We start from the raw sequence: 57,671 nt of genomic DNA on the forward strand, positions 1-57,671 counted from the left end.
TTCAATATCGAGTCCTGCGCCGCCCTCTCAAATTTGATTTCCTTTGCTGCCATTTCGAAGATACCTCCTCAGAATTTTTTTATTCGATTACCGCGAGTATTTCATTTTCGGAAAGAATGACGTAATCGTCACCCTTGAAGCTTATCTCCGTACCGCTGTACTTCCCGAAAAGAACCTTGTCCCCCTTCTTGACATCGAGCTTCTTCGTCAACCCCGCCCCGAGCACCCAGCCGCTTCCGACCGCAACCACCTCGCCCTCCTGCGGCTTCTCGGCCGCCGAATCGGGGATAATGATCCCGCCCTTGGTGGTTTCCTGCGCTTCGACCCTCTTGATCAACACCTTTTCACGAATCGGTTTCACACCCATCTTCGAAAAACCTCCTGGATTTATATGTGTTAGGTAAATTTAAACCTTCCGGATAAAAAGCTAGGTATAAAATATGCACGAATCGATGCCTGTCAAGGGGGCAGGATCAAATACAACCGGGTCCGGGTAGAGTAAATTAATCAATAGATAGAGGGGAATTAGAGAAGCATAAGAGAAGCGGACTTCAGAATTTTTCCTCGAATGCGTTCTTTATGATCCTCGCCTCTCCCGTCCCGAGATCGACGGCGACCACGTCGAAGCGCATGGCCCCCTCGGCGTGTTTTACGGATTCCATATAGCTGTATGCGATTGAAATCAGGCGTTTCTGCTTCCATCCGGTTACGGATTCCTCGGGGAGGCCGAAGCCCTTCCCGCTCCTTGCCTTGACCTCGATAAAGCAAAGCACCCTGCCCCTGTCCTCGGCTATGACGTCTATCTCACCCAGCCGGCATCTCCAGTTCCTGGCTATTATTTTGTACTTTTCCCTCTGAAGGGCCCTGCAGGCAATGTCTTCCCCCCTTCGTCCCAGTGATTTTTTGTCGGCGGTCATTGCAGTCATTATCGATAAGTTGCGGGCGTCAGTCCCCGCCTTCGAGCTTCCCCTTTAGCTCCGCCAGCTTCGCCAGGGCGTCGAGCGGCGTCATCGAATTCGTATCGAGCGCCTTTATCTCCTCGATGACGGGATTCTCTTCTTTCGGGGCGGGCGCGGCCTCCGCCGCCGTGAAGAGATTCATCTGCCCCCCGAGTATGGACGTCCTTATGCCCGATTGCGATTTTTCGAGGTTCGACAATACCTTCTGCGCGCTTTTTATGACCACGTCGGGGACCCCTGCGAGCCTCGCGACCTGTATGCCGTAGCTGTGGCTCGCCGCCCCGGGTATCAGCTTCCGGAGAAACACTATTTTATCCCCGTTCTCCTTTACGTAAATGTTGTAATTCTTGGTCCTCCTGCGCGATATGGAGAGCCCCGTAAGCTCGTGGTAATGGGTCGCGAAAAGCGTCCTCGGCCCCCTGTCGTGAAGGTACTCGGCCACTGCCCACGCTATGCTCATCCCGTCGAAGGTGCTCGTCCCGCGCCCTATCTCGTCGAGTATGACGAGGCTCCTGTCCGTCGCGTGGCGGAGTATGTAGGCCGTCTCCACCATCTCGACCATGAACGTCGAGTGCCCCCTGGCGATGTTGTCCGACGCCCCCACCCTGGTGAACACCCTGTCCGATATGCCGACCCGGGCGTGCGTCGCGGGAACGAAGCTCCCCATCTGCGCCATAATCGCCGTAAGGGCCACCTGCCTTATCAGCGTCGATTTTCCGGCCATGTTCGGCCCCGTGATGAGCAGGAACTGGTTCTCGTGCGGGTCGAGCCTGACGTCGTTAGGGACGAACCTCTCACCGAGATCCATCCTTTCGACGACGGGATGCCGGCTGTTCTTTATGTCCATCACGGGCTCGTCCGTCATCTGCGGGCGGACGTAATTGTATCTTTCGGCCGCCTCCGCGAGGGCCGAATAACAGTCGAGCTCGCCGAGGAGCGCCGAGGTGCTCCTCACCCTGTCGGCCTCCGCGGCCACCTTCTTCCTGAGCCCCTCGAATATCTCGCCTTCGAGGGCAATCATCCTGTCCTCCGCGCCGAGTATCTTGTCCTCGTATTCCTTTAGCTCCTCCGTTATGTACCTCTCGGCGTTTGCGAGGGTCTGCCGCCGCGCGTACGTGTCGGGGACGGATGCGGCATTCGCCTTCGACACCTCTATGTAATAACCGAAGACGCGGTTATAGCTCACCTTGAGCGAGTTTATGCCCGTCGCCTTTCGCTCCTTCGCTTCGAGGTCGGCTATCCACTGCTTCCCGTCCCGCCTTATGGACCTTAGCTCGTCGAGCTCGGCGTTCACCCCCTCCTTTATTATCCCCCCCTCGCGCGACGTGAGCGGCGGGTCTTCGACGAGCGAAGACGCCAGAAGCCGGTGGAGGTCGGACAGGTCGTCGAGCCCCTCGCCTATGCCACGAACGGCTTCGAGCCCGGCTTCCGTAAGGAGCTTCTTTATGCCGGATATGTGAACGGACGAATCGCGGAGCGCCCCCAGGTCCCGGGGCCGCGCGGTCGATGTAGCTATCCTGCCTATGAGCCGCTCGATGTCGCTTATCTCGCGCATCTCGGCCGTAAGCGCGGTTCTTAGTGAAGTGTGCGACTTAAGCTCCTCGACTACGTCCAGCCTCCTTTCTATCGCCTTTATGTCCACGAGCGGATAATTTATCCATCGCCGGAGGAGCCGTCCCCCCATGCCCGTCATCGTCTCGTCGAGCACCCACAGGAGGGTGCCCCCCGTATCGCCGTTATTAGAGCGCGTGAGCTCTAGGTTCCGCTTCGTCGATTCGTCTATAAGGAGATATCCCGATTTCCCGTAAAACTCGGGGTCGTTAAGGGGCGGCATCTCTTCGAGCCGCGTGTCTCTAAGGTACTGAAGGAGCGCACCCGCGGCTGTAACCGCTTCGGGAACGCCTTCGAGGCCGTAGGGCTCGAGCGTCCTGGCCGAAAGGTGGTCGAGCAGAAGCTCCCGGCCCCGGTCGGGGTCCCAAACCCAGCTGTCGAGCCCGGTGATGAGAGGGTTCCCCGACCTTTTCAGTGCAGTCCCCGAAACCGGCGATTCTCCCTCGCCCACGTTCTCGAGGATTATCTCCCTCGGCTCCAGCCTGAATATCTCGTCCGTAAGGTCTTCCACCGAATCGAACGCGGACACCCTGAAAAGCCCCGTCGATATGTCGGTGTACGCGAGGCCGTAAACGCCGTCCCCGGCGTATACGCTTGCGAGGAAGTTATTGCACTTCGAGTCGAGGTTCTCGGAATCGAGTATGACGCCCGGGGTGAGAACCCTGACCACCTTTCTCTTGACGACGCCCTTCGCCGACTTCGGGTCCTCTATCTGCTCGCAGACAGCTACCTTGTGTCCGCTCTTTAAGAGCTTTGCGAGGTACGGCTCCGAGCTGTGGTGAGGGACGCCGCATAAAGGCACCGGGTTCTTGTCGTTCTTGTTCCGCGATGTGAGCGCTATTCCGAGGACCTTGGACGCCACCTTCGCGTCGTCGTAGAACATCTCGTAAAAATCCCCGAGCCGGAAGAATAGTATCGCGTCCGGGTACTCCCTCTTTAACGACATGTACTGTTTTAACATCGGGGTTTCGACGGGCATCGTGATGATTATATCAATTCGCCGGGAAACTCTCAATTTAAACGGGACGCCGAGGGAGGTATGGAGGAGAAGGCCTCCTTGCCCGCGGTCACGACAGGTGATAGATTAATCCCTTTCATGCGAAACACTCCCGGGCGGAAAGGCCGTCCGGTGGGAAAGCACAGAAACCAGCACCGAGGGGCCGAAATTGATAAAGCCGAATCCGTTTGTAGAAGATCTGATACCGTACGTACCGGGTAAACCCGTAGAAGAGCTCGAAAGGGAGCTCGGCATAACGGGCGCGATAAAGATAGCGTCCAACGAAAACCCGATAGGCCCCTCGCCGCTCGCAATGAAGGCTGCAATGGAGGCACTCTCCGGCGTAAACCGCTACCCGGACGGCGACGCGTTTTATCTCAAACACAAGCTCGCGGAATCGCTCGGCGTAAAGCCCGGGACGATAATATTCGGTAACGGCTCGAACGACGTCATCGACGTCGCGGCAAGGACGTTCCTCGGCCCCGGGGACGAGGCCGTCATGGGGGAGTACGCCTTCATCGTCTACCCTATAGTGACCAGGCTCGCGGGGGCGTCGGCGGTGATCTCGCCCATGCCGGGCTACACACACGACCTCAAGGACATCTACTCCCGCATCACGCCGAAAACGAAGGCCGTCTTCATAGCCAACCCTAATAACCCCACCGGGACGATGGTCGCAAAGGACGAGATGGAGTGGTTCCTCGATAAAATAGACGGGGACATACTCGTCGTAATCGACGAGGCCTACTTCGAATACGTGGACGACCCGTCCTACCCCGATTCGCTCGATTACGCGGGGCTCGGGAAATCGATCCTCACCGTGAGGACGTTCTCGAAAATCTACGGGCTTGCGGGAATGAGGCTCGGCTACGGCATCGGGCCCGAGGGCATGGTCTCGAACATGCACAAGGCGCGGCACCCCTTCAACACGAGCTCTTTGGCGCAGGCCGCCGCTATAGCGGCGCTTGACGACGCCGGGCACGTCCGGAAATCGAAGGAGATAAACAGTAAGGGGCTCGACTATTTGGGGGCGGAGCTCGGGAAGCTCGGCGTCGAGTACGCGCCCAGCCATGCGAATTTCGTATTGGTGAACCTGGGAGGCGACCCGATGCCCGTCTACAACGCCCTCTTGAGAGAAGGCGTCATAGTAAGGCCGGTCGGCATATACGGCCTCAAAACCTATTTGAGAGTATCCGTCGGGCTCCAGGAAGAAAACGAAAGATTCATCCGCGCATTTAAGAAAGTGTTGGGGAAATAATTAAAATGCAATTCGGCAAGGTGACAATCGTAGGACTCGGGCTCATAGGCGGCTCGCTGGCATGGGCGCTCAGGGAATCGGGCGGGGTGCGTACAGTGTGCGGGGTGGATTCGGACCCCGGCTCCGTTGACTACGCCGTAGAGACGGGCATCGTCGATGAGGGCTCGACCCACCCCGGAGAGGCCGTACCGGGGGCGGAAGTCATCGTCGCCGCGACATACGTCGGCGGCATCGCCGATACCGTGAAGTCGCTCATCCCGCATGCCGACGACGGCGCGCTGATAACCGACGTCGGGAGCGTAAAGGCGGGTATAGTGAGGGAGATAGAGGGCTTCATCCCCGCGCGCCTCGGGTTCGTCGGCGGGCACCCCATAGCGGGCACCGAGAATTCGGGCGTCAGGAACGCCGTCCTGGGCCTCTTTAGCGGAAAGAGATTCATCCTCACGCCCACCGCGAAAACACCGGAGGCCGCAAAGAAAAAGGTAAGGGCGCTGTGGAGGCTCGCAGGGAGCGACATATACGAAATGGACCCCGACTCCCACGACAGGATTTTCGGGTTCGTTAGCCACCTTCCCCACGCGGCGGCTTACGGGCTCGTGGACGCGATTCTTTCCTCCGGCGACCCGGACACGCTTCTCGATTTCGCCGGCGGCGGGCTCAGGGACTACACCCGCGTCGCGTCGAGCTCGCCCGAGATGTGGGCCGACATTATGACGGCCAACAGAGACAACGTGCTCGGGGCGCTACGGCAGTTGACGGCGTCCCTCTCGAAGATAGAAGCGGCGCTCGAAAAGGGCGACAGGGAAGAGCTCCTCAAAATATTCAACGCCGCCGCCGAAACCAAAAAAGACAGGATAAAATAGCGCCCGGGTTCTACGCGCCCGAGGGCTTCAGTCCCAGCCCTTTTATAATCTCCCCGGCTATGGATTCGGGGCTCCGCGAGGCGTCGACGACGAGCGCGTCCTCGGGCTCTTCGAGGTCCGCGAGCTGGCTTTCGAGGATCCCCGGCCCGGCGAAGTGGCCCTTTCTTCCCTCGAGCCTCTTTTCCACGAGCGAGGCGTCTCCCTTGAGGTATACGAAAGCGACGTCCGGGCGGCCGTCCCCGAGATAATCCCTGTACGACTGCTTGAGAGCGGAGCAGGCAAGGACCATATCGGCGTCCTGTGACCTTATGAGCCCCCGGAGCGCGGCCAGCCACGGGAGCCTGCCGGCGTCCGTGAGGGGAACCCCGGCCTTCATCTTTTCTATGTTGCCCTTCGGATGGAAGTCGTCGGCGTCGTAGAATCCCCAGCCGAGCATTTCGGCCAGGACTGCGCCGGCGGTAGTCTTTCCCACGCCCGAAACTCCCATGATAACGACGATCATAAGCCCGGTGTTACGGCATCGATCCCGGCCGGATCTTGATTTTGCCGGCGGCTAAAATATATTGCACTTGCAGGCCGTAACGAAAAAGGAAACCAGCATAAGTGCGGTTATTGTCAGATATAAACGCATTTTACCCGTCCTTAAATGAAGTACCGGCGGCCGGCGAGAGCTATATACCGAAGACAAGCCCGGCAGACATTCACCCGTCCCGGGAGGGCAATCGGGGAAATGCCTCGGGAGAACTCCCATGTTTACCTGGTTACGCCAGGCATGGAACGGGATTTATCCGATCCCGCAGCTGCATGCCGTTACGATAAATGCTGTAGCCAGAACTGCCAGTACGGTTATATATAAACGCATGAGGAACCTTCCGATAAAGTGTCTTATTTAAAAAATTATACTCGCTGGAGTGAATTATCAAAACAAAAATAAAGTGCGAAATGGCGGGAAAGGTGCTCAGCACCAGCCCGAGCCGGCGTCGAGCGCGGCCGTAAGCCCTTCGCGGAGGGGCTCGATACGCGCCTTGTAAGTCCTTACGTCCCTGACGTATCCGAGTGGATTTTTCTGCCAGAATAAAAACCTGTCGTATATGATCCTGAGGTTGTCTATCACCTCTTCGGAATCGAACAGCCAGCCGAAGTCGGTCTTCTCGGGATAAAATAGCATGAAGAACATGAGCTTCATCGTCACGTGCTCTTCGAGGTGCCTCGCGCTTCCGAAATCGCGGCGCATGAGATCGAACCATCCCGTGCGCGCCCAGCTATAGCCGCTCCCGAAGGCGTCCGCCATCCTGGGCTCGAGGCCGAGCCTGGAGCCGGCCTCTTTCCCGAGCTCCGAGAATACGCAGGCGGCCTCGCGCGTGAAGTAATCCTGCGAGTGTAGCCTTCTTTCCATGCCGAGGAGGTTACGGATGAGCCCCGGCTCGGTCTTAATGTAGCCGGCGAGATCGAAAGAACCCGTATCGCCGCAGGATACGAGCGAGACCGATATATTCTCCCACTCCCTCCTGGCTATCTGAAACGCTGAACGGATTTCCATATGTATAATCGTCGCCTACCGTGATTAAGAACCGGTTAAGGGCCTGTTAACCAAGGATTAATCCGTGCGGCCAAACGCATAACACACCGCTATTATTAATTAATTCCGAGCCACAGGACTTGCTCGGCAAAGGGATAGGCCATCCGGCAAATGAGCTTTCCCCTCACGAAAAGATATTGTAAAATTGGGAGGCGGAAGGGTGTTGCAATTAACTACGGTTTCATTATCTCTTCACACGATCTTAACAATACCCGTGTTTACTCCTACGCAGACTAACAATCCAAAGGAGGTATTCTTTAATGAATAAGCGAGGATTCTTAAAACACAGTATTGTGGCCGGCCTTACGGCAATTGCGGTTCTTATTACGGCCGACGCGGGGATTGCCGCCGAGACGGTAACCGTAGACCCGGCGATCCCTTCCTACTCGAAGACGAGCGGCGTATCGGGGAACATCAACAGCATAGGCTCCGACTCGATGAACAACCTCATGACGCTCTGGTGCGAGGGGTTCACGAAGAATTATCCCAACGTAAGGTGCCAGATCGAAGGCAAGGGTTCGAGCACCGCGCCCCCGGCCCTCATAGAAGGCACGGCGCAGTTCGGACCGATGTCCCGCCCGATGAAGGACACGGAGATCGACGGGTTCGAGAAGGCCTTCGGTTACAAGCCGACCGAAATCGCGACGTCCATAGACACGCTCGCGGTGTTCGTAAACAAGGACAACCCCATAGAATGCATTACGATCGAGCAGCTCGACCAGATATTCTCCAAGAACATGTCCTGCGGCGGCGCTGAAGACATCACCACGTGGGGGCAGCTCGGCGTTACGGGGCCGCTCGCCGGCTCGCCGATAAGCATGTACGGCAGAAACTCCGCATCCGGAACCTACGGATTCTTTAAGGAGCACGCACTCTGTAAAGGAGATTTCAAGGATTCCGTAAAAGAGCAGCCGGGCTCGGCTTCCGTCGTCCAGGGCGTTACCGAGGACAAGGCCGGGATCGGATACAGCGGAATCGGGTACATAACCTCCGGTGTAAAGCCGGTCAAGCTCGGCGAGACCGAAGCCGAATGCGCCGCGCCAAGCCTTGAAAACGTGACGAACGGGTCTTATCCTCTTGGCAGATATCTCTATCTTTACGTAAACAAGAAGCCGAACGAAGCGCTCGACCCGCTCCGCCTCGAGTTCTTGAAATTCGTCCTCAGCAAAGAGGGTCAGGAAGTTGTTATAAAAGACGGTTACCTCCCGATACCGGCCGGCGTAGAGGCCGAGCAGATAAAGATCATCGGCAACTGATTCCGGCTATGGAAGCAGGGATTACAATCAAGCTCGTCCGGACGGCCCAGACATGACAGCTCAAACCAGGTTGAAAAAGAAAGAAGGGTTACAAGCTTCCTCCGGTGTAAAACGGAGGAAGCTTGCCGACCGGATCGCGACGATAGTAGTAACGACGGGCGGCGTTGCCGTGATCCTCTGCATTATCGCCATTCTCGTCTTCATAGGCGTTGAAACCGTGCCGCTCTGGCAAGGTGTTAAATCGGAGCTCGCGAGCTCGTTCTTCCTTAAGGAATCCCCGGAACTTGCCTCATATTCCCTCGACAGTCCCGACGCGGCGGAGTTTCCGTTCCTGGTTTCGGGCATGGACGAATACAGAGAGATAGGATTCGTCGCGACGAAAGACGGCGGCCTTTATTTCCTGTCGCTGGAAAACGGGAAGGTAATAAAGAAAGAAGCGCTGCCGGGCCTCGGTGAGGCGGAGATAATCTCCAGCTACGTCTCCCAGAATAATAGCCTCTATGCCTTCGGGACGGACGACGGAAGGATCATACCGCTCCGGACGGGATACAAAGTCAGCTTCGAGGGTAACAACAGGATAATCACCCCCCGAGTCACGGAGGATACGATTCTCGAGGTCGCCGAATCGCCCCTCGCAAGAATCGCCTTCGAGGAAAACGACGACGAGACGGCTTCGGCCGGGGCCGCTTATACGGCCGGCGGCGAGCTCATATTAAAGACCGTCGCCAAGTCGAGGGGGCTGATCGGCGGCGGCAAGACAGAAGAAGCGTCGCATAATATCACACCGACCCTTAACGGCGGGAAGGTCACGGCGCTCGAAATAGACAAGTCCCTCCGGAATCTCTACGTCGGCACCGATAACGGAATGGTGTACAGGTACGGCATCGGGAACAGGCAAAACCCCGAGCTTCTCGAAACGCTCGACGCCACGGGCAACCGGCGCATCCCCGTAACCGCCCTCGGGTTTCTCCTCGGCGACCGCTCGCTGGTGGTCGGGGACGAGGCCGGGGACGTTTCGGTGTGGTTCGAGGTCGCGGACCCGGATTCACCGGGGGGGAAGGTCTTAAAGAAGGTACACGAGCTTCCGCCTTTCACGCTTCCGGTAAAGGACATAGTGCCCTCGTCGCGCGACCGGAGCTTTATCGCATCCGACAGCGGCGGGAACATCAATCTTTACCACGCGACTTCCGAGAAGAAGCTCGCGGAGTTAAAAACGGACGGGCCCCGGGTCAAGAGCCTCTCGTTCGCGCCCAAGGGGAACGGCATCCTGGCCGTGGACGGCGCGGGGAAGCTCTACGACTGGAACGTCAACAATCCCCACCCCGAAACGAGCATGAAGACACTTTTCGGGAAGATCTGGTACGAGGGGTACAGCAAACCCGAATATGTCTGGCAGTCCACCGGCGGGACGGACGACTTCGAGCCCAAGCTAAGCCTTACGCCCCTTGCGTTCGGTACGGTGAAGGGTGCGTTATACGCACTCCTGTTCGCGATCCCGCTCTCCATATTCGGCGCGATATGCGTTTCGCAGTTCATGCATCCCGCGCTCAGAAATACTATCAAGCCGGTGGTCGAGATCATGGCCGCCCTCCCGAGCGTCGTGCTCGGTTTCTTCGCGGGTCTCTGGCTCGCGCCTGTAATAGAAAAGATAATACCGGCGGTAATCATACTCCCGGTCGTGCTGACCCTGTTTACGCTCGCGAGCGTTTTCGGATGGCAGTACGTTCCAAGGGGAATCAAGGGCAGGTTCAAGGAGGGCTCGGAGCTCTTCTTCCTTATACCCGTCATTCTCCTGGGCGTTCTCGTGAGCCTCGGGCTCAACGTAGCGGCCGAAGGCGCGCTTTTCGGAGGGGATTATAAAACGTGGTTCTACGACGTCCTCGGAATGCAGTACGACCAGAGGAACTCGCTCATCGTGGGATTCGCCATGGGGTTCGCGGTTATTCCGATTATCTTCACCATATCGGAAGACGCCCTTTCCAGCGTTCCGAAACACCTCACGGCGGGTTCTCTCGCCCTCGGCGCGAACAGGTGGCAGACGGCGATAAGGGTCGTTCTTCCCACTGCGAGCCCGGGCATATTCTCGGCGGTGATGATAGGGCTCGGGAGGGCCATAGGCGAGACGATGATCGTCCTCATGGCCACTGGCAATACGCCCATTATGGACTGGAGCATATTCAACGGCTTCAGGGCGCTATCGGCGAACATAGCGGTCGAGATACCCGAAGCCCCGCACGGGGGGACGCTCTACAGGGTCCTCTTCCTGGCGGCGCTCTTATTGTTCTTCTTCACGTTCATAATCAACACGGCCGCCGAAATCGTCAGGCAGAGATTAAGAAAGAAATACGGTCAACTCTAATACACTCGTAAATTTTAACGCGCGGCAATGTCCGCCGGGGTTTAACAATGAACAAGTACTGGAAAAGCGGCGACCCTTTCGTATGGCTGACCGGAGTCGCGCTCATGTTCAGCCTTCTGATGATAGCGGGGCTCATGTATCTCATCGCGGCAAAGGGCCTCGGGTTCTTCTGGCCGTCCGATCTCGCGGAAGTGAAGCTCAAGGACGGCTCCGTCTTCCTCGGCGAGATCACCGGGCACGAAAAGGCAAAAGTTCACGGCCCCGAGGGTGAGGACGTCTTCGTCGAGCGCACCCAGCTCAAGATCGGCAACAGGGACATCTACGGCCTCGACTTCAAATGGATCGACGACAATAACATCGAAGACACTTCCTACCCGAAATACGCGGTCGCCCTCGAAAGAAGGGAATGGGGGAATATGTACGGCTTTATAAAGCAGATTTCCGAGGGCGGAAACGTCATATGCACGGGGAACGAGGGCTGCTGGCCGGTGCTCGAATCGCAGCTGCCCGTATACAGCCAAATATACGAAGAGATAAAGGGCATAGAAAAGGGCGCAATCGGGGGAATTAACAGGGAAATAGAGCACCTTCGCCTGGAAATCCGCGGCGAGGAGATGGGGAGCAAAAACGAGGAAAAGATAAGCCGGCTCGAAGCGCAGATTAAAGAGGAAGAGGCCAGGTACCGGGAGCAGGAAGAGAAACTTGCAAAGCTTTACTCCGAATTCGGCAAAGAGGTCGTAACCATAACGTCCGTCGACGGCAGGGACAAGGAAATGCCCCTCGGGAACATCGTCCGGGCGTACAGGCCGAATTCCCTGGGGTGGTTCGGGAAGGCCTCGCTTTATCTATCCAAGGTATGGGAGTTCGTCTCCGACGAGCCCAGGGAAGCCAACACCGAGGGGGGCGTATTCCCCGCCATATTCGGCACTATTTTAATGGTATTGATAATGAGCGTCGTCGTACTCCCCTTCGGCGTCCTCGCCGCGCTCTACTTAAGAGAGTACGCAAAGCAGGGGACGCTCGTCAGGATCGTGAGGATATGCGTCAACAACCTCGCGGGCGTTCCGTCCATAGTCTTCGGAGTGTTCGCGGTCGGGTTCTTCATATACGGCATGGGGAGCACCCTCGACAGCATATTCTTCAAGGAAGCGCTCCCGAACCCGACGTTCGGCACGGGCGGCATCCTGTGGGCCTCGCTTACGCTTGCGCTCCTTACAGTGCCGGTGGTAATCGTGGCGACCGAAGAAGGGCTCGCCGCGGTGTCTAAAGAGATACGCGACGGCTCTCTCGCACTCGGGGCGACAAAGTTCGAAACGACGTGGAAGATAGTCATTCCCAGCGCGATGCCCGCAATTCTCACGGGGCTTATTCTGGCCATCGCGAGGGCGACGGGAGAGGTTGCGCCGCTCATGATAACGGGCGTCGTCAAGCTCGCGCCGCAGCTCCCCGTGGACGGCTACTTCCCGTACCTGCATCTCGAAAGGAAGTTCATGCACCTCGGCTTTCACATATACGACGTCGGATTTCAGTCGCCGAACGTCGAGGCGGCGAAGCCCATGGTCTTCACCACGGCGCTTCTTCTCATAATAATAGTCGTTGTGCTTAACCTCGCTGCTATAATCATAAGGAACCGTCTGAGAAAGAAATACACTACCTCGGCAGTTTGATAAGTGTTATATTATTGAGTGCTCTGGGGGTAGATATTACGGAGGTCTGAGTCTTAATCATGGAGAATATACAGGAAACGATGGAGACTGGAGCAGAAGAACAGGTTATGTTTCACGGAGACCCAAAATCGAAGAAGTTTCAGGTCCCCGATCCGATAGTCGAAGTCAACGACGCCAATCTTTACTACGGCGAAAAGCATGCACTCAAAAGCATCTATATGGACATACCGAAAAACAAGGCCACGGCCTTCATCGGCCCTTCCGGATGCGGAAAGTCCACGCTCCTTCGCTGCTTTAACAGGCTTAACGACCTCGTCGACTCGGCGAGGGTCGAGGGCGAGATACTTATCGACGGGGAAAACATATACGACCCGAGCGTCGACATCACGGAGCTCAGGAAGAACGTTGGAATGGTCTTTCAAAAATCGAACCCGTTCCCGAAATCGATTTACGAGAACGTCGCCTACGGGGCGAGGATTGCCGGAGAGAACCGAAAATCGGTCCTCGACGAGGTAGTCGAGAAGAGCCTCAAGGGCGCCGCGCTCTGGGACGAGGTTCACGACAGGCTTCACGAAAGCGCGCTCGGGATGTCGGGCGGGCAGATGCAGAGGCTCTGCATAGCGAGGGCGATAGCCGTCGAGCCCGAGATACTCCTCATGGACGAGCCGTGCTCCGCGCTCGACCCGATAGCGACGGGCAAGATAGAAGACCTCATAACGGAGCTAAAGAAGAATTACACGATAGTAATAGTGACTCACAATATGCAGCAGGCGTCCCGCGTATCCGACTATACAGCCTTTATGTACCTAGGAGAGCTCATAGAGTACGACACCACCGAAACGATATTCCTTAACCCCAAATACAAGCAGACAGAAGATTACGTATCTGGAAAATTCGGATAATCGGACCCGGCTCTATTCATAATTTCCCTTCCGTGGAAGGGGACGCTGCTATATCTCACGGAGTGGAAACTATGTCCGGCGATGACAGGAAAAAGGTAATCTTTATTTGCACGCACAACTCGGCGCGCTCGCAAATGGCCGAAGGTATACTTAAAAGTTTGTACGGTGACAGGTTCGAGGTATATAGCGCCGGTACCGAGCCTTCGAGGGTAAACCCATATGCCATAAGGGCCATGGAGGAAATCGGGATAGACATATCGGGCCACAGCTCGAAGGCGATCGAAAAATTCCTGGGAAAGGAATTCGATTACGTAATCACGCTCTGCGGCAGCGCCGACGAGACGTGCCCCGCTTTTCCGGGCGGGGGCGGGAATCGACTCCACAGGGGGTTTCCCGATCCCTCTCGATTCAGGGGCAAGGACGAGGAGATACTCGCGGGCTTCAGAACAGTCAGGGACGAGATAAGAACCTGGCTTGAATCCGAGTTCGAGAAGAATTAACCTCTGGAGGACGGCACGGAAGGGGGTAGGGACAAGACATGATTAGACTCGAAGAAGAGATAAGCAAGCTCAAAAAGATGCTTTTCGAAATGGCCGCATCGGTCGAGGAGATGATCGCGAAGAGCATAAAGGCCCTCAAGGACCGGAACATGATAATGGCCGAAGAGGTCATAAAGGGCGACCAGAAGATAAACGAGATGGAAGTCGAAATAGACAACCAGTGCATAAGGATACTTGCGCTCTATCATCCCGAGGCCGCCGACCTCAGGACCGTCTCGATGATAATGAAGATAAACAACGACCTCGAAAGGATAGGCGACCACGCCGTCAACATCGCCGAGAAGACGATATACCTCGCCGACAAGCCGCCCGTAAAGCCGCTCATCGACATTCCGAAAATGGCCGACAAGGCGATACAGATGCTCCAGGAGTCTCTCGACGCGTTCGTGAACAAGGACGCCGAGCTCGCCGTGGAGGTGTGCAAGAAGGACGACGACGTCGATGCGCTCGAGCCCCAGATAGTCCGCGAGCTCGTTACCTACATGATCTCCGACCCGCAGACGATAGACCGCTCGCTCGCGCTCATACTCATCGCGCGCGAAATAGAGCGCGTGGCCGACCTCGCGACGAATATCGCCGAGGACACCTATTATATCGCGAGCGGGAAGATGCTGAAGCACCATTCGTTCGAAAAGAGCTAGCCCGCCGCCGGGTCCGGAAACCCTCCCAGCCGCGCCCTCGCCCCGCCGAGGACGGTCCCTTCTTGAAAAGCTCCGGCATGTGTATAAACTCTTAGCGTCTTTAATCCCCGGGAACGGCTGCATGCAGTTAAAAAATCTCTATCGATACGGAAAGGAGCACATGGCGCGGCACTACATCGAAAACCCGTCGCGCGAAACCTATCTCCTCCTCAGGAATTCCGGGGTTCTAAGGGACCTTACGGAGGTTTTCACGTCGCCCGAGATGGAACCCGAGCCCCGTAAGATAGAGAAATTCCACGAGCTCCTCGAAAGACGCATAAAGCACGAGCCCCTGGCCTATATCTCGGGAGAAAAGGAGTTTCACTCGAGGCCGTTCACGGTAAACGGGAGCGTCCTCATCCCGAGGCCGGAAACGGAGCTCCTCGTTGCGGAGGCCCTGGATATCGCCCGGGGGATGCACGAGCCCGCCATCCTGGACGTAGGCACCGGAAGCGGCTGCGTCGCCGTCACGCTCGCCTGCGAGCTCCCCGGCGCGAAGATATTCGCGTCCGACATATCGCCCGGGGCGCTTCATACAGCCCGGGGTAACGCGGAGAGACACACGGCCGCCGGGGCGGTGAGGTTCATTCTCGGGGACCTTACGGGGGCATTCGGCAATGGCTCGTTCGATATTGTAGTGTCGAATCCCCCCTACGTGAGCCCGGCGGAGTATGAAAGCCTCGACCCTTCGGTAAAAGACTACGAGCCCGGGCTCGCGCTCGTCTCGGAAGAGGACGGCCTCTCGCATATAAAGCGCATAATCCGCGACGCCGCCCGCATATTGAAGGAAGGCGGCTGGTGCATGGTAGAGGCGGGATACACGCAGTCGGCCCGCGTCCGGGCACTTTACGAAGGGGCGGGATTCGGGGATATTTCATCCGTCGAGGATATTTCCGGCATCGAGAGGGTAATAAAAGCAAGATGGAAAAGATAATAGTCGAAGGCGGGAAAAGGCTTCATGGGGAGATAAACGTAAGCGGCGCGAAAAACGCCGTCCTTCCCCTCATGGCAGCGTGCATACTCGCCCATGGGGAAAGCACGCTCAATAACGTCCCCGACCTCGCCGACGTCAGGACGATGGCCAGGCTCCTCCAGATAATGGGGGCCAGGGTCGAGTTCGAAAACGGCAGGATGTCCATAGACTCTTCCGGCATGAACAGCTGGGAAGCGCCGTACGATCTCGTAAAAACGATGAGGGCGTCCGTGCTCGTGCTCGGCCCGCTTACGGCAAGGTTCGGCAAGGCGCGCGTCTCTCTCCCGGGCGGATGCGCCATAGGGGAAAGGCCGATAGACCAGCACTTAAAGGGCCTCGCCATTTTGGGGGCCGACATAGAGATAGAAGAAGGATACGTCGAAGCCATAGCCCCTGTTTTAAAGGGCGGCATAATACCGTTCGACATTTCTACAGTCACGGGCACCGAGAACCTCATACTCTCGGCGGCTCTCGCCGAAGGAGAGACTATTCTCTTAAACGCCGCGTGCGAGCCCGAGGTGTCCGACCTCGCCAGCGCCCTTAACCAAATGGGGGCGGACATAACGGGAATCGGCAGCGACATAATAACCATAAGGGGAGTAAAAGAGCTTTCGCCGCTCAGGGACTACGACGTCATGCCCGACAGGATCGAGGCCGGGACTTACATGATCGCCGCCGTCGTCACGCGCGGCGACCTCCTCGTCAGGAACTGCAGGTTCGAGAACATGGGCGCTCTCATCGGGAAGCTCATAGAAGTAGGGGCGCGCGTAACGAGGGAGAGCGACGGAATCCGCGTAAGCTCCGGCGGTCAGGTCAGGAGCATAGACATAACGACGCTCCCCTACCCCGGGTTTCCGACCGACATGCAGGCTCAGATGATGACCCTCATGAGCACGGCCGACGGGCTCAGCGTCCTTACGGAAACGATATTCCCCCAGCGCTTCCTGCACGCGGGCGAGCTCAGGAGGATGGGGGCCGACATAAAGCTCGTCGGCAACAGCGCGGTCGTAAGGGGCGTGGGCGCCCTTAGCGGCGCGCCTACAATGGCCAGCGATCTCAGGGCCAGCGCGTCTTTGGTGCTCGCGGGTCTCGCCGCCGGTGGAAAGACGGAAATATCCAGGGTTTATCATCTGGACAGGGGTTACGACAAGCTCGACAGCAAGCTCGAAACACTCGGAGCCAGCATCTGGAGGGAAAAGGAATGATTACACTTGCGCTTGCCAGGGGGAGGCTCCTCGACGAAGAGGTTGCGCTCCTTACAAAAGCGGGATACCCCGTAGGGAATATGATAAAGGATTCGCGAAAGCTCATATTCGAGTACCCGAACCTCAACATGCGGATATTCATCATCCGCCCGACCGACATACCGTCCTACGTCGAATACGGCGCTGCCGACTGCGGCATCGTGGGCATGGATACGCTCATGGAAGAAGTCCACTCGCTCTACGAGCCGCTCGACCTCGGCATCGGGAAATGCAAGCTCGTGGTCGCGGCCCCGAACGGCTTTCAATACTCCACGACGAAATCGCTCCGGGTGGCCACGAAATACCCGCGGCTGACGAGGGAATATTTTTCGGGCAAGGGGATCGGCGCCGAGATAGTAAAGCTCTACGGCTCCGTCGAGCTCGCGCCCATAGTGGGCCTTTCCGACGTCATAGTCGACCTCACGGCAACGGGCGAGACGCTCAGGAAGAATAACCTCACGGAGCTCGAAACGATAGCCGAAATAACGGCGAGGCTGGTCGTGAACAGGGTCAGCATGAAGGTCAAGTCCGAAGAGATAAAAGAGCTCATCGTTAAGCTTAAGAAAGTGAGATAAGGCGCTCCGGGCCCGGTTTTCAAGGGCCCCGGGACGCCCGGCCGGGCCTCGAAGCCGTAGATACAACATCCCATCCCATCCAATCTTAAGGCCGGATTAAGACCCGCTCCCCCGGGTTAAAAAGAACTTCCATACTCCGGCGCTTTTCGTTAGACTTTACTTTTATGCCTTTTGCCCGAATCCGCCGCCCGCCCCGGCGCGGCGCGGCAACCAAAAGGAGAACCGCTATGGAAGCAAAAACCAAAATCCGCAGGCAGGAAAGCCCCGAAGAGAAAAGAAGATACGACAAAGCAGGCATTCCGGAGAGGGATTACCTTAGGGAAAGCTACAGGGCAGTGAGGGATTTCTCGCTCTTCCTGTCGGCCCCGCTCGAAACCGAGGACTTCGTCATACAGTCGATGCCCGACGCGAGCCCGACGAAATGGCACCTCGCGCACACGAGCTGGTTCTTCGAGACCTTCGTACTGTCGAAGGCGGTCAAGGGGTATAAATCGCCGAGCCCGCAGTACGCATACCTTTTCAATTCATACTACATACAGGCGGGGGAAAGGCATCTCCGCCCCAAGCGCGGGCTGATATCGCGGCCCACCGTCCGGGAAACGCTCGACTACAGGCGTCACGTGGACGAGCACATGATGCGCTTTTTCTCCGGGGCGAACGAGAAGGCATGGAAGGAGCTCGCGCCCTCCATCGAGATAGGAATACACCACGAGCAGCAGCACCAGGAGCTCATAGTCACCGACATCAAGCACGTGTTCTCCGAAAACCCGCTCCGCCCGGTTTACTCCGGCGGCGCCGAGAGAAAGGGCCCCCGAACGGACGTCCCGAACAAATGGGTCCCGTTCGACGGCGGTATCCACACCATAGGCCGCGAGGACGGCGGCTTCGGCTACGACAACGAATACCCGTCCCACAAGGTATATCTCGAGCCTTTCAAAATAAACTCGAGGCTCGTCACCAACCGCGAATACATGGAATTCATGGAGGACGGCGGCTACGGGAACGGCGCGCTATGGCTCTCCGAGGGCTGGGCGAAGATCCAGTCCACCGGGTGGAATGCGCCGTTCTACTGGGAAAGTGATGGGGATAAATGGCGTTATTTCACTCTCTCCGGCATGCGCGACGTCGACCCCGACGAGCCCGTCTGCCACGTTTCATACTTCGAGGCCGACGCCTTCGCCAGGTGGGCCGGCGCGAGGCTCCCGACGGAAGCCGAATGGGAAGTCGCCGCGGACGGCGTCCCCATCGAGGGGAATTTCGTCGAGGAAAAGGCGTTTCATCCCGTCCCTGCAAGCGCCCCGGGCAAGGGCCCGCTCATCCAGATGTACGGCGACGTCTGGGAGTGGACGCAGAGCGCATATGCGTCCTATCCCGGGTTCAAAACGCTCCCCGGCGCACTCGGAGAATATAACGGAAAGTTCATGTGTAACCAGCTCGTCCTCCGGGGCGGCTCGTGCGCGACGTCCGGGACGCATATAAGAAAGACGTACAGGAATTTCTTCCCGCCCGACGCGAGATGGCAGTTCATGGGTATAAGACTGGCCTCGGACGACGTATAATTATAGAGGCGGAGAATCCCGAACGGGTTTTTCTCCATCTTACGTATACAGGGCTATGAACAAGAACCTACTCAGAGTCGAAAAATACGAGCCGGAAGTCGAGGCCCTCATTGACGAGGTGGTGGAGGGTTTCGAATCCAGGCAGAAGCAGCTCCCCTGCAAGCTCTTCTACGACAAGGAGGGCTCTTCTCTCTTCGACGAGATTTGCACGCTCGACGAGTATTACCTCACCCGTACCGAGCGTGCGATAATGCGGGACAATATAGGCGCGATCGCGAATACGATCGGCAAAAACAGCCTTCTTATTGAGCTCGGGAGCGGGAGCAGCAGGAAAATCAGGCTCCTTCTGGATAACCTTAAGAACCCCTCCGGATACGTGCCGATAGATATATCCGAAGAGCACCTGGTAGATTCGGTAAAGTCGCTCGCCAACGATTATCCCGACCTCAGGATAAAACCCGTCTACGCCGACTACACCCGGCTCATCAAGTTCCCCGACTTCGATTTCCCCTATTCGCGTAAGGTCGTATATTATCCGGGCTCTACTATCGGCAACTTCTCCCCGCCGGCGGCGAGGCGCTTCATGAAGAACATCGCCAGGTGGAGCGGAAAGGGAAGCGGGCTTCTTATTGGCGTCGATCTCGTCAAGGACAAAGGGATCCTCGAAAGGGCGTATAACGACGGCAAGGGCGTCACCGCGAAATTCAATCTCAACATACTCAAGAGACTCAACCGCGAGATCGGAACGGATTTTAACCTCGGCAAATGGGAGCACCACGCCCATTACGATGCGTCCAAGAACCGGATTGAGATGCACTTAAAAAGCCTCGCCGACCAGATGGTGCACGTGAACGGCTCCGTTTTCGGCGTGAAAAAGGGCGAGACCATACTCACGGAATATTCCTACAAGTACACGCTCAAGGGGTTTAAGGAGCTCGTCTCCGATTCCTTCGCCGTAGAAGAGGTCTGGACGGACGTCGACATGAAGTTCAGCGTCCAGTACCTTACAGTTCTCTAAATCTTCCGAACAGAACTCGGAGCTGTTGAAAAGCCTATGAACGAGGAAAGGAAAGAAGGCGGACGCGAGTCCGTCCTGGATTATCCGGAGACGCCGCGCGTCGAAGAGACGCCCGTACACGTGGAGATATTCTTCAACGACGTACTCATCGCCGATTCCTCCGAGGTAAAGAGGGTCCTGGAAAAGGGACTCCCGCCCGTGTACTACATTCCCGCCGAAGACGTAGAGATGAAATACCTCTCGAAGAGCGGGAAGACCTCTCACTGCAAGTGGAAGGGCGAGGCCTCCTACTATAACGTCCGGGTTCACGACGCGGAAGCCGTGCACTCGGCCTGGTCTTACGAGGATCCGAAACCGGGCTATGGGGATATAAGTGGCTACATTGCTTTTTATTCCGAGCCCATGCAGGCGTGCTACGTCGACGGCGAGCTCGTCGAACGCCATCCCCCCGAAACAGGCGGCTGGCTAATCCCCGGAATACTGGACGCGCGCGGCGGTAATTGAAACCCCGCCTGCGCCGTGCAATCGTCGAATCCGCTTCCTTTGTTTCAGCATCCTCGCCCCCCGGGCGGACGCCGCTCCCGCAGCCTGTTAATATCGATTTCAATATGTTATATATTAAACAGATGCGGCAACAACCAGTTGAATTTCGTACCGGCCGGACAATTCACGGATCGATACCGGCAGTCTTTCTTACACTCATCCTGCTTGCGGCGGCATTTCCCACATCGGCGGCAAACGAGCAGGAATATATCGACTACGCCAACAGCGTCGCGCCCACGGCTAACAGCTTAAGCCATCTTCTCATGTCTCTATCCGAGATATCCCAGGAAATCGCGCAGCTTGACAGCACAAACTGTAAAGCAATCATTAATTTTCATGAGGATTTTTTCAAAAGCACATTAACCTATTATCAAGGCCTGAGACCGCCCGCCGGGTTAAATAAAGTTCACGATAAGCTTGTTACCGCGATGAATAAATTCATCACTTCCCTAGGCTACTTCAACCGTTTCTGCACTTCGCGCGATACAATAGACATTAATACTGCAACAAAATACATGTCTCAGGGAAGTAGTTTAATGTTTGAAGCCGCAGAGGAAACAAAAAAATTCTCGGATAATCCACAATTCGATTGAGCGAGTTACTAATGGACTTCGAAGCGATACCGGGTGTGCGGCGCCTCTTCAATACGAGCTGAAGTCGAGCGCCATGCTGAGCCCCCTTATCGTCACCTTGGCCTTTTTGAGTGCGTCGTTTGTGTTTTCGAAAACAAATTCCGTCTTGAATTCGAAGCCGCTCGCGCCAGCTTCGGGCCCCGCGTTGTCCAGGTAATAAAGGTAAGTGTACTTAAACGTCTCCCCCGACTCTTCGATCTTGTACGGCTTCCCGAGTGTCTCGGTTATGTATTCGAGCTTCGGGATCTCGTCGGGGCCGGCTCCCCTGAACTCCGTGCTCGCGCTTTTGCTGAACTTGTTCACCTCGGCGTTTCCCATCGAGGCGAACATCCTCTTTAAAACCGGGACGGATAGGTATTTCAGAAAACGCTCCGGAAACACGACCTCCGTCAGCATTCCCTCCTCCATCGTCATAAGGAGCGGGATGTCGAACTCGCCGTTTTCGTCGTCGGCCGAGATATGCTGCTTTTTCAGTATGTAGGTCCAGAGCTCGGATTCCTCCCCTTCCCTCTTCGTCGTGGGGCCGTTCTTCATGAGCCATATTATGTCGTCCGATTCGAGAACGGGATTAAGGAATGTGAGCGTGAGTCCGCCTTCGTCGCCCAGCTCGAAATTGCGGTCGAAATCCCGGAACTGATTCTGCACCTTGTAAAGCCTCGTGAAAACGCACCCGGACACGAACAGTAAAAGCACCAGCGCCGTCAGCCTGAAGAAGATTCGGTTCGGATTCATTTTGTGTATACCCCACGGGAATGACACGAACGGTATGCCATCATTAAAATATACCGGAACATGCGGGTCAGGGGTTATACGGGACTGCACTTCAAAACGGGCTGAAAACAGAAAAACGGGAGTATTTCTCAGTTAAGAAATACTCCCGTTCTCTTAAAGGAGGATGGAGGATGATTTTTAAGTATGCCGTTTAACTTTAGTTATAAAAGTAAAGTATTGCACTTTAAATGTCAAGGGATTATTTCGCATAATTTATCCGATTTGTAAAGGGACTATCCAATTTTCCGATAACACGCTACAATCATTGCGATATTTCCCACGACAAATGTCATCTTTTTTATAATAAATATGTCGTTTTTGAACGATAATTCATTAAGATTTTCATAAAAAGGAATTTCGGCATGCAGTCGAAACAGGCGATATTACGGCTTGGCGGACCCGGCGATTGATAATTCCTCAGCATCGATTACATTGTTTTCAGGGGTAAAATGCCAATGAATTCACTCACCCTGCTCTCTCCTGCAAAAATAAACCTGACACTCGAAGTCCTCCGGCGCCGCGAGGACGGCTACCACGAAATAAGGTCCATAGTACAGCCGATAGACCTTTTCGACGAGGTTAGGCTCGAGCCCGCCCGCGGAGAAGACATAGAGCTCTCCGCGAGCGGCATGGAGGTCCCCTCCGGCGAGGACAACCTGGCCTGGAAGGCGGCGGCGCTCTACTTCAAGGAAAGCGGCGTCGACGCCGGGGTAAAGATAGAGCTCAGGAAAAAAATCCCGGCCGGCTCGGGGCTCGGGGGCGGTAGCGGCAACGCGGCCGCCGTGCTCACCGGGCTCAACAAAATGTACGGCGCGTTTACGGACGACGAGCTTATCCAGATGTCCCCCGTCCTCGGGGCGGACGTGCCCCTCTTCATACGTCCGATGACGGCGCTCGTCGAAGGCATCGGCGAGAAGCTGACGCCACTCCGGGGCTTTCCGCTCTTTTACTACGTCATACTCTGCCCGAACGTCAACGTCTCGACGGCCATGGTGTACAGAAAATGGGACGAGCTGCACGAAGGCAAGGGCGGCGAGGCGCGCGAGGACGCCGACATCGGGAAAACCATCGAAACGTTCAAGAATCTCGAAGAAGGCTTTTCCCTCAGAAACGACCTCGAAGCCCCCGCGGACGAGCTCTATCCCGAGATAAAGGCGTTCAGGGAGATACTCTCGTCGCTCGACGCGAAAGACGTCAGGATGACGGGGAGCGGCGGGGCGGTATTCGCCGTCTTCAAGGACGAGGCCAAGGCCCAGGTGCTCTACGAGTACCTCAAAACCAGCCCGACGTTCAGGGTCTTCATGGTGAAGGGGATAAAGGGAAGGCACAGGCTTATCTGACCCCGCCCACGCCCGGAATTCCGGGGATTGTGTAGAATAGAGCTATTGCAACCGCATCAAGGAGGACCGCCCGTGATTTACTCCCTCGGAGACAGAAAGGTCGAAATAAAAGGCGATGATTTCTACATAGCCGACAGCGCCGTCGTCATAGGCTCTGTCGTGCTTCACAATAACGTAAGCATATGGTTTAACGCCGTAGTGAGAGGCGACAACGACCCGATAACCATTTACGAGGACACCAACATCCAGGACGGCGTCGTTATCCACACCGACGACGGCGTCCCGACGACCGTCGGTAAAGGCGTCACCGTCGGCCACAAGGTCATGCTCCACGGATGCACGATCGGCGACAACAGCCTAATCGGGATAAACGCCGTCGTGCTCAACAACGCTCGTATCGGGAAGAACTGCATAATCGGCGCGAACTGCCTCATAACACAGGGAAAGGATATACCCGACAATTCGATGGTCATGGGCTCCCCCGGAAAGGTCGTGAGAGAAGTCACCCCCGAGGAGATAGAAGGCCTCAGGTTCTCGGCGGAGCACTACGTCGCCAACTTCAAGCGCTTTAAAAAAGAGCTCAAGAGAGAAGATTAATCCCGCTCATATACGTGGCCGCTGGGAGACGCTCCGCTTTGCGCAGCCGATCGTCGATACGCCGCCTACCTGCGTTCGGTGGCCATGACGAGCGTCCAGTAGAGCGTCGAGCGGCCCTGATAATTACCCCTCGCCATGCCTACACCCAGCTCGCGGAGGTCGGGGTGCATGATGACGTCGCAGTGGCCCGGTGAATCTATCCAGTTCTGAATTACGACCGAGCTGTTTTCGAGGCCGACGAGTATATTCTCGCCCCACGCGGCGGGCTGGTAGCCTTCCGCGATGAGCCTGTCCCCGGCGTTCGAGCCGTCCGTGCCGATGTGATCGAAGTACTGATTCTCCACCATGTCTATGGAATGCGAAAGCGCTGACGCCTCTATCCTGTCGTCCCACGTTACGGGCGGCGCTGCGGGAAAGAAATCGTCGCCGCAGAACCTGTCCTCCGAGCGCGCCTCGTTAACCAGGAAAAGCATGGTCGCTTCGATTTCGTCCGGGGGAGGATCGTTCCCGGGGTCCGAGCCCCCGCCGCCGCCTCCGCCGGTGCTGTCACACGAGGCAAGCATGATAATAAAAAGAACCAGGATAGCGTTTATCGTGAATGATTTTCTGATGGAAATCCTCCTCTCCCGCAATATACATCCGCCGGGAACGGCTTTCGAGCGGTAACCGGCCCGGAGTTATCTAATTATACCTCCCGCCGGGGATTTTTCTCCCTTCACCCGCCGGATTTATAGCCGGATTTTTGATTTCGTGTAATCTTATGATAGATTAGTTGTCCTCTTGAATGTGGCCCCTTCGTCTAGCCTGGTCCAGGACGTAGCCCTCTCAAGGCTAAAACACGGGTTCAAATCCCGTAGGGGCTACCAATAGTCAGAGGGAGTTACAGCGGTTTCTCCGGCGACTCCTTTTCGTGATCACTCGGATGGTCCCTAATCGAGTCAAAATTCCCTAAATCTCTGTTGCCCTGACGACGCTCTCTTGAGGGCGAGAGTACCTCTCCCCGATGCCTTCGTCCCGGTCTCGGCTGCCTGGGCGCATACGCTGTCCGCTCCCCGCTAAACCTGGTCCTCTTCATGGCGAAATACCTCCTGTTTGAATAAGTTATTTTGCCGGATTCCTCTACTTCTAACCGGCCCGGTCCTCGGGGAGAGGGTTACCGGCTGAAGCGTGCGGATGGATTGAATCCTGAGACTTTACAAGCAAAGTCCAATATGTAAGATATTGAGTGAGCACCCGCTCAGTATTAACACATGTCAGGCTGAGACAAATAACTACAAACACTGACAAGAATTTCTCGATATTCGAATCTGCCTTCAGGTCGTTTTTTATCTTGGCTATGGTGTCATCTTTGTTCTATATGACATTGTGGACGGCTATATATACATTCAATCTCAAACTGAATTTTGAAAAAGTGGCGCCCACTATATGGCACGCGCATGAGATGCTGTTTGGTTATGCAGTTGCGGTAATAGCAGGTTTCATTTTAACGATAGAGAAATACAGATTTGGTGCGATCATAAGCAAGGAATCTGCTCTTATTTTATTAATAATTATCTGGATACTCGCAAGAATTTTCATCTCGCTGACATTAATTACCGATATTTCATGGAAGATAGGGGCTTTCCTCGACTGCCTGTTCATTCTGATTCTAACCATAAGAATATCGTATCCGATAATGAAAGGGAAAGATCGGAAAAAAGCAGGGCTTGGTTTTCACTTGGCCCTCTTAACCGTGAGCAACGTCGTATTCTACCTCGGCGTGTTTGGTGTGTTGTCATACGGTCAGTACTGGGGTACATACTCGGCTTTATTTCTGGTCATATCCTTAATTCTATTCATGGGGCGAATGATGATTCCTCTATTCATAAGGAGTGGACTCGATTTCAGGTTCGAGCCCAGGAATTGGAGGATCATCGATACTCTGAGCCTTTTCTTCTTCGTTGTATTTTTCATCTTGAAGGTCTTTTTTACGAATGTAAGACTTTTACCGATCGTTTCAGGATTACTCGCTTTGATTTATACAGTCAGATTGTATGGATGGTACTCGAACAGGATATGGGAGAAACCGACGCTCTGGGTCTTGTTCGTTGCTTACACCTGGATTGTCATCGGGTTCGGTCTTCAATTCCTTTCTTCGTATTTCAATATATCCGACTTAATAGTGGTTCACAGCTTCACGTATGGCGCGATCGGCATGATGACAATCGGATTTATGTGTCACTTTATACTGGGGCATACGGGGAGGAACCTGCTTGTGCCGCCGAAGATTGCATTCTGGATTTTTATAGTCATGCTCGGGGGAGCTGTCGTAAGAGTCTTCTTTCCTATACTCGACAGCGGCAACTACTCGCTCTGGATCGCTATTTCACAAACTCTGTGGATTCTATCATTCCTTGCCTTTGCGATAACCTTCCTGCCAATGCTACTGGAACCCAGAATCGAGACGAAGATGTGAATTTCGAATGCTGCGGAAAACTACGTCGCCGCTATGCCGCTATATTGGACAGCCGATGAATCCGCATGCCGAGCTCCCCGTAAATAGACGCCTGTTTGGCAATTCGCAAAAAAAGAGATGCATAAGCGGCTTAATATTTCAAAATTGTTTTAACCTCATGGGAATTAGCAGATCGGTTTGAATATACCCCGGGAGAACTAAATCCCTAAAGTTTTTTATCGGCATTGCTAGATACTGTCTGTATAGAAGCTTTTCGTTCCTCCCGCATTCACCGCTTCTTCAAGCCGGTTTAGTGCATGAATATAAGCAGCGGTTCTAATAGAAACCGATTCTCGTTGTGAAACTTCCAACACGTTCTTTGTTTCCTGCACCATCTTTTGTTTCAAACGCTTGTTTACTTTCCCCAGTGTCCAGTAGTGCCCGGTTCGGTTTTGTATCCATTCAAAATAACTCACCGTTACGCCCCCGGCGTTGGCTAATATATCGGGAATGATAATTACCCCGTTTTCCTCTAGTATCTCATCAGCGCCGGAAGCGATTGGCCCGTTCGCCACTTCAAAAACGTATTTTGCTTTTACTGCATTGGCGTTGGCTTCGGTAATCTGATTTTCTAAAGCCGCCGGAATAAGCATATCAACATCCAGCGCCAGCAATTCTTCGTTGTTTAGCGTTTGATGCTCAAGGATATTGCAAACGGAATCTTCACAGTAAACGGACTTAAGATCACGAGTTGCATTTTTATATTTTCTAACACTAGGAATATCCAGGCCGCTCTCCGAGTATATGGCTCCTTTTGAATCACTGACCGCGACAATTTTGTAACCTGCTTTAAACAATAATTCAGCCAAAATCGAGCCGGCATTCCCAAATCCCTGGATTGCAACCGTTAACGAATCCTTTTTGCAGTTTTGTTCTTTCATCAGGGTTTGAATAACAAAAAACGACCCCATCGCCGTAGCGGTATCCCGTCCAACGCTACCCCCCATGCTCAAAGGTTTTCCGGTGATAACGGCCGGAGTAATTTTCCTGTGGATTATGCTATATTGATCCATCATCCAGCCCATAATCATCTGGTTTGTGTAAACATCCGGCGCCGGTACATCTACATCCGGACCGATAAAATCAGCCACTGCGTTTATATAGCCGCGGCTTAATCTCTCCAGTTCGAATTTTGAAATGCTCTTCGGGTCTACCGTTACGCCCCCCTTCCCTCCACCAAAAGGCAAGTTTAAAACAGCACATTTTAAAGTCATCAAATAGGCAAGCAGCTCGACTTCCTCGATCGAAACATCAGGGTGGAATCTGATCCCCCCTTTCGCCGGCCCTCTGGAATTATTGTAAATTACTCGATACCCTTGAAAATTCTTCAAATCCCCATTATCCATACGCACGGGTATAGAAACCTTTAAACTCGATTTGGGATATTTCAGGCGTTCCACGGTATCATCCGAAATCCTAGTGTGGCTTAAAGCTTCCATTAGCCTTTTAAACTTTGTGTCCATTAATTCCCCCGCTACTTTTTAATGTCTCAAACCTGAAACCGAGTAAATTTTGAGCTTGCTCATTAAACGTTTCACAACTATTCCCTCACGACGCCTAAGTTAGTGAAATCGAACATGTAATGTAACCATTACTACGTGTTGTAAAGGAATACTCACGAAATGCCCTATTGGCTGTTCCGGAATGTAGTACCTTTCGGCTGTTTCGTAGACATTTAGTGCATAGGTATCTTTCGCCAGGAATCCGGCCTATAAATAGTATTATAGGGGACAGGTTGGTTTGGACAAGGTTTTGTTCTTTTGAATGAAGGACACGCCGCCATTCCAAGTAAAATCAAGAACCGGCGAGAGCTTACATAGGACCTATGAATTCCTGATTTTCTCATGCGAAAACGAAGCGCGCCGGGTGCATACCGGGAATCCCGGCCGCTCCATTATTACCTTCCATCGTCCAATCGGTCCGGTTGAGAACACACATTAAATCGCCCTCTCAAGGCTACTAAAATACTGGTTCAAATCCCGTAGGGGCTACCCAGATACCGTCTGTAGCTATAAAAATCCCCCACCGTATTTTCATTCCAAATGTTTGCGTCCTTATAACATTCTTTTCATCGGTTCCAGAGGCAGAGCATCGCTTCAGTAGACAAGCAGCATGTGTCCGAAAAGTCTTCCATTAAAATATCACGATTCCGGAATTCGGACGTATATTTAATGGACAGAATGCCGGAGGCAGCATGAAGAGGATGAAAGCAGCGAAAATAATATTAATTTATCTCCTTACCCCGTTGATCCTGTTGTCGATGTACGGAGGATGCGGAGGGTCCGGAGGCGGCCCTCAGCCTACGCCCGCGCCTACACCGACTCCCCAGCCGACCCCCCGGCCCGGCGCCTGTAATTCACCCGCGCTGGACACCCCCTACGTCGACGGAACGACGGAAGAGTTCTATTCCTTCACGCAGACCGGGAGCACACTCGACACCAGGCTCTTTTCAGACGGCTCTACGGTGTTCGTCATCGTAAACGACGGTTCATCCATATTCGGCTTCAGGGGGATTCCGACAGGGGCAGGAACTTCGTGCGAGCTCTTCTCGGCGTCGGTGGATTACGACATGGACGGGGCGTTCGACGAAACCGCCGAGAGCTTCGCCAGCGCTTGCCTCAGGCTCCGGAACGGCTCCGAATTCACGTTTATAGACGGGCCGGGCCGTGTGAACGCCCCACAGCAGTTCGAAAACGGCATGCTGCTCCTCTACAACCAGGTCGCCTTCTTCAACATCTCCGAGCCGCTCGACTGCGGCAGCATCGACCCTGTCGAGGGGAGCGGCATTTACGAATCCCTCCTCTCCGAGCTCGAAGCGCAGGGCAACACCCTCTGACCGCCAGGAATGCGAGGTGTTTCTGCGATTTCTCCGTTTAATTCGTGCACTTCCGGCGGCGCTCCGCAGCCAACGTATCGCTACATCCTCACGTGCGGGCACAATAGTGGCGCAAGATTACGGGGACACAACCAATAGAGTCCGCTCCTTCCGCGCGTGTTCCATCCCGGAAGAAAAGAAATAAAAAAAGCCCGGGGAGTATCCACCCGGGCCTCATTGTTTTCGTAGTTAATAACGTCTGATGTCTGTCAGAATCCGAGATCGGCGCAGGTCGTTTCGGGATGGAACACGGCCGTCCAGCCCGCCCCCGCGGGAAGAGGTACGTTGGTGGGCGTGGCCCTCAATGCAATCGTATCCCCCTCCACGAAATCCACACAGTTTACCGTATCGCTGCAGGTGTTCTGCCCCGTCCCGATCTGGCATGTGACCAGTCTATCGGATCCGGACTTCCATACGAAGAAATCGTAGTGCCCTATGACCATGCTCACGTTAGACCTGGTGCGCACATTCAAATTCGTTACCGCGCCGGAGGCCGGCATGGTAACTTCAACATCGGACGCGGCGCCTATCATGCCGTAGAACATCGGGATAAAAACCTGCTCTAACGGAAGCAGAGTCAGCACGCCCGTCGAGCCGCCGATTATCTGCACGGCCGGACCGGCAGGTCCCTCGGGTCCTTCTTCGCCCTGTTCGCCCTGCTCTCCCGGAGGCCCGGGAACCCCCTGCTGGCCCTGCGGACCAGGAGGTCCCGCCGGTCCCTGTGCGCCCTGGGGCCTGGGAGGCCCTTGCTGGCCCTGAGGTCCCTGTGGTCCGGGGGGTCCTGCCGGTCCCCGCGGCCCCGCCGGGCCCTGCTCTCCCAAAATAACATCGAGCGGCGTTTCGAACTCAAGGCAGTCCTCGTTGTCGCCCCTGTAAGTCACTATCTGCATAAAATCGTTAACCACGCAGAACGTGATTTTCTCCGCCGCGGCGGCGCTGCCCGCGGTCAGTATTAATACGAGGGATATAACAAATTTGTTCATGGCTCCTCCCTGTCCTCACTTTACATATAACTTTGGTACCGCGATGCCTACATTCGCCGGATTAACGTTGCCCTTATTATTGCGCCGTTTTTACGGAAAATGTTATGCCGGCGAAGTTGTTAATGATTTCGTGAGACCGCAGGGCCCGCGCAGCTCATAGCTCATCGGAATCGCACTGTCCGATAATTAACAATTAAGAACCAATAAGAACCAAAAGGGTGTATATTGCCAATAAATCCTGCTCCAGGGGAGGGAGAAAATGCAAGATTCAAAATTTATCTCGAGAAGGAGCTTCGTTAAATTTACCGGTACAGCAGCGCTGGGAGCATCCATTATTAAATATGGTGACGGCTTGCTGACGGCGGGCGAGGCGCGCGCCGACGAAACCCCGAGGCCGAAGACGCCGGACGAAGCCCTCAAGAAGCTTATGGCAGGAAACGAGCGTTTGGTCAATTCCTTAAAAAAGAGCCCCAGGAGAACCGTCGAGGTGCGCGAGCAGGTCGCCGGCGGACAGGCGCCTTTCGCGGTGATACTCGCGTGCGCCGATTCCAGGGTCGCCCCCGAGATAATATTCGATCAGGGCCTCGGGGATTTATTCGTCGTCCGCGTGGCCGGGAACATAGTCAACACCGCCAATTACGGGATAGTCGGCAGTCTCGAGTACGGCGCCCTGGCGCTCGGGGCGCACATCATCATGGTCCTCGGACACTCCCGCTGCGGGGCTGTATCCAGTGCGATAGAGGCCGTCGAGAAGGGCACGGAATTCCCCGGCGCGATCGATGATATCGTCTACTCCATAGGGCCCGCCGTCGCGGCGGCGAAAGACGAGCCCGGCGACCTCCTCGAAAACGCGACGGTAGCCAACGTGAACATCGGGGTCGATACGCTGAACGGCTCGGTCCGGGTATTGGCCGACAGGGTCAGAGAAGGGAAGCTGAAGATCGTGGGCGCCAACTACGACCTCTTCACGGGGGAGGTGAAGATCGTCGCATAGGCATTCCTGCATAAGCTTACGCTATTTTGAAACCGTGCGCAGTATACGCAGGGGTATCCGGCCGTTCAGCGGAAGACCGGATAATCCGCCGGCCTGTATTCGATGAGCTATCTCAGATCGTCCTTTTTGACGTAGTGATATACCTCCACGGCGTATCCGCCGTCTTCCACCCTTACGACTTCCTTCGTATCGTATACATACGACAGCAGGGCCTGCTGCTCTTTGTTTGCCTCTTCCATGTAGGGGTAGGCGATGAAGTAAATCTCTTCGGGAAAGCGGCGCCCTTTTATAAGAACGTCGGAGAATGCCAATCTGATGCCTGTAAGCCCCTCGCCATAGATCATGCGCTTTCCGGTCTTTTCGTTAACACTGCTCAGGGCATTGGACCACGTTGCATCCGGGGCAACGACGAATATCTTATCCGTTCCGATTGTCTCGTATATCTTTTCGGTGAGGTAATGAATCTCCGTGAACTCGAAGTTGTAAACGAGCTGGTCCCTCCCGTAATAAGCAGTGCCGCCCTCGAAGCCCGCCATATTCAGCATTTTATGTGAGCCGAACCTGAACGTGCCCATGATCACTTTAGACACCGGGTCTACCGTCCGGAAGGAAGAGATCGTCATCAGTGTCAGGACGGCGGCGAGGACGACGGTAACCGCGGCCTGCCTTCTGAATACTATCGCAAGCGAGTCGGCAAACAGTATCACGAGAACCGGGAATACGGGGAGCATGTAGCGCGGGTTGTTCCACATCGGGATACGCGTCAGGAAGTAGACGAACAGGATAAAGAGTAGATAAAAGTAAATGCGATCGTAAAATCCGAGTCCGGCCTCGGGTTTTACCCCGCCCTTTATACGGTTAACCGCTAGCATGGCCAGGCCCGCGGCGATAATCCCCGTGAGTATCCAGTTGAAGTTGAGGGCCAGGAGAGATGCGAGCTGGGCCGCCATAACCGGATCGACGAGATAAAACTTCAGCATCTTCAATACCCCTTCGAGCCACGAGTCCCCGATCTGGGTTTTCGGCGTGACGAACATGTATACGACGAAGGAGACTATAGGCACCGACAGTACACCTATCACCGAAATGAATCGCTTCTTGTTTCTCCACGCAAGAGAACCCTTTATAAGCATGAGCGGGACGTAAAGAAAAACACTCACGCCGTAGAGCATGAATCCCGACTCCTTCGTGAACACCATCAGAACGCCCGCGACGGCCGCCGGGAAAAAGCGCCCCGAGTAGAGGAAGTAAAGCGCCATCGTAAGGTATATGGGCAGTGTGTAATCGAGCGACGGCTGTATGGTCTGGACGAGGAACACGGGCGCGAGCCCGAAAACGAACGATATAAGGGTTATGTTCACGGGCGAGAGCGAGGCTTTGTAGAGCCTGCCGAGGAGCCCCCTCATGCATAGAAGCCCCAAAACCCCGATGACTATGTTCGCCGCGTAAATGTAGTGAAAATTGCCCGGGGCCGCTTCTTGCGTAAGCCCGAAAAGGTACGTGTGAACGAATGCGCTGTGGTCGAAGCACCAAAGAGAGCCGGTAATTGCCGCCGTCAGGTAACACCGTGAGAATTGCCAGCCGTCCCATATGGGGACGTAAGAGAAATAAAGCGACGGTATGCCGACAAACACGGCCAGCAGAAGCACGAACAACCACGCCGAAGTCAGGCGGAGCCCCGCCATAAATCTCTTACGCGGGGAATTATTTACGGTCCTTGTTTCCATCTGTCGTGAAATACTGCACGTAACCCGCCCTCTCCTTTAATCCGAGGAGCCCTAGAAGGAATATATACTTGTCCGCGAGCTTTCGACCCTTTTCTGTAAGGACGAGCTCGCCGCCCGCCCCTGTCAACAAGGATTCCTCCCTGCACTCGCCGATCCTTTTTTCTATAAAGCCGTCGGGATTGAATCCGCGGAAAAGCCCGTCCCTGGTACCTTTGCCGCCGGGGCTCTCCCTGAGCGCGACCAGCATCTGGCACGCAAGCGACCTGTCGGCGGTAGCCGGGCCGAGGAAGGTGTAAAGCCCGCACGCGAAAAGCGAGGCGAGTGCGCTTCCGGCAAGGGATACGGCCCAGGCGCCCGGGCTCGAAAACATCTCCGACAGGAAGAAATACCCGGCCAGGGTCACTGCGCCCGTCGCGGCGAGCGCGGACGCCGCCGCGCAGTAAAGGAGGTTTCGATTCCTGAATGTCCTCAGTGCGAATATGTGGAAGACGAAAAATAATCCCGGCTGCAAAATGAAAAGCAGTCCAAAAAGCGCCGTGTCTCGATACAAATCCGGTTTCCCCCTACGTAGTTATTCCCTTACCCTTAAATAAATCCCTTTATAGAGCGGTGACTCCACATAGTGATCGGCTATGCGGCTGTCGTTCATGTCCTCGATTTTATAGGATGATATAACCTTCGGTTTCTTCTCCGCTATCGATTCGTAGACGTCGTACTCGTAGCCGGTGAGTTTTTGGTACGTGTCGAGACACATTGCCGGAAACATGCAAAACCAGAAATAATCGATATCGTCGCGAAATACGTTGAAGATGACGTCCCCGTCATATACCCTGTCGCCCTCTTCCGTAACGGAGAGCACGTATTCGATCCTGCCGAGCTGGCGGGATAGCGAGGCGTTATTCATATTGAAAAAGCCCTTGTTGTGCATGGACGACATGGGGACGTAAATCGCCCCGAGGAGCAGAATCAGCTTGAACAGCCTGTTTTGGCTGAAAACCGTATCAAGAGCGTACGCCGCCGTTATTCCCACGAACGGAAGCGAGAGTAGAAGATATTGATGCCAGACGTTCTTGAAGACGACGAGCGTGAGGACCGGCACCGATACGGCCAGCACGAGGAACGGCGTATGGGTCCGCGCCCTCGCCAGCGTTACGACGCCGAACGCGTACAGGACGAAGGTCAGCACGTTTATCCTCACCGTTTCGAGAAAAAACGTCACCCTCCCGAACTGCGCGGGTATCATGGCGTTCAGCACCCAGTTCATCGTGAAATACATTCCGAGCGAGCCCGACAGGAATAGATATATGTAATACGGCGCGAGGCAGAGTAGAAAGACAGCGCCGTAAAGAGCTGCGTGCCTGAGCGCTATGCGCTTTTTAAGGCCGCCGTAAAGGAGCATGGCGCCTACGGCGAAGACGAGGATCATGGCCTTTTGCAGGAAGAGAAAGGACACCGCGAGGAATACCGAGCTTGCCGCGAGATTCCTGAGCGACCTGTTATCGTAGTAATCCAGAAGGAAATACACCGACAGAAGGCCCGCGAGAAGCTGGGGGACGTCCGGCCTTATCTCGACCGCCTTCATGTAAAATGAGCCTATGGTCGCCGTGAGTATAACACTTGCGGCGGCGGTCTCCCTCCGCCCGAAAACCCTCTCGGCGATGAGCCACGTAAGAAGCAGAATCACGAGCGCGAAGGCTATCATGATGAAGCGGCTCACCATGATCGTCTCGACCGTGGGGCCGAACGCATTTACGACAGGGACCAGCATATAACTCAAAAACGGATGGTGATGCTGGAAGAAATCGACGTAAATCTCCTTCCCCTGCGATATCAGCCAGGTCGTATGCATATGCTCGACCTCGTCGGCGTCGAGCCCCTGGGCAGCCGAGTAAACGACCAGCGTGACGAGTATGCCCGCCAGCATCCCCCCGAGAAGGAGATTCCACACACGGTCCCTTTCTATGAACCGGCTGACGAATTCGACCGGCCTCCTGAATATATAATCGTAGATGTCGGGAATGAGAGTCCTCCTTGCTTCAGCCGACCCCGGCGACGAGGCCGGTTTCGGTTATGACCGCCGACTCCTGATATTCGTAATCGGTATTCACGGCCCAGAGGTCGTTCTCCGCGCCAAGGGCTATGTTGTCCGCGGCGAGTATACCCATAAGTATGCTGTGGTCCTGGTTATTGTATTTGAACGAGCCGTAGCGGCCTATGACCGTAAGACCTTCGATTTTTCCGAGATAATCCTCTACGGGCTTTAAGAGCCGCTTGTATCCCGCACCGTATACCGGATAGCATTTACTTATGCGATGTACGTATCCCTCCGAAGCTACGTCCGCCTTTACGAGCCCCGCGCGGGAGACTTCCTCTTTCGCGAGTCCGACAAGCCTCTCGTCCTCCCAGCCCCATATCTCGTCGCCCTCGTTACACCAGTATTCGAGGGCCAGTATGGAAGCTTCTTCGTCCCCGTAAAGTGAGGACGACCAGTTCCTGAAGTTCGTAAGCCTTCCGAACCTGAGCTCTGGCGAGTGAACGTATATCCAGTTGTCGGGAAAGAGATCGCCGCTACGAACGCGCAGGTATACGAGTATCGTGTTTCTGAATCGAAGGGATCTTGCGGCTTCCTTAACCTCTTCGTCCACCCCTTCGAGCCTGGATACGAGCTGTGTAACGGGCATGGTGGACACCACGTGATCGTATTCTTTTACGGTGCCGTCCATGAGCTCTAGCCCGCGCACCCGGAGCCCGTCATTCACGACTCTCTTTACCGGGGTATTTAAATAAACCGCGCCGCCGCTATCCGAGACGCGGAACGCCATGCGCTCGTAAACCATCCCCGTCCCCCCGTGTGGATACGCGAACCTGTCCACCAGCGTTTTATGCTTCTTGCCGTTGTCCCCGAAGACGGCCGATTTAAGGGCTTCGGAGAGCGAGAATTTTTTTATCCTCTGGACGGCGAAGTCCGCGTCGAGCTCGTGGCACGGAATGCCCCAGAGCTTTTCGCTGTAGGTCTTGAAGAATATTTCGTAAAGCCTGCGTCCGAATCTTTTTACGACCCAGCTCTCGAAGGTCTCGTCTCCGCCGCTTCCGGCCCCGGGGGTAACGCACTCCCTGAAATAGCTTAGAAGACAGAGGAGCGTTTCCCTCAGGCCGAGGTTCCCGACGACGTCTGCGGGGCGGAGGGGGTAACGGTAGAGCTTTCCCTTGTATAATATCCTCGTCAGCCTGTCTACCATCGAATAATCGCTGCCGACCACCTCGAGCCATAATTCGTTAACGCGCCTGTCGCTGCTGAAAAACCTGTGGGGGCCGAGATCGACGGTTTGATTCCAGAGCCTTATGGATTTGGCGAGGCCGCCGACGGAAGAGCCGGCTTCGTACACATCGGATTTAATCTCCCGGGTTATGAGCCTGTAGGCACACGCGAGACCGGCGGGCCCCGCGCCTATGATACCAATCTTCATTTCTCCCTTTTCCTGCAGTCGATTGTCGAGCGCTGAACCACCGCTCACAAAAATATCATTATAATCTTATTTACACGTATTGGAATTGCCCGCGCCGAATAGTAAGATATTGAGCCGAAGCCTGTTTGCGGCTTCATTTCAAGGCGGTCGTAACAAGGCTCGTTTATTCAAGAGCTTCCATCATCCAAATGGTATCCCCTGCTAAATCACCTTTTTACGACAGGATCCTTGCGGCGGGAGACTGGACCCGCCGGAACCGTAGAGGGTTACTACGGGGAGCCGTCGCATTCATGATCCTTCTTGCCGCCCCGAGGCTGACGTATCAGCTTTGGAGGCTCCTCATGGACACCGGTGCTAACGGCGCCCTCGACCTCAGGATGTTAAACCGGTGGACGGCGCTCTGGTTCGGTAACGAGCCCCTCGTGGTTTATAACCTCCTGCCCGCGACGTACCCCCTCCTCTGGCCGCTGACCGGATGGCTCTCGTTCACAGCTTCGAGGTGGCTCTGGCTCCTCTTCTATATAATCTCGTTCTTCTGGCTTTTGGACATAATAAAGTCCGGGGCCGGGCTCCGTGAAACGAAGGAAACCGTCTTCGCCGGCCTGTTCCTGATCGCCATATACCCGACGAGCATTATCGTCGGCAACGGCCAGCTTGCGCTGTTTATCCTCCCTGCCGTCCTGTCGGCGATACTCCCCGGACGGGAAAGGCCGGGCGCCCGAAGGGGGGCGGCTATAACCGTTCTCCTTTTATTTTCCGCGATCAAGCTGCCCGTGTCGGCGCCTTTTTTCCTCGTGGCGCTAATATCCGAAAGGGCTTACAGGCCCGTAACCCTCGCCGTCCTGGGATACATATTGCTCACTCTCCTCGCCGTCCATTTCAGGAGCGAAGGTCTTTTGACGAGCATCGAGCTATGGATAAGGGACTCGTCGAGGCTGGCCGAAATAGGCGGCTACGGCAACGTTCACAAGTGGCTCGGCGCGGCGGGGCTTTCGGGCTTTATACTGCCCGCCTCTTTCGCTCTCCTCGCGGCGCTTGCCCTCTGGCTGTATCTGAACAGGAAAGTAGACATTTGGATCGCACTCGGGGTGACGGCCATAGTGGCGCGGCTCTGGACGTACCACAGGCTTTACGACGACCTTCTCATAATAATCCCCGTCGTCGCGCTCTTCAGAATTTTTAGATCGGGCGGGCTTTCTCCGCGCGAACGAGCCGTCGCGGGGGCCCTGCTTTTCACGTCGTGGCTCGCGCTCCTGTCGCCGGGCTACTTCCTTCATCTGGAACCTCCTCTGGGAACGATCTTCAGAACCGGGCAGGTGGCGGTATGGCTGTCACTGCTATCTTTTCTCGTATATTATTCTTCGGCCTCCACGAAGATAGAGAACGTCTTTCACCGCCGGAAAAGCACGGAGGCGCATCCGGACAGCGCGCCGGTAATTGACTCAACCCGCGGAAGATAATATTCTAAGCGCTGAGTTTTTCGCTGCAGGACACCTGAATGCAAATGGGATTCAACCGAGCTCCGGCGACCATCGTTTCATATTTATCCCGAAGCGAAGAATGGCTGACCTGTAACAGGGAGAAGCTTCTGACAGGGGCGATCTGGTTCCTCGTCCTGCTCGGCGCGCCGCGGCTCTCCTACCAGCTATGGCGGCTCCTGTTTAAGGACGGCGGTAACGGAGCTAACGACCTCAGGCTCCTTTACAGATGGGTTGCCCGCTGGTTCGAGGGCGATTCCTTTTACGGCTATATAATTCTGCCGGCTACTTTTCCGACGCTCTGGCCGATAACCGGGTGGCTTTCCCTTCAGGCGACGAGGTGGCTCTGGCTCGCGCTTTATGTTATCGCCTTCTGGGCTTTCGTTCGCATATTGAAGTCCGGGGCTTGCATACGTAGCGGGAAGGAGACGGTCCTCCTCGCCCTCTTCGTGCTAACGATTTATCCGACCGGGGTGACGATAGGAAACGGTCAAATGACGCTGCTCCTTCTGCCCGCGATAGTCGGGGCCCTCATGATATCGGGCGAGGGCGGCCCATCGCCATGGCGTCAGGCGGCTGCGATTGCGCTCTTCATTTTTTCCAGCTCGAAGCTCCCGGTCACAGCCCCCTTCTTCCTGGTACTCATCATCACGCTGGAAGGTTTCAGGACCATGACAATAGTCGGCGCCTGCTACCTGCTGCTGACATTCTTCGCCCTCCACTTCCGCGATATGAACATCGTGGAGTTCATTTCCACGTGGACTAGGGAAGCGCCCGGCGCCGCGGCCGGCGGCGGCCACAGCAACATATATCACTTTCTCGGCTTCCTCGGCAACAGGAATGTACTGCTTCCGGCCTCGGGTGTGATGCTCGCCGCGCTGGCTGCATGGCTCTACAAATTCCGGAAGACGGATTTTTGGGTGCAGCTCGGCGTCGCGGCCATAGTCGCGCGGCTCTGGACCTACCACAGACTATACGACGACCTCCTTATAATCATTCCAATGGCGGTGGTGCTGAGACTCTTAAGAAACGGCTCGCTCACCGGAAACGAGCGCGCCGCGGGGGGCGTAATCTTCGCCGTGTCCGTGGCCTCGTTCCAGATCCCGGGATTCTTCCTCCAGCTCCCGCGCCCGTGGGGGGTTTTGTTCCAGACAGGCCAGATGATAGTCTGGCTCTCCCTCCTCGCGTTTCTGACTTATTTCGCGTACACGTCCGAGAAGAAAAAACAGCCGGAACGTGTGGAGACGACGCCCGGGACAAGCCCCTTGCCTCGGGAAGTGTAAACGACCGACGAAACGCCCGGTAAGGTGGGGGCAGGATTTTACACGGTGCAAAGAATCCCCTCCGTCAACAACCTTGGCGTTAACAGAGGGGACGAGTTATCGCTTTAAGTCCGCGGTCCTGCTACGAGCCCGTCACAGCTCGGCGCGCGTCCGGAGCCTTCTCCTGATAAATATCCCCGCCGGTATAAGGGCGTAGGCCATAAGCATACCGAATATGCCGCCCGCTCCGGTTCCCGGAGGCGCTATGGCGCATCCCCCGTCAGACCCTCCGGACCCTCCGTCCGTCGGGCCGTCGTTGGTCGTATCGAGGAAGTCGGGTATGCCGTCCCCGTCCGAATCGGGAAGCGGAAGCGGCGAGCCCCCGGTTTCAGGGTCGTACCGGTCGTGGTGCCCGTCCCCGTTCGAATCGAGGAAATCGTCCACCTTCCCGTCGCCATTCGGGTCTCCGGTTCCGCCGGCTTCCTCGTGGTCCGATATGCCGTCGCCGTCCGAGTCGAGGTCGAGATGGTTGGGTACGCCGTCCCCGTCGATGTCGTTCAGGTCGACTCCTGCAAGGTCCCTGGCTGCGAAGAATCCCTCATAGTTCGAGCCGTGCTCCAGCTCGTCCGGTATGCCGTCGTTATCCGAATCGGAATCGAGATGGTCGAGCACCCCGTCACCGTCTGTATCGACCGTCGGAGTCGTAGTCGGTGTCGGTGTCGGAGGAGGAGGCGTGGCCGTGGGCGCCGGAGTCGGCACGGGAGTCGGGCCTCCCGTGGGCGGCGCGAACGTCGGCTTCGGCGTGGGTGAAGCGCAGAATTTCGGTGTGTCTATGGGCGTGGTCGAGCACGATCCCGCCACGTCGGCCGAAGCTCGGGTCAGCTCGATATTCCACGGAGATTCATTTCCGAAGCAAATCGGCTGGGGCCTGTGCCCGCCATTACCCTGGAGGATATTCCCCTTGTCGTCCGCGACGAATTGCGCCGGGAGCTTGAACGAAAATCCGGGACAACCGTTCTTCGGGCAGTCGATGTCCTTGCCCGCGAATTTACCGCATATGTTACCGGCCTGACAGGCCGCCAGCTGATCCGGCGGAAGGGTGTTCGAACATCCGCACGTGTCGCCGCTGAGCGTGCAGAAATCCGCCGGCTGGCAGAAATCCTTTTTCGTATCGGCGAATTCCTGGGCAAAGCTCTCCATGTTGACCTTAACCGTAAGGACGCCGTTCTCGTAGCTCTTTTCCCAGTTGACGGTGCTCCAGTCCGAAGGGCCCTGGTTGAAGGTGATCGGGAAGCTGGCGATGTTCGCCCTTTGAATCTTCACATCGTCACCGAGATTAAGCCCGTCGCCGACGTAAAGCTCGTAGGTTTGCTCCGTATTCGGCCTGGCATAAAGGAAGAATACGTAATATGTCCCTCCGGCTTCGAAGACGTTCACGCTGCTCGCGGTCTCCCTCTGCTTCGCCTCAGATACGGTCGTGTCTATATAATACACGGCGTTGTCGAGGGTCATCATGCTCCTCTGGTAAAGGTCCATGCCCGCCATCCTTACGCCCGTAGTGGAGAGGTCCGCCGCATCCTCGATCGTCAGGAGCTGCCTTTCGAGCGGAACACCGAAACAGGTTGCATTCGTGCACGGCCGGTCCCATTTGCTGCACGAGCCGGTGGACGCACAGGCGGGGAAAACGACCGTGGTCAGGTATTCGTAGGGGCTCGTTTTCGCCGTGTTGAACGATTCGCATTCCCCCGCCTCGATAGGCGCGTTGAAGAACGGATCGAGGTTGACGGATATGGTCTCCGTGAATTCGCTGCTGAGAAGCCCTGTCAAAGAGCCGTCGTCGTCGTTGAGCACCGTCTGCCTGTCTACACTGCTGAAATTGCCGAACATATTCGAAGCGGGGAACGTGCAGTAATCCTCCTTCACCTTATTATCGTCGGTGATGTATGTCCCCGGCTCCCATAGAGGCTCCAGCACGTAGTGCCGTACGTCTACGTTGTGGAAAAAGAGGTTCTCCGAATGGAATGCCGGGGGATAGTAAAATCCGTTCGGCTGTTTCCATCCTATGGCGGCGTTCGGCAACACGCACGAGTTATCCGTTTTATCTATGGGTATTCCTATGGTTCTCGTGTACACCCACGCCGGAACGCCCGGCCCCTGGGTCTGCGGGCAGCTTGCCGGCGTACACGTAGAGCCGAGGTGTGTCTTGGTTATGTCGAGATAGGCGTTCGAGTCCTGGTAGTTCGGGCCGTCGTATATGTTAAAGAGGCGCTGGTTCACCGCGAAATTGTCTATCGGGAAGCTCACGCCTTCGTTCAGGAGCCTGCAGTGGTTTGCCGCTGTCGTGTCGCACGCGAGCCCGTGAATCTTGCCGTTACTGCTTGAAAGCGGGTTAAACGGTCCCGCATTCGACGCAAGGGGATTGTCTTCCTGCGTATGGCCGACGAAGACGGACTTAGTCGCGAGCTGCCAGAGCCCCGGTATAACGCTCGAATGCAGATAGTCGCCGCCCGTAACGAAGCCGAGCCCGCCGTTCTGCGTATCCGACAGGAAGCTGTTCATGACCAGGTACCACTGCGGGCGGAGCCATATGGCCGCGAAGTTCTGCTGCGGCCAGTGGAACGACGAAACGTAGCTGTCGAGGACCGTGACCATGCATCTGCTCTTGTCGGCGACGCTGCACCTGTTGGGTATGGCCGTCGGGCCGCAGTCCGTCCCGTCGCATCTCGTGGCGAACCTTCCGCCGCCCGGATCGACCTTCGGATAGAAGGTCTCCTGGTTCCTGTCCCCGGTCGGCGTCGGGGCCAGCGTGTTGTATACGGGGCCCATGTCGGCCACGCCGATGCAGGAATCCGTGGCCCCGACGGTGTTGAACGACATCATGGCCGTCGTACAGGTATTGCCCTTGAATGTCTTGAGCGGCGTCATGCCGGCCCTTCCGAAGTTGATCTCGTATGTAGAGCTGCCCTGCGTTACGACCTGGCCGCTCTGAAGCGAGGCGTATGACTCCCACTTCATGCCCTGCGACGGGCCGCTGTTGGCGCCCGAAAGGAGCCAGTAGCAGACCCCGCATCCCGTTGCGCCGGCGGCCATGTTGTACTCGAAATCGTTCCAGCCGTTCATTATCCAGAATATAGTCGGGTTGTAGATGTCCGAGTTATACGGAACGAGGGGCGCGCCCGGGTTCCCGTTCCACGCCAGGATGCCGGGCACCTGCCTCGGGTTCTGCGGGTTGTTCACCGCCGCCCGGACGAGTATGCCGATGTTCGAATAGAGCCTGTTGTTTATCTCGGTTCCGTCTTCCAGGTAATATCCGTGCCCGATCGACATGAAGCCGACGTTTCTCGCCAGGAGCACGCCGTGCGTCGCGTGTATAGTCATGAAACGCGTCATCGAATCCCAGACGGACGAGTCCTTGACGAAAGTATCGGCCGGGGTGCTTCTCGCCATGTGGAAGTGAACGGGGTAATGCCCCATGCGCCCGCCCTGTCCGAGCTGATAGAACTCGACGCCCTGTATCTGCACCTGCTTGAATCCCTGCCTCACGCTCGTATGGCCGCCGAAATAATACGGCACCCCGGGGAAGCAGTCGTATACGCACGCCGGGTTCGAGGAGTTATACGTATCTCCGGCCGAAACAATCCTGATGCTGCGGGAAAGGAGCGCCACCGCGGCCCTCGTATCCGCCGCCGGCTGCCCTTCGACCTCGAGGCTAATGCCGAACGACGCCGGAACCGCGCTCAGGGGATAGGGCTCGCCGTTGTGCCTGTGCTTAAGTCCCCCCGACACCTCGGCGCCGGTAAACTTGTCGATAACCTTGAAATTAAAAGTCGTGGTGCTGACCGCCGGGGCGACTATTTCGAGAAGCTCGGAGTTCCCCGGTATGTAGTCGGTCGTGGTAAGGACTATCCTGTCCCCGGCCTCCCAGTCCACCGGGCGGTCCACGGTTAGCTGCGTCGCGCCGACGTCTACGGTGCCTTTAAGACGTACCCAGCTCGTGCCCGAATTAGAGCTCGGGAGGCTGTCCGGCAGGGTCGAGCCCTTTTTGCCGAACAGGTTCAAAGTGCCCCCGTAAGATACGGCAAGGGTCTTGTAACCGAAGTAGGCGTTCGGATCGCCGGTATCGGCCGGCAGCGTATGATAATGATAGAAATAGTCCGAGACGCCTCCGGGGAGCGTCTCTTTCGACGCCCCCTCCGAATTCCAGATCGCTTCCGGCACGCCGCATCTCACGTCCGTCTTGCACGTGACGCCCTTCCCGCCGTTCCCCTGGTCGTCGCCGTAAAGGTGTATCGTGAGCTTACCGCCCGCGGTGCCTATCGGGGCCGCTGACGTCCCGGCTATGAGGCTCGAATTGTTCTCGATTACTATGTTATATGCCCAGAAGTTTATTACCGCGTCTTCGAAAGTGAGCGAGCCGCCGTTATATATGTGCACGTTCCTGTAGTGGTACGTCCCCGCGGGAACCGTGCAGGCGGCCGTCACTTCGAGGTCTTCCCCGCTGCCGGGCGCTATGGCCCCGGCCGAGCTGCACTGCACTACGGCGGGCGTTTCGTCGAATATGCCGGATGCCGAAACGAGCGAGCTTGCACCGTTCGGTGAAACGAGCGCCCCGGGGGCGGCGTCCGCGAGCTTCGTGCCCGCGAGGTCGGCCCCTTCGAGGTTCGCTCCGTCGAGGTCTGCATTCTTTAACCTTGCATTTATTAATATTGCACCCGAGAGGTCGGCCCCCGAGAGGTCCGCCCCTTCGAGGTTCGCCTTCGAAAGGTCGGCGTTCCTGAGGCTTGCGCCTGAGAGGTTCGCGTCGGCGAGGTTCGAGTCAGCCAGTATCGCGTCGTCGAGGATAGCGCCGCCGAGGTCCACCTCCCTTAGATCTGCGTCGTAGAAATTGGCCCCGCTGAGGTCGCATCCCGCGCACCTGTCCGTATCCACTATCGTCGATACGCTTTCGAGCGTCTCTTCGGGGGCCGTGCTGATTATGGACCTCCCGTCTACGGGCACGATGAACACGGCCACGTTTTTGCCGATGTTGCTGCCGTTGTAGAGGTACATATCGTAATTCCCGGGCTCTATATCTTTAGTCACACAGTCGCCGTTGGCCGCGACCTTTAAGACCTCGGCCCCGAGGTCGTCCACGAGGGTCATGTAATGGGTTGACGTTTTGTCCCGGTCCTGCCAGCAGAACGTCTGCTCGGTTTTAGCCGTATATCTATAAGGAATGACGTCGCTTCCCTTGTCGCCCGTATCGCTCGTAAGGGTCATGCAGTCGAGCGATTCGAGGAATACGGCAACGAGGTCTTCACCCGGTATGGCGAAAATGTCGGGATTCGAGACGAAATCGTTTTCAGTCCGGACGTTCAGGGTGCCTGTCGTAGGCCCTCCAACCGCACGGTTAAGGCTGATCGGTATCAGAATGAGTAGTAAGATAAGAGCGGGCGCCAGAAAAACATAGAAACGCTTTCTCCCCTTCAGCTTCGACATGAAAAATCCTCCTTGTATTTTTACCTTACGCGTACAGACCGGCCGTTACAAGGGCGCATGCACTGAAACCGCCGGCACGCGGCCTCTCGAAATCCCGCACATCCTCTCCGGGGGGGATATATGAATTGTACAGCCGATATAGAAAAGGTGGCTCGGGACACGCCCGGCCGCCCGTTATGTCAGATAAATCTTCTTCCATGAATCGCTGTATTCATACGTCTAATGCGCTCTGCGAAACCTTCTCCTGACGAGAATACCTGCCGGGAGTAAAGAGTAAACGAGGAGCCCGGCGAGCGATCCGGCTCCGCTACCCGAAGGCGCAAGCGCGCAGTTGCTGCCGCCCGAGCCCCCTCCCGCTTCTTCATCGTTACAAGCATACGTGGTGTCCGTTATCTCGTCCTCGTCGAGAACGCCGTTCTCGTTCAGGTCGAGGCCGGTCTCGATCTTCGTGCCTCCGAACTCGCAGTTCTCGCCCGGCGGCTCGTCCGTTTCCATGGTCAAGACCTCACCAGTCGGTGTGGGCTCCGGGGTCGGCTCGGGCTCGGGCGACGGGGTGGATGTTGGGGGAGGGGGAGGAGGAGGAGAAGGAGGCGGCGTAGCCTGCGGTGGAGTCGGATCTCCTCCCTGTCCCCCGCCTGCGCAGAAATTCGGCTTAGGCGGATTGGATTCGAAGCAGCTTCCGGCTATTTCCTGCGACACCGCGGTGAATTGCACGTTCCAGTCAGCATCCTCGGGGAAGCAGGTCGTCGCCGGGTGAGTGACGGGCTCAGCGGGCGGCGTGTACCCGGCAGGGAGCGTGAAGGCAAACCCGTAGCATCCGCCTTCGGGGCAATCGATAGCTCTCACTGCCCAGCTGCATATATTGTTCTTGTTGTCGCCGAGCGGCTTCACACATTCGTCGTAAAGGGCCGGGTTCGTAGTCTTAAGCTCTTCGGAGCATCCGCAAGTGCCGGTCGCTTCGTCTCCCGTCCACGCACAGAAGCTCTCCGGCTGGCATCTGTCCTTCCTGGCGGCGTCGAACTCGGATTTGAAATCGCCTAGATCAAGCGTCACTTCCAGGAAGCCGGTATCCGGATCGTAGTCTCTGACCCATTTGGCGGGCCAGCTCGCTTCCGTGTTTACGTCGAGCGGCCTGCTCTGCTTAAGAGGCGACCTTATCGCGTGAACGATTTCGTTGAGCTTTTCGGGAGTCGATTTGTCCCTGCCCTTTCCGACGAATAACTGGTACGTCTGTTTCGTCGTGTCCTTCGCGAAAATAAGGAGCACGTAATATTCCTCCCCGCCGGTATAACCGGTGAATACGTTGAAGGACGGCTTCTGCAGCGGGGCCAGCAGCAAGCCGTTCCTCTGGTTCTCCCTCGATACGGTCGTGTCTATGTAATATTTACCGTTGTTCGCCGTCAGGTTGCTCCGCTGGAAGAAGTTCATCCCCATCATGCGGATCTGGGGCCTTGCTTCGCTGCGCGCTTCATCTTGGTTCAGGAACTGTCTGTAGAGCGGGACCCCGTAGCAGAAAGAGCTCCCGCAGTCGCTCTGCCAGAACCCGTCTGTATCGTCGCACGTGTTGTCCACGTTCGGTATGCCTGCGCAGTTGCTGTCGTCGGCGCACGGCTTGCCGTCCGACCTGCATTTACCGCCGCAGTCCTTCTTACCGACGCAGCCGGGATAGACCACCGTCGTGACGTATTCGTAGGGGCTCGTCTTGGCGGTCCCTTCGGACTCGCATTCGATGGTTTCCGCCGGGGCGTTGAAGAACGGGTCCTCGTTCACCGATATCGTGTTCTTGTATCCGGTCAGCGAGCCGTCGTCGTCGTTCAGGATCGTTTGCCTGTCTATCGCCGTGAATCCGTCGAAAAGCCCTCCCTTGCCGTCGCCGTTCGGGGGGTCGGGGTTGTTGAGCGTATAGGTGCAGTAGTCTTCCTTAACCCGCGTGTCGTCGCTCTGGAACGAGAAATGGCCGTCTTTAAAGAGGGGCTCGATCACGAAATGGCGGATTTCCACGTCGCCGCCGAAATACAGATTGGACGAATGGAACGCAGGCGGGTAGTAAAAGCCGTTTGACTGCTTCCACGCGATGGCGGCATTCGGGATGCTGCAGACGTCTTCCGCCTTATCCACGGGCATCCCCTGCACCCTGCCGTACATGGACTTGCTCGGGAAGCAGTTGCCGTTTCCGCCCTGGCTCGTCGGCTTGCAGTCGTCTATAACGGTCTTCTTGATATTGAGAAAGGCGTTTGAGTCTTCGAAGCTCGGCCCGTCGTATATGTTGAACATACGCTGGTTGTTTGCGAACGACGTAAGCTGAAAGCTTATGCCCTCGTCTTTCAGCAGGCAGTAATTGGCTACGACTCCCCCGCTTGAATGGTTCTCGCACGTAAGCGTGGTGTCCTTGTTCACGGGGCCGATATTCGAGGCGTAGGGGTTACCCGACTGCGTATTGCCGATGAAAACGTTCTGCCTCGCCAGCTGCCACATGCCCGGAAGGAAATTCGACTGCGTATAGTCGCCCCCCGTTACGAACGTCAGGCCCGCGCTCTGCGAATCCGACACGACGCTGTTTATGACCAGGTACCACTGCGGGCGGAGCCATATGGCCGAAAAATTCGTCTGCGCCCAGTTAAAGGCGGTAGTGAACTTGTCCAGCACGGCGACCATGCAGTCCTTCCGGTTAACCGCGCTGCAAGTCGGGTAGTTGCTGCAGTCGGTCTGGTCGCACCGCGTCGGATGGCGGAGGTTCCCGAGCTTGGGATAATACGTCTCGGCATCCTTGTCCCCGTTCGGCACGGGCGAGAGATTGCCCACCGTAATGGGCTCCAGGACAGGCTCGCCCGGCCCGCCGACTCCCAGGCACTGGCTGATATCGGCAGTCGTATTAAAGGCGTTCATGGCCGACGTGCAGTAATTCCCCGTAAAGTTCTTGAGCGGCGTATCGCCGGCCCTCCCGCGGTTACTCTGCTGCGACGCGTAGGATTCCCACTTTTGCTGCTGCGACGAGCCGCTTATGGCGCTCGGAAGCCACCAGTAGCATATTCCGCAGGCGTTCGCGCCGGCCGCCATGTTGTATTCGAAATCGTTCCAGCCGTTCATTATCCAGAACACCGCCGGCTGTGCGTAATCGGAATGATAGGGGACGGACGTGGTATCGGCCTTCGTAGCCGTGTACGCCAGAATGCCGGGCACCTTTCGCGGGTTCTGCGCGTTGTCGAGCGCGGCCCTCGCGAAAATCCCGATGTTCGAATAGAGCTTGTTGTTTATCTCGGTTCCGTCTTCCAGGTAATACCCGTGACCTATGGACATGAAGCCGACGTTTCTCGCCAGGAGTATGCCCTGGCTCGCGTGTATGGTCATGAAGCGCGTCATCGAATCCCAGACGGACGAGTCCTTGACGAAAGTATCGGCCGGGGTGCTCCTCGCCATGTGGAAGTGAACGGGATAATGCCCCATGCGTCCGCCCTGGCCGAGCTGGTAGAACTCGACGCCCTGTATATGCACCTCTTTAAACCCCTGCCTTACGCTCGTATGCCCGCCGAAATGATACGGAGCGGGTGGTAAGCAGTCGTACTGGCAGGTGGGATTTGCGGCGTTGAACGTATCCCCCGCCGAAACTATGCGTATGCTTCGGGACAGGAGGGCGACAGCCGCCCTCGTTTCCGCGGCCGGCTGCCCGTCGACCTTTACATCCAGCCCCAAACGCCCGGGAACTGTGGTCAGCGGGTAGGTAGACCCGTTATGCCTGTGCTTCAGTCCGCCGGGTATCTCCGCGCCGGTATAGGGGTTTAGCACCTTGATCCCGAATTTTTGATTGCTTACCAAGTTAGTGATCTCTAAAAGCTCGGAGTGCCCGGGGAGATAATCGGTCGTCGTAACGACTATCCTGTCTCCCATTTCCCAGTCCACCGGGCGGTCGACGGCAATCTCCGTCGCGCCGACGTCTACGGTTCCATCGAGGCGGACCCAGCTCGTGCCCGAACTCGAGCTCGGAAGGCTATCCGGCAGGGTCGCGCCCTTTTTGCCGAACAGGTTCAAAGTGCCTCCGTAAGATACGGCAAGGGTCTTGTAACCGAAGTAGGCGTTCGGATCGCCGGTATCGACAGGAAGCGTGTGGTAGTGGTAGAAATAATCATACGGTTGGCAGGTCGTCGGATCGCCGCCTTCGTTGGGCGGGAGGCACACCTTGCTTGCCCCTTCCGAGTTCCATATGGCCTCCGGCACGCCGCACCTGACGTCCGTCTTGCACGTTACCCCGCGGCCCCCGTTCCCCTGGTCGTCCCCGTAGAGGTGTATCGTCAGTTTTCCGCCTGCAGTCCCTATCGGGGCCGCGGGCGTCCCCGCTACGAGGCTCGAATTGTTCTCGATCACTATGTTATATGCCCAGAAGTTTATTACCGCGTCCTCGAACGTAAGAGACCCGCCGTTATATACATGCACGTTCCTGTAGTGGTACGTCCCCGCGGGAACCGTGCACGGACCCGTCACTTCGAGGTCCTGACCGCCCCCGGCCGCTATGGCGCCCGTCGTGCACGTCGCCACCGCGGGCGCCTCGTCGGCTATTCCGGACAACGAAACCGGCTCGTCCTCGCCCAGGGACGAAACGAGGGCCCCGGGCGTCCCCGAGAGCCCGGTGCCCATAAGGTCCGCGCCTTCGAGGTTCGCTCCGTCGAGGTCTGCATTCTTCAGCCTTGCATTTATTAATATTGCGCCTGTGAGGTCCGCCCCCGAGAGGTCGGCCCCCTCGAGGTTGGCCTTCGTAAGGTCCGCGTTCCTGAGACTCGCGCCGCTAAGATTCGCTCCGGAAAGGTTCGAATTGGCTAGAATCGTGTCGTCGAGGATAGCGCCGCCGAGGTCGATCTCCCTCAGGTCGGCGTCGAAGAAGTTTGCGCCGCTGAGGTCGCATCCGACGCACCTGTCCGTATCCACTATCGTCGACACGCTTTCGAGCGTCTCTTCCGGCGCCGTGCTTATGACGGACCTCCCGTCCACGGGGACTATGAACACCGTAACGTTCTTGCCGGAACCATTACCGTGATAGAGGTACATATCGTAATCGCCCGGCTCTATTTCCTTCGTTACACAGTCCCCGTTGGCATCTACCCTGAGCGTCTCGCTGCCCTCGCTGTCCACGAGGCTCATGTAATGATACGCCGTCTCGTCAGGGTCTTGCCAGCAGAATGTCTGCTCCGTTTTAGCCGTGTATCTATAAGGAATGACGTCGCTTCCCTTCTTCCCCGTGTCGTTCGTCAGCGTCATGCAATCGAGCGATTCGAGGAATACGGCAACGAGGTCTTCACCGGGTATGGCGAATATGTCGGGATTTGCGGCAAAATCGTTTTCGGTCCGGACGTTCAGGGTGCCGCTCGTCGGCCCCCCAACGGCCCTGTTAAGGCTGATCGGAATCAGAATCAGAAGTAATACAAGTGCGGGTACAAGGAAAACATAGAAACGCTTTCTCCCCTTCAATTTACACATGAATATCCTCCATCGCTTTTGCTAAAATCGGAAAAGAACCGGCAAAGCTCTCCCCCCGAAAAAAGAAGGATCGACAGCTAATTTTACGGTTCATTTAGAAGCTTTGTCAATTAGCCTCATAATTACATTATAACCACTGTAAAACTATGGAACGGCTGGAGGAATTTTTTTCAAAAAAAGCGCAGTATGGTAATTTGTAACCCCCTTTGAATCATTAAGCGCCCGAAGAGTGCGCAGGAGGCGGATTCAGGCAAGCGTACGGCAAGATAGTCGGCGGTATATAGGATGGTACGTTAACTGTTCCCGTCCGTGCCGGGTCCCGGCGGCGAGGTTTTAGCGCCCGCCCTGCGGGCCCTTCTCTTTTTCTGCTTTCGTATCTTCTCGCGGAGGATTTCCTTCTCCGGCTTCTTCCCGAGAACGGTTTCTTCATACCTCGAAAGGAGCTCCCTCCGGGCGAGGAAGCGGTTCACGCCCCGCGAGCGGTCCTTGTCCACCCTGACGGTTATGCCGGTAGGGAGGTGCCTGAGCCTGACGCACGTCGAGACCTTGTTCACGTTCTGGCCCCCGGGTCCCCGCGACCTTACGAAGCTTTCTTCGAGGTCGCTTTCCAGTATCCCGCAACCGGCCATGCGCCCCCTGAGCGCGGCCTCCTTGCCGGGATTGACTCCGAAAACACTCATGCCCAGTCCCTGGACTTCATCTTCCCCGCCACGAGCTTCAAAAGATCGTGCCGCGAGATAATGCCCACCGGCTTTTCGTCGCGCACGACGGGCACCCTGTGGATGTTGTTCTCCAGCATCTTGACCACGACGTCGGACAGATGCTCGTCCTCGGTCGCCGTTATGACGGGCTTTGACATTATCTCCTTCACCTTTATGCTCCGGGCCTCTTCGTAGGCCTTTTCGAGCTCGGGCTTCGTCATCCATTCGCCGAACAGGCTCGGAGCGAAGATACGCGAAAGCGGCACCGTATGCCTGCTCGCGGAAAAGTCCGACTCGGTGACTATTCCGACGATGCTCCCCTTCGAGCTTATGATCGGAAGCCCGCTCACACGCTTGTCCAGCATGAGCAGGGCGGCTTCTTCGAGGTTCCGGTCTTCGTAAAGGACCGCAACCGGCTGTGACATTACATCCTTGGCTTTAATAGACATGTACATACCCCCGAAGAGAATGGTTAAATTTGTGAAGCGCCCGGCCGGGCGGGGTTTTCCCGCACTACTCGTACTCGCCCGAGACGGCTTCCTCGCGGCTCTTTATCATCTCCGAGCTCTTAGCCTTCATTTCTCGAAGCTCGACTGTTGTCCCTACGGCCTCGCCGATGTAGGAAGGCGTACCCTCCCTTTTGGCCTGAAGGCCCTCGAATAGTCTCGACGCGCCCAAAAGGAGTAGCGCAATCAGGACAATCGCAGCCGCGATCCGGAGGCTCATAAACTTCAATTATAGGCCTCTTGCATATGCACTTCAACCGCCCCCGAAAGCCCCGTCCCTTCCTTGAAAGGATACCAAAAGTATATATACTATGTTTCATGGATCCTAAGGAAATAAGGGCAATGATAGAAACGAAAATGCAGAGCGTTTCCGTCGAAGTAGACGGGGACGGCACGCATTTCGAGGCAGTGATAGTCTCTCCCGAATTCGAGGGGAAATCGCTTCTTGAGCGGCACAAAATTGTCTACGATGCCTTGGGCGACGCAATGAAAGAACGCATACACGCCCTTTCTCTCAAGACCTATACCCCGGGACAATGGGAAAGCATGAAGGCCGGCGCCTGAGGCGGGCGGCCGGTTTTTCTTTTAATTCGTACAGGAGGCGGTAACAGTGGAAGACGTAGCGAAAAAAATAGAATCCCAGATAGCGAACAACAAGGTAATCCTCTATATGAAGGGCAGCCGGGACATGCCCCAGTGCGGCTTTTCGGCCAGGGTCGTCAATATCCTGAACTCCTACGGCATCGACTACGAAGCGGTCGACGTTCTCTCGGACCCAGATATAAGACAGGGGATAAAGGACTACTCGAACTGGCCGACAATTCCCCAGCTTTATATAAACGGGCAGTTTATAGGCGGCTGCGACATCTGCGTCGAAATGGACCAGAGCGGCGAGCTGGGCGGGCTCATAAAAGAGGCTTTCAGGGAATAGTCCCTCCTCATTTATTCCTCCATTCATAAAAGTAATCGGAAAGCTTGTCCCTGAGGAAGAGCCTCGCACGGAGGGCCCTCGACTTAACGGCGGGGACCGAAAGGCTAAGGGCCTCGGCGATCTCCTTGCTCGTCATCCCCTCGACGTCCTTCATGTGAAAGACGATCCTGTAATCGGGCGGCAGCTCCTGGATGGCCTTGTCTATGAGCTCGGCGCCTTCCCTGCCGAGCAGCTTCGAATCGGGGGCGTCGCTGAAGTCCTTTTCCTTTACGCCCTCGATCATGCCGTAATTGTTGTAAGGTTTGTAATCTTCCAGGCTTATGTTCCTGTCCCTGTAGCGGGAAGAGTTACGGAGATACATGTAGGCCGCGTTCGACGCCACCCTGTAGAGCCACGTCGAGAACTTCGCCTCGCTCCTGAACGACGACAGCTTTTCGGAAAGGATGATAAAGACCTCCTGGAGAACCTCTTCCGCATCTTTCGGATCGCCGGTAAGCCTATAGGCAAGCCGGTACACCTTGTCCGAGTACCTGTTTACGAGCTCGTTAAAAGCGTCCTCGTTGCGGTCTCCGACGAAAAGCGCGACCAGCTCCTCGTCCCGAAGGTCTTCTACGTCGTGCCCCTCGCTTAACAGATACTCGCCGTTCATGATCATACCTCCGTATCCTTCTCCGGTGTTGACGTTATGGCCTTTCATTCTTTACTACCTCCCCCGGCCTGATAGTTGACCGGTCTTCTTGTAAAATGCGCCCGGAGCGCCCTAGCCCCTAGCACCGGACTCGGCTGCAGCGGCGGCATCTTCTTCACGCCTGATGCATATGCTGAAAACCCCTTCCCCGAGCCTCGGGATCATCCCCGGATCGTTAAACGCCTTGGCGAGCACGAATATGCCCTCGATGTAGGAGATAATCGCCTGCGAGGTCGCCCTCGTGTCCGTGTCCGCGGGCAGGTCGCCCTCGCTCACCGCCTGGGCGATCACCCTTTCGAGGGACCGCGCCCAATCCTCGAATATGTCGGCTATCTTCTGCCTTATGACCTCGTCCTGCGTGCTGAGCTCCAGCGCGAGGTTCCCGAATCCGCATCCGGTCATGCACCCGCCGCACTCCTTGGACTTCGACTGCGACTCGTAGGACCTTCTCAGCATCGATTCGAGCTTTTTGAGCGCGGGAACGCGCGCGCAGCATATGGGCTCCAGCATCTCCCCCTTGTAGCTCTGCCATATGGCGTCTATGGCTTCCAGGGTAAGGTGCCTCTTCGAAGGAAAGAAGTGATAGAAGCTCCCCTTCTTTACGCCCGCGTGCTCGCAGAGCTCCTGCACGCCGACTGCGTTATAGCTCCGGTTGCCGATAAGCTCTATCGCGCTCTCTATCAGATTTTCCCTTGCGTCGCTCGTTCTTCCCATGATAATTCCCGGTAACCCCTTGAATAGTTGACCGTACGGTAAAATATATCCTGCGGATGAAGGTTGTCAAGAAAATTTTCCCGAATGTCGTGCGTACTCCAGGTTGGAATCGGTGAAAAAGCCGTCTAAGCAGCCTTTACGATTGAAGATTGCAGGATTGCGGCCGGGCCGGGATTTTTTCGTGCCTCACCCCGCCCCGGCCCGCCGCGGTTCCCATACAGTCAGTTTTGCTCTATAAGGCTCCTGAGAGCGGGGGCGGAGCTCGAATTCCTTATGGCCGAAAGGGCCCTCTTTTCGATCTGCCTTATCCTCTCCCTCGTCAGGTTGAACTTCTTTCCTATCTCGTCGAGCGTGAGACGGCCCTCGTACCCTATGCCGAACCTCATTTTCAGTATCTCCCTCTCCCTCGCTTCGAGCACATGAAGCGCATGCCCCACGCATTCGGGAATCGAGAACTCGGCTATCAGCGAATCGACCGGCATGCTCTCCTCGTCGGCGATGTAGTCCGCGAAGGTAGCCCTGTTCCCGTTCCAGACGGGGGAGTCGAGCCTGACTGTGTTTCTGGTCGTCGCAGACTCGAGCACCTGCTTCACGTTCTCGGCGCTCATCTCGACCGCGGGGGCTATCTCGGCCGGGAGCGGCTCCCTTCCTTTTTCTTCCACGAATTTCGCGCGCTCGGACCACACCTTCCCCGCCCTTTCGAGTACGTACGCCGGTATCTTGACCGTCCTGTTCTGGTTGAATATGCCCCTTATCATGGCCTGGTTTATCCACCAGCAGGCGTATGTCGAGAACCTGTATCCCCGCGTGTGGTCGTACCTGTCCACCGCCTTCATGAGGCCGAGGTTCCCCTCCTGGATCAGGTCTAAAAACGGTACGCCCCTTCCGGTGTACTTCTTGGCGAGGCTTGCGACGAGCCGGAGGTTAGCCTTGACGAACCTCCCTTTGAGCCGCGCCTCGGCGGCGTTATAAACGTTGTAAAGACAGACGAGCCTTCTAAGTTTATACAGGTCCGGAGTGTCCGCATCCCCTTCTATCAATTCCAGCGCTTCCGAGAGGAGCTCTCCCGAATCCCGGCTGGTTTTCCTCCCCAATATCTCCCCTATCTTCTTTTCGATACGAAGTCTCTCGGCCCCGCACTCTTTTATCTTCGCCGCGTTTCTGATTTCCTCCCCGGCGCTCATGAGGGATTCCATCCCGACTTCCTTAAAATAGGCGGTTACGAGCCTTAGCTTTTGGTTGTGCTCGTAGGGGTTTTCCTCCCGGGTATCGGCTTCATCCCCGGCCGCGCTCTCTTCCGCTTCGGCGTCTTCGATAAAACCGTAATCCCCGCCCCCTTCGTCATAGTAGCCGTCGTCGAGAAAGCCGTGAGAGTCGTGGCCGAGCCCGGTTGGTATCGCTTCGAACGAGGGTCCTCTCTGCATGACAGCCTCCTTGATCACAATTTCGAGCCCCGGGATGCCCAGGGGCTCTAATATGAAACTACGGAGGCTCCGAGGATAGCGGATTGACCCGTGTAAAAAATCCCCGCGATGCACGCCGTCATGAGGCAGGCGAGGGTTGCAGCGACGAGCGCCCTCAGGCCGACCGAGGCTATGTCCTTTTTCCTCCCGGGAGCGAGGGCCGCGAGCCCGCCCACGAATATTGCCAGCGAGGCCACGTGGGCGAAGCCGCAGAGGGCATAGGAGGCGAGAACGGGCGAGCGGGGGTCCGTTATCAGCCCGTCCCTCATGGCGGAGGCGAGGTCCCGGTACGAGACGACCTCCGTCAGCACCGCGCGCTCGCCGATGATCTTCGAGACCGTGTAGGCGTCGTCCAGCGACACGCCCATGATAAGCGTGAAGGGATAAAAGAGGTAGCCGAGCATCCCCTTTAGCGACCAGTCCACGCTTATGCCGAAGAGCTCGTTTATATATCCCCCCGCGCCGCCCGTAAAAAGGTCGAGGAGCGCCACGAGGCCGAGTACGGCGATCAAAAGGGCGGCGATGCCGACTATTAGCCTGACGCCGCTCTCGGCCCCGTTGATTATGGCCTCGAAGAGCCCGTCCTCCCTTTCGTAGTGGGGCTCGACGTTCGTGCCGAGCGTCTCGGGGACGGCGTCCTCCGGCAGTGCGAGCTTCGACATGGCGAGCGCGGCCGGGGCGGAGAGTATGGACGCCGATACGAGGTGCCCGGCTATGGTCGGGAACTCCGCCTGGAGGCTGTAGACGTAGACGGCCATTATATTGGACGACACCGTCGCCATCCCGGCAGTAAGGACCGTGCATAGCTCCGAGCGCGTCATGCGGGCGAGGTAGGGCTTTATGGTGAGCGTGGACTCCACGCCGACGAAGATGTTCGACGCCGCGCTCAGCGATTCGGCCCCCGATATACGCATAAGCCTCGTGAAAACGTAGGCGAACGCCCTTATTATCCGTGGCATGATGTTATAAAAATAGAGCACCGACATCAGCGAAGAAAAGAAGATAATGGTAGGGAGGCCCTGAAACGCGAGGAAAAACCCGAGTGATTCCTCTCCCTGGGGGTTTTTCTGCCCCGGAGGAAGGGCAAGCCTCCCGAAGAGGAACTCCGCCCCGGCGGTGGCCGAATCGAGCACCTTTATGACAATGTCATTGACGTATAAAAAGACCTTCGTTCCCGCCGGCGCCTGAAAGACGAACGCCCCCAAAACAAGCTGGATCGCTACGGCCCATATCACGACCCTGAAATTGACGTTTTTCCTGTTGGTCGAAATGGCCCACGCCACGACGAGAAGCATGAAAATGCCAAGGAAACTGACGAGATTATAAATGCCCACTACCTTAATCTATCTCCTTACTTTCATCGTTATTCAAGCCGTCCGAAATCCGCCAATGCGGTTCCACGTCCTTCCGGAATCCGTAAAACCGGGGGTGGAGACCGTCGGCTATACTTAACGATTATTTATTTCCGGCGCGGCACGACAGGCGCCGGGGACGGACGGGAGGCCGGCGCCCTTTCGCAAATCTCAATTTCGTATACAATATATCCCACAATACGGAGGAACTTAATGGTTGCAAAAGTATTTCAGGCAAGCGTAATTCTATTTTTCCTCTTATTAATCGGGTGTAAAGGTCCGACCAACGTAAACGTATTCAAGGCCCCCGAGGCGACGTATACACAATATGACGTCATAATCATTCCTGATTTCAGAAAGACGGATCTCGAATGGGTGCCCTACGATTCGGGCACGGTCATTGCGGATATGGTTGCCGAGGAGCTCAGGACCCAGAACAAATTCAAGGTTATAAGCCGCGCGGAAGACGCCGGTGACTTCGGGAACCAGAGGATTCTCGTCGTCGACGGTATCGTAAGCGGGTACAAGCGCGGGTGCAAATACTGCGAATATGCCTTCATGGGTTTCGACGACCGGGGCAAGATGTCGGTCCAGGTCAGGGTTACGCTGGTCGATGAGGTTACAGGGGATATACTCGCCGACGTCGGCATAGACGGCAGGGCGAAGCCCCCCGGCACCGGGAACAGCAAGTACTTTAGGGTAGTAGACGAAATCGTTAAGGTAATCGACGCCGTGAACGACGGAAAGTCCTGATTACTGCATAAAAATACTATAACGATCTCCCGCCCTTGCAGGTTCACGGTTCACGTAATCGGCCACTGCCCGGATTCTAAGAGGCAAACAGGATTCCCCGCATTTAAAGGCCGCGCCGGAAGCGCGGCTGCCTTGTGAATCTCAAACGATTACCTAAACTCGAAAATTGTCAGTTCCGGCAAGGGGGAGAGGTTGTGGTGAGGTAGAAATGAAGCTGAAAACTCTATTTTTTATACTCGGGGCCGTAATAGGCTTTATCATAGCCTATCCCGGGCAGGATTTGATAATAGCCGCGGCGGCTGGCGTCGCGCTGGGCGTGGTTTCAGTATTGGCCGCATGGGCGCTCGAGCCGTACGTCAGGCACTACGGCACCAAGGCGCTCCTCGGGGCCGCCGT

48 protein-coding genes and 1 tRNA gene (1 of these 49 running past the window's edge) are annotated in these 57,671 nt (G+C 56.2%); 27 read left to right on the forward strand and 22 right to left on the reverse strand.

From position 1 onward, the window contains the following. Positions 1-79: 79 nt before the first annotated feature. The 3 genes from PKC29_04830 to mutS all read right to left on the reverse strand — a co-directional run bounded on the left by PKC29_04830 (position 80) and on the right by mutS (position 3,549). Complete coding sequence (locus PKC29_04830; GenBank protein HML94735.1) at positions 80-367, reverse strand: co-chaperone GroES; 288 nt, start codon at positions 365-367, stop codon at positions 80-82. 184 nt (positions 368-551) lie between these two features. Next, positions 552-926: a YraN family protein gene (locus tag PKC29_04835; protein ID HML94736.1), complete on the reverse strand. Its 375-nt coding sequence runs from the start codon at positions 924-926 to the stop codon at positions 552-554. 19 nt (positions 927-945) lie between these two features. Then, on the reverse strand, positions 946-3,549 hold the full coding sequence (gene mutS, locus PKC29_04840) for a DNA mismatch repair protein MutS (GenBank protein HML94737.1): 2,604 nt from the start codon (positions 3,547-3,549) through the stop codon (positions 946-948). A 187-nt stretch (positions 3,550-3,736) separates the two neighbouring features. Between mutS and hisC the strand changes: the two genes are divergently transcribed. After that, positions 3,737-4,825, forward strand: a complete 1,089-nt coding sequence (hisC, locus tag PKC29_04845) for a histidinol-phosphate transaminase (protein HML94738.1) — start codon at positions 3,737-3,739, stop codon at positions 4,823-4,825. Between the two features lie 5 nt (positions 4,826-4,830). After that, positions 4,831-5,688 carry a prephenate dehydrogenase/arogenate dehydrogenase family protein gene (locus PKC29_04850; GenBank protein HML94739.1) on the forward strand — a complete coding sequence of 286 codons (858 nt, stop codon included), beginning with the start codon at positions 4,831-4,833 and terminating at the stop codon, positions 5,686-5,688. A gap of 10 nt (positions 5,689-5,698) precedes the next feature. Here the strand turns inward: PKC29_04850 and PKC29_04855 are convergent, their stop codons facing one another. Next, positions 5,699-6,190, reverse strand: a complete 492-nt coding sequence (locus tag PKC29_04855; GenBank protein HML94740.1) for a gluconokinase — start codon at positions 6,188-6,190, stop codon at positions 5,699-5,701. A 456-nt stretch (positions 6,191-6,646) separates the two neighbouring features. Continuing rightward, positions 6,647-7,228, reverse strand: a complete 582-nt coding sequence (locus tag PKC29_04860) for a hypothetical protein (protein ID HML94741.1) — start codon at positions 7,226-7,228, stop codon at positions 6,647-6,649. A 299-nt stretch (positions 7,229-7,527) separates the two neighbouring features. On the opposite strand from PKC29_04860, the gene PKC29_04865 reads away from it, so the two are divergent. From PKC29_04865 to PKC29_04925, 13 genes are all read left to right on the forward strand, one after another. Next, entirely contained in the window at positions 7,528-8,523 is a 996-nt protein-coding gene (locus PKC29_04865) for a phosphate ABC transporter substrate-binding protein PstS family protein (GenBank protein HML94742.1), read from the forward strand. Between the two features lie 52 nt (positions 8,524-8,575). Then, positions 8,576-10,882 carry an ABC transporter permease subunit gene (locus PKC29_04870; GenBank protein ID HML94743.1) on the forward strand — a complete coding sequence of 769 codons (2,307 nt, stop codon included), beginning with the start codon at positions 8,576-8,578 and terminating at the stop codon, positions 10,880-10,882. Positions 10,883-10,929: 47 nt separating this feature from the next. Further along, positions 10,930-12,549, forward strand: coding sequence for a phosphate ABC transporter permease PstA (gene pstA / locus PKC29_04875; protein HML94744.1), 1,620 nt, complete (start codon positions 10,930-10,932; stop codon positions 12,547-12,549). A 107-nt stretch (positions 12,550-12,656) separates the two neighbouring features. Further along, positions 12,657-13,451: a phosphate ABC transporter ATP-binding protein PstB gene (gene pstB, locus PKC29_04880; protein ID HML94745.1), complete on the forward strand. Its 795-nt coding sequence runs from the start codon at positions 12,657-12,659 to the stop codon at positions 13,449-13,451. A 71-nt stretch (positions 13,452-13,522) separates the two neighbouring features. Then, positions 13,523-13,951, forward strand: coding sequence for an arsenate reductase ArsC (locus PKC29_04885; GenBank protein ID HML94746.1), 429 nt, complete (start codon positions 13,523-13,525; stop codon positions 13,949-13,951). Between the two features lie 38 nt (positions 13,952-13,989). Further along, the gene (phoU, locus tag PKC29_04890) at positions 13,990-14,652 is read left to right on the forward strand and encodes a phosphate signaling complex protein PhoU (GenBank protein ID HML94747.1); all 663 of its coding nucleotides are present in this window, start codon (positions 13,990-13,992) and stop codon (positions 14,650-14,652) included. 121 nt (positions 14,653-14,773) lie between these two features. Then, complete coding sequence (gene prmC, locus PKC29_04895; GenBank protein HML94748.1) at positions 14,774-15,625, forward strand: peptide chain release factor N(5)-glutamine methyltransferase; 852 nt, start codon at positions 14,774-14,776, stop codon at positions 15,623-15,625. Beyond that, positions 15,613-16,869, forward strand: a complete 1,257-nt coding sequence (murA, locus tag PKC29_04900; GenBank protein ID HML94749.1) for a UDP-N-acetylglucosamine 1-carboxyvinyltransferase — start codon at positions 15,613-15,615, stop codon at positions 16,867-16,869. Before prmC ends, murA begins: the two co-directional genes overlap by 13 nt. Beyond that, a complete protein-coding gene (gene hisG / locus PKC29_04905) occupies positions 16,866-17,483 on the forward strand; it encodes an ATP phosphoribosyltransferase (protein HML94750.1) in 618 nt (205 codons plus the stop codon). The genes murA and hisG overlap by 4 nt, the downstream gene beginning before the upstream one ends. Before the next feature lie 227 nt (positions 17,484-17,710). Continuing rightward, complete coding sequence (egtB, locus tag PKC29_04910; GenBank protein HML94751.1) at positions 17,711-19,042, forward strand: ergothioneine biosynthesis protein EgtB; 1,332 nt, start codon at positions 17,711-17,713, stop codon at positions 19,040-19,042. Positions 19,043-19,097: 55 nt separating this feature from the next. Further along, a complete protein-coding gene (gene egtD, locus PKC29_04915) occupies positions 19,098-20,060 on the forward strand; it encodes an L-histidine N(alpha)-methyltransferase (GenBank protein ID HML94752.1) in 963 nt (320 codons plus the stop codon). A 36-nt stretch (positions 20,061-20,096) separates the two neighbouring features. Continuing rightward, positions 20,097-20,564: a DUF427 domain-containing protein gene (locus PKC29_04920; GenBank protein HML94753.1), complete on the forward strand. Its 468-nt coding sequence runs from the start codon at positions 20,097-20,099 to the stop codon at positions 20,562-20,564. Continuing rightward, on the forward strand, positions 20,561-21,196 hold the full coding sequence (locus tag PKC29_04925; protein ID HML94754.1) for a hypothetical protein: 636 nt from the start codon (positions 20,561-20,563) through the stop codon (positions 21,194-21,196). The genes PKC29_04920 and PKC29_04925 overlap by 4 nt, the downstream gene beginning before the upstream one ends. A gap of 48 nt (positions 21,197-21,244) precedes the next feature. Here the strand turns inward: PKC29_04925 and PKC29_04930 are convergent, their stop codons facing one another. Then, complete coding sequence (locus tag PKC29_04930) at positions 21,245-21,967, reverse strand: hypothetical protein (protein ID HML94755.1); 723 nt, start codon at positions 21,965-21,967, stop codon at positions 21,245-21,247. A gap of 494 nt (positions 21,968-22,461) precedes the next feature. Between PKC29_04930 and ispE the strand changes: the two genes are divergently transcribed. Together ispE and PKC29_04940 are read left to right on the forward strand one after the other, a co-directional pair. Next, a complete protein-coding gene (ispE, locus tag PKC29_04935; GenBank protein HML94756.1) occupies positions 22,462-23,346 on the forward strand; it encodes a 4-(cytidine 5'-diphospho)-2-C-methyl-D-erythritol kinase in 885 nt (294 codons plus the stop codon). A gap of 72 nt (positions 23,347-23,418) precedes the next feature. Further along, positions 23,419-23,943 (forward strand): gamma carbonic anhydrase family protein, encoded by a 525-nt coding sequence (locus PKC29_04940; GenBank protein ID HML94757.1) that lies wholly within the window; start codon positions 23,419-23,421, stop codon positions 23,941-23,943. 65 nt (positions 23,944-24,008) lie between these two features. Here the strand turns inward: PKC29_04940 and PKC29_04945 are convergent, their stop codons facing one another. Continuing rightward, positions 24,009-24,575 (reverse strand): CAP domain-containing protein, encoded by a 567-nt coding sequence (locus tag PKC29_04945; protein ID HML94758.1) that lies wholly within the window; start codon positions 24,573-24,575, stop codon positions 24,009-24,011. 156 nt (positions 24,576-24,731) lie between these two features. On the opposite strand from PKC29_04945, the gene PKC29_04950 reads away from it, so the two are divergent. Both PKC29_04950 and PKC29_04955 read left to right on the forward strand, forming a co-directional pair. Next, a tRNA-Glu gene (locus tag PKC29_04950) sits at positions 24,732-24,809 on the forward strand. 359 nt (positions 24,810-25,168) lie between these two features. After that, positions 25,169-26,398: an NnrS family protein gene (locus PKC29_04955; GenBank protein HML94759.1), complete on the forward strand. Its 1,230-nt coding sequence runs from the start codon at positions 25,169-25,171 to the stop codon at positions 26,396-26,398. Positions 26,399-26,625: 227 nt separating this feature from the next. Here PKC29_04955 and PKC29_04960 read toward each other — a convergent pair whose 3' ends face one another. Then, positions 26,626-27,900: a Glu/Leu/Phe/Val dehydrogenase gene (locus PKC29_04960; GenBank protein ID HML94760.1), complete on the reverse strand. Its 1,275-nt coding sequence runs from the start codon at positions 27,898-27,900 to the stop codon at positions 26,626-26,628. Between the two features lie 731 nt (positions 27,901-28,631). Here PKC29_04960 and PKC29_04965 point away from each other — a divergent pair. Beyond that, positions 28,632-29,273 (forward strand): hypothetical protein, encoded by a 642-nt coding sequence (locus PKC29_04965; GenBank protein HML94761.1) that lies wholly within the window; start codon positions 28,632-28,634, stop codon positions 29,271-29,273. A 248-nt stretch (positions 29,274-29,521) separates the two neighbouring features. Here the strand turns inward: PKC29_04965 and PKC29_04970 are convergent, their stop codons facing one another. Beyond that, the gene (locus tag PKC29_04970; protein ID HML94762.1) at positions 29,522-30,295 is read right to left on the reverse strand and encodes a hypothetical protein; all 774 of its coding nucleotides are present in this window, start codon (positions 30,293-30,295) and stop codon (positions 29,522-29,524) included. A 259-nt stretch (positions 30,296-30,554) separates the two neighbouring features. On the opposite strand from PKC29_04970, the gene PKC29_04975 reads away from it, so the two are divergent. Continuing rightward, entirely contained in the window at positions 30,555-31,289 is a 735-nt protein-coding gene (locus PKC29_04975; GenBank protein HML94763.1) for a carbonic anhydrase, read from the forward strand. A gap of 107 nt (positions 31,290-31,396) precedes the next feature. Here PKC29_04975 and PKC29_04980 read toward each other — a convergent pair whose 3' ends face one another. The 4 genes from PKC29_04980 to PKC29_04995 all read right to left on the reverse strand — a co-directional run bounded on the left by PKC29_04980 (position 31,397) and on the right by PKC29_04995 (position 36,483). Next, on the reverse strand, positions 31,397-32,974 hold the full coding sequence (locus tag PKC29_04980) for a hypothetical protein (GenBank protein ID HML94764.1): 1,578 nt from the start codon (positions 32,972-32,974) through the stop codon (positions 31,397-31,399). A 19-nt stretch (positions 32,975-32,993) separates the two neighbouring features. After that, positions 32,994-33,566 carry a hypothetical protein gene (locus PKC29_04985; GenBank protein ID HML94765.1) on the reverse strand — a complete coding sequence of 191 codons (573 nt, stop codon included), beginning with the start codon at positions 33,564-33,566 and terminating at the stop codon, positions 32,994-32,996. A gap of 21 nt (positions 33,567-33,587) precedes the next feature. Continuing rightward, positions 33,588-34,964, reverse strand: coding sequence for a glycosyltransferase family 39 protein (locus PKC29_04990; GenBank protein HML94766.1), 1,377 nt, complete (start codon positions 34,962-34,964; stop codon positions 33,588-33,590). Between the two features lie 88 nt (positions 34,965-35,052). Next, on the reverse strand, positions 35,053-36,483 hold the full coding sequence (locus PKC29_04995; protein HML94767.1) for an FAD-dependent oxidoreductase: 1,431 nt from the start codon (positions 36,481-36,483) through the stop codon (positions 35,053-35,055). 290 nt (positions 36,484-36,773) lie between these two features. Here PKC29_04995 and PKC29_05000 point away from each other — a divergent pair, with 290 nt between their 5' ends. Together PKC29_05000 and PKC29_05005 are read left to right on the forward strand one after the other, a co-directional pair. Then, a complete protein-coding gene (locus PKC29_05000; protein HML94768.1) occupies positions 36,774-37,943 on the forward strand; it encodes a hypothetical protein in 1,170 nt (389 codons plus the stop codon). Positions 37,944-37,987: 44 nt separating this feature from the next. Continuing rightward, positions 37,988-39,244: a hypothetical protein gene (locus PKC29_05005; protein HML94769.1), complete on the forward strand. Its 1,257-nt coding sequence runs from the start codon at positions 37,988-37,990 to the stop codon at positions 39,242-39,244. Positions 39,245-39,376: 132 nt separating this feature from the next. Here the strand turns inward: PKC29_05005 and PKC29_05010 are convergent, their stop codons facing one another. The 5 genes from PKC29_05010 to PKC29_05030 form a co-directional block, all read right to left on the reverse strand. Beyond that, complete coding sequence (locus PKC29_05010) at positions 39,377-44,701, reverse strand: pentapeptide repeat-containing protein (protein ID HML94770.1); 5,325 nt, start codon at positions 44,699-44,701, stop codon at positions 39,377-39,379. Between the two features lie 219 nt (positions 44,702-44,920). Then, positions 44,921-50,167 (reverse strand): pentapeptide repeat-containing protein, encoded by a 5,247-nt coding sequence (locus PKC29_05015; protein ID HML94771.1) that lies wholly within the window; start codon positions 50,165-50,167, stop codon positions 44,921-44,923. 293 nt (positions 50,168-50,460) lie between these two features. Next, positions 50,461-50,847, reverse strand: a complete 387-nt coding sequence (locus PKC29_05020) for a peptide chain release factor-like protein (GenBank protein ID HML94772.1) — start codon at positions 50,845-50,847, stop codon at positions 50,461-50,463. Then, positions 50,844-51,317, reverse strand: coding sequence for a CBS domain-containing protein (locus tag PKC29_05025; GenBank protein HML94773.1), 474 nt, complete (start codon positions 51,315-51,317; stop codon positions 50,844-50,846). The genes PKC29_05020 and PKC29_05025 overlap by 4 nt, the downstream gene beginning before the upstream one ends. Before the next feature lie 64 nt (positions 51,318-51,381). Further along, positions 51,382-51,603 (reverse strand): hypothetical protein, encoded by a 222-nt coding sequence (locus PKC29_05030; GenBank protein HML94774.1) that lies wholly within the window; start codon positions 51,601-51,603, stop codon positions 51,382-51,384. A 113-nt stretch (positions 51,604-51,716) separates the two neighbouring features. Here PKC29_05030 and PKC29_05035 point away from each other — a divergent pair, with 113 nt between their 5' ends. Both PKC29_05035 and grxD read left to right on the forward strand, forming a co-directional pair. Further along, a complete protein-coding gene (locus tag PKC29_05035; protein HML94775.1) occupies positions 51,717-51,938 on the forward strand; it encodes a BolA family protein in 222 nt (73 codons plus the stop codon). Between the two features lie 46 nt (positions 51,939-51,984). Next, positions 51,985-52,305, forward strand: a complete 321-nt coding sequence (gene grxD / locus PKC29_05040) for a Grx4 family monothiol glutaredoxin (GenBank protein ID HML94776.1) — start codon at positions 51,985-51,987, stop codon at positions 52,303-52,305. Between the two features lie 7 nt (positions 52,306-52,312). Here grxD and PKC29_05045 read toward each other — a convergent pair whose 3' ends face one another. From PKC29_05045 to PKC29_05060, 4 genes are all read right to left on the reverse strand, one after another. Then, positions 52,313-53,002, reverse strand: coding sequence for a sigma-70 family RNA polymerase sigma factor (locus PKC29_05045; GenBank protein HML94777.1), 690 nt, complete (start codon positions 53,000-53,002; stop codon positions 52,313-52,315). Positions 53,003-53,065: 63 nt separating this feature from the next. After that, the gene (locus tag PKC29_05050) at positions 53,066-53,707 is read right to left on the reverse strand and encodes a TetR/AcrR family transcriptional regulator (GenBank protein ID HML94778.1); all 642 of its coding nucleotides are present in this window, start codon (positions 53,705-53,707) and stop codon (positions 53,066-53,068) included. Positions 53,708-53,928: 221 nt separating this feature from the next. Further along, positions 53,929-55,131 carry a sigma-70 family RNA polymerase sigma factor gene (locus tag PKC29_05055; protein ID HML94779.1) on the reverse strand — a complete coding sequence of 401 codons (1,203 nt, stop codon included), beginning with the start codon at positions 55,129-55,131 and terminating at the stop codon, positions 53,929-53,931. Positions 55,132-55,178: 47 nt separating this feature from the next. Beyond that, positions 55,179-56,504: a nucleoside transporter C-terminal domain-containing protein gene (locus PKC29_05060; GenBank protein HML94780.1), complete on the reverse strand. Its 1,326-nt coding sequence runs from the start codon at positions 56,502-56,504 to the stop codon at positions 55,179-55,181. 231 nt (positions 56,505-56,735) lie between these two features. Between PKC29_05060 and PKC29_05065 the strand changes: the two genes are divergently transcribed. Next, positions 56,736-57,275, forward strand: a complete 540-nt coding sequence (locus PKC29_05065) for a hypothetical protein (GenBank protein ID HML94781.1) — start codon at positions 56,736-56,738, stop codon at positions 57,273-57,275. Positions 57,276-57,483: 208 nt separating this feature from the next. After that, positions 57,484-57,671, forward strand: the start of a protein-coding gene (locus PKC29_05070; protein HML94782.1) for a TRAM domain-containing protein. Its footprint extends 847 nt past the window's final position; the window shows 188 of its 1,035 coding nt (coding positions 1-188); the start codon lies at positions 57,484-57,486; the stop codon falls past the right edge of the window.

The organism is Thermodesulfobacteriota bacterium (assembly GCA_035325995.1).
In the GTDB taxonomy this organism is placed as follows: domain Bacteria; phylum Desulfobacterota_D; class UBA1144; order Nemesobacterales; family UBA2774; genus JADLGH01.

Excerpts from the sequence above, each read along its gene's own strand:
- PKC29_04830 (HML94735.1), bottom strand. The coding sequence starts at position 367 with ATGGGTGTGAAACCGATTCGTGAAAAGGTGTTGATCAAGAGGGTCGAA.
- PKC29_04835 (HML94736.1), bottom strand. The coding sequence starts at position 926 with ATGACTGCAATGACCGCCGACAAAAAATCACTGGGACGAAGGGGGGAA.
- mutS (HML94737.1), bottom strand. The coding sequence starts at position 3,549 with ATGCCCGTCGAAACCCCGATGTTAAAACAGTACATGTCGTTAAAGAGG.
- PKC29_04850 (HML94739.1), top strand. The coding sequence starts at position 4,831 with ATGCAATTCGGCAAGGTGACAATCGTAGGACTCGGGCTCATAGGCGGC.
- PKC29_04855 (HML94740.1), bottom strand. The coding sequence starts at position 6,190 with ATGATCGTCGTTATCATGGGAGTTTCGGGCGTGGGAAAGACTACCGCC.
- PKC29_04860 (HML94741.1), bottom strand. The coding sequence starts at position 7,228 with ATGGAAATCCGTTCAGCGTTTCAGATAGCCAGGAGGGAGTGGGAGAAT.
- PKC29_04865 (HML94742.1), top strand. The coding sequence starts at position 7,528 with ATGAATAAGCGAGGATTCTTAAAACACAGTATTGTGGCCGGCCTTACG.
- PKC29_04870 (HML94743.1), top strand. The coding sequence starts at position 8,576 with ATGACAGCTCAAACCAGGTTGAAAAAGAAAGAAGGGTTACAAGCTTCC.
- pstA (HML94744.1), top strand. The coding sequence starts at position 10,930 with ATGAACAAGTACTGGAAAAGCGGCGACCCTTTCGTATGGCTGACCGGA.
- pstB (HML94745.1), top strand. The coding sequence starts at position 12,657 with ATGTTTCACGGAGACCCAAAATCGAAGAAGTTTCAGGTCCCCGATCCG.
- PKC29_04885 (HML94746.1), top strand. The coding sequence starts at position 13,523 with ATGTCCGGCGATGACAGGAAAAAGGTAATCTTTATTTGCACGCACAAC.
- phoU (HML94747.1), top strand. The coding sequence starts at position 13,990 with ATGATTAGACTCGAAGAAGAGATAAGCAAGCTCAAAAAGATGCTTTTC.
- prmC (HML94748.1), top strand. The coding sequence starts at position 14,774 with ATGCAGTTAAAAAATCTCTATCGATACGGAAAGGAGCACATGGCGCGG.
- murA (HML94749.1), top strand. The coding sequence starts at position 15,613 with ATGGAAAAGATAATAGTCGAAGGCGGGAAAAGGCTTCATGGGGAGATA.
- hisG (HML94750.1), top strand. The coding sequence starts at position 16,866 with ATGATTACACTTGCGCTTGCCAGGGGGAGGCTCCTCGACGAAGAGGTT.
- egtB (HML94751.1), top strand. The coding sequence starts at position 17,711 with ATGGAAGCAAAAACCAAAATCCGCAGGCAGGAAAGCCCCGAAGAGAAA.
- egtD (HML94752.1), top strand. The coding sequence starts at position 19,098 with ATGAACAAGAACCTACTCAGAGTCGAAAAATACGAGCCGGAAGTCGAG.
- PKC29_04920 (HML94753.1), top strand. The coding sequence starts at position 20,097 with ATGAACGAGGAAAGGAAAGAAGGCGGACGCGAGTCCGTCCTGGATTAT.
- PKC29_04930 (HML94755.1), bottom strand. The coding sequence starts at position 21,967 with ATGAATCCGAACCGAATCTTCTTCAGGCTGACGGCGCTGGTGCTTTTA.
- ispE (HML94756.1), top strand. The coding sequence starts at position 22,462 with ATGAATTCACTCACCCTGCTCTCTCCTGCAAAAATAAACCTGACACTC.
- PKC29_04960 (HML94760.1), bottom strand. The coding sequence starts at position 27,900 with ATGGACACAAAGTTTAAAAGGCTAATGGAAGCTTTAAGCCACACTAGG.
- PKC29_04965 (HML94761.1), top strand. The coding sequence starts at position 28,632 with ATGAAGAGGATGAAAGCAGCGAAAATAATATTAATTTATCTCCTTACC.
- PKC29_04970 (HML94762.1), bottom strand. The coding sequence starts at position 30,295 with ATGAACAAATTTGTTATATCCCTCGTATTAATACTGACCGCGGGCAGC.
- PKC29_04975 (HML94763.1), top strand. The coding sequence starts at position 30,555 with ATGCAAGATTCAAAATTTATCTCGAGAAGGAGCTTCGTTAAATTTACC.
- PKC29_04980 (HML94764.1), bottom strand. The coding sequence starts at position 32,974 with ATGGCGGGGCTCCGCCTGACTTCGGCGTGGTTGTTCGTGCTTCTGCTG.
- PKC29_04995 (HML94767.1), bottom strand. The coding sequence starts at position 36,483 with ATGAAGATTGGTATCATAGGCGCGGGGCCCGCCGGTCTCGCGTGTGCC.
- PKC29_05000 (HML94768.1), top strand. The coding sequence starts at position 36,774 with ATGATCCTTCTTGCCGCCCCGAGGCTGACGTATCAGCTTTGGAGGCTC.
- PKC29_05005 (HML94769.1), top strand. The coding sequence starts at position 37,988 with ATGGGATTCAACCGAGCTCCGGCGACCATCGTTTCATATTTATCCCGA.
- PKC29_05010 (HML94770.1), bottom strand. The coding sequence starts at position 44,701 with ATGTCGAAGCTGAAGGGGAGAAAGCGTTTCTATGTTTTTCTGGCGCCC.
- PKC29_05015 (HML94771.1), bottom strand. The coding sequence starts at position 50,167 with ATGTGTAAATTGAAGGGGAGAAAGCGTTTCTATGTTTTCCTTGTACCC.
- PKC29_05020 (HML94772.1), bottom strand. The coding sequence starts at position 50,847 with ATGAGTGTTTTCGGAGTCAATCCCGGCAAGGAGGCCGCGCTCAGGGGG.
- PKC29_05025 (HML94773.1), bottom strand. The coding sequence starts at position 51,317 with ATGTCTATTAAAGCCAAGGATGTAATGTCACAGCCGGTTGCGGTCCTT.
- PKC29_05035 (HML94775.1), top strand. The coding sequence starts at position 51,717 with ATGATAGAAACGAAAATGCAGAGCGTTTCCGTCGAAGTAGACGGGGAC.
- PKC29_05045 (HML94777.1), bottom strand. The coding sequence starts at position 53,002 with ATGAAAGGCCATAACGTCAACACCGGAGAAGGATACGGAGGTATGATC.
- PKC29_05050 (HML94778.1), bottom strand. The coding sequence starts at position 53,707 with ATGGGAAGAACGAGCGACGCAAGGGAAAATCTGATAGAGAGCGCGATA.
- PKC29_05055 (HML94779.1), bottom strand. The coding sequence starts at position 55,131 with ATGCAGAGAGGACCCTCGTTCGAAGCGATACCAACCGGGCTCGGCCAC.
- PKC29_05065 (HML94781.1), top strand. The coding sequence starts at position 56,736 with ATGGTTGCAAAAGTATTTCAGGCAAGCGTAATTCTATTTTTCCTCTTA.